The following is a 57,671-nucleotide window of genomic DNA, read 5'->3' on the forward strand; positions in this document are numbered from 1 at the left end:
TGCTTGGCGCTCGGCGCGGTGTAGCCGCGCCATTGCTTGTGACAGTTGCGTAAGTCCTGAGCTTGATTAAGTAAGTCGGTGGGAAAAAACCAATCTATGTTAAGAAAGGTAAATTAGGCTAAAACTCTCTTTCCTTCTGCCTCCTGCCCTTCGGGTTCGCAGTCGCTCATGGGGGAGACCCCCAAGACCGCGCTGTCTCACCTCCTGACTTGTAAGTAGGGAACAGGGAACAGGGAACGGGGAACATGTAAGAACTACTTACATGCTTGGCGATGAAAATTTTTTCATGGGGACTGCCTTCTGCCTTATCCCAACGACAAATATTTACGCCGTTCTACTTACAACTATTTAGGACGGGTTGCAGGATTCCCGACTTCTTAAGGGAAGTTAGGAGTCTGACTACAGTTATTCTTGTCAGCGGTTTGGCTCAAAAACACTACAGCAGAATTCAGGAGTCAGAATTTAGAAGTAACACAGGCTTATGCCTAGATTTTAAGACTGAGGGTCTGTACTTCACCAAAATGAAATCCGCTGTAAATAAAATTGTAAATATTCGTATAAAATATTACAATTTATTGGTAAGAAAGTATTTTATCTGTAATCTTGCTATTCTGGAAACATCCTTTTAGAACAAAATGTCAATCAATTGTTAATCACTTGATACAATACTTAACGTTCATCTAGGTTGTGTAATTTAGATTAACAATTTAGAGAAACTCTCTCACAATGAGTAGAATGACAAATACAAACTAAGTCACAACTACCTTATGGATTAGCTAAGCTAGAACTGTAAGGCTCATTTTTTAAGTCCTCAGCTATTTTGCTACTTTTCCCTGAGGCTTAATAATCAAAAACTCAGCCAATCAAGACCAAGCCAAATTCTTAATAAAGAGCTCCCACGAATCATAATGCCTGTGATTGAGAAAAAAAGAACTCGCGATCTGCCCCAAATTAACGAACGTATTCGCTTCCCGAAAATTCGGGTTATTGACACTGATGGGGCCCAATTAGGAATTATGCCCCCCCAAGAAGCACTACAACTAGCTGAAGAAAAAGAGTTGGATTTAGTGCTGCTCAGTGACAAAGCTGACCCGCCGGTTTGTCGGATTATGGATTATGGGAAATATAAGTTTGAGCAAGAGAAGAAGGCGCGGGAAGCCCGGAAAAAGCAGCACACGGCTGATGTCAAAGAAGTAAAGATGCGCTACAAAATAGAAGAACACGACTACAACGTGCGTGTCAAGCAAGCAGAGCGCTTTCTCAAAGACGGTGATAAAGTCAAAGCGACAGTGATGTTCCGGGGTCGAGAGATTCAACACAGTGACTTAGCAGAAGATTTGCTCAAGCGAATGGCAACTGATTTGGAGCCATTTGGCGAAGTGCAGCAAGCACCGAAAAAAGAAGGAAGAAATATGATGATGCTGATCTCTCCCAAAAAGTAATCTTCCAACTGTTCTAGGCAAGAAGTATAAACCAGAACTAAAGATTTAAAACCATTACCGAATTCGGTAAAATTTATCGAAAAATGATAGTCCTGAACGCTGAGTGGGAAAAATAATACTCAGTTGTTCAGGACTTTTGCCATTTTGGTAAAGGCTGTTAAAACTCCCCTTTGTTTAGGAGACACAAACAGCAAATAGCCCTGCGCGTCCGGGTTTCCCTACGCGATACGCTAGTCCGTGGAAAGAATTAATCTCCCCGCATCTGGCTCAACTTTTCAAAATAGCAGTGTAAATTTTGCTACTGCTTAGTTGCTTTGGCCTAGCCTTAAATCCTTGCTCTTAAACAAGCCGCTTTGAAGCTGCAAAATATACTCCTCCTATTAGTACTCATTATCGAAATTACTTGCCTTTTGCACGGTAAAGATACCAGAAAGAAAAACTGAATGGAACTGAAAAATAACTGGTTGGCTGCAAATAGAGGCACTCTGGCACGGCTGCTACAGTGGTTAAATCTCCGACCTGAGGAGAGCGAACGGACGTGGATGATGTTTGCCTTTTATACTACTGTGTCTGTAGGGTTACGGTGGGCAGAAGACAGTACAGTAGCGCTGTTTTTAGATGAATATGGGGCCGATCCACTGCCTTTAATGTATATCGCCAGTGCAGCCATCGGTTTTGGACTAGTTGTTTTATATTCTTGGCTACAAAAGATTTTTCCTTTGCGCTGGGTAATTGTGGCGATCGCACCTTGCATGGTGATGCCATTAGTTTTATTAGTGTTCTTACATTGGGGGATACATATTTCCTACTTGACGGTTGTTATTGTATTTTTGATGCGGCTATGGGTAGACGCACTTTATGTGGTCAATGACCTCAACACTTCCATCGTCGCTAATCAACTATTTAATATTCGCGAGATTAAGCGCACCTATCCACTGGTGAGTAGCGGGTTATTGGTAGCAGATGTGATCAGCGGCTTTAGTTTGCCCTGGCTGCTAGCATTCGCCAAGCTGAATAAGGTAATTGTTATCGCTTGCGTAGTGATTATTTTAGGAACAGCAATTCTCTTTTATCTAAGTCATCACTATCGAAAAGCATTTCCCGACGCGCCACAACGACTAAATTCTCCAGAACAAGCGTCCCGACACCGCCGCCTTGAAGAACCACTCAGCCGTTATAAGTGGCAGCTATTTGCCTTTGTTGGTCTTTTACAAGTGATTGGATTATTAATAGATTTCCAATATCTGCGGGAATTAAAGTCCAATTTCAATGACCGAGACCTCGCTAGCTTCTTGGGACTATTTGGTGGCATGGTAGGGCTGTGTGAGTTAATGACCCAGTGGTTTATCTCCAGCCGTTTGATCGAACGTGTGGGAGTGTTTTTTGCGGCAGCGTTACTACCAATTACTGTAGGCTGTATAGTCCCATCTGGGATTGCCATATTTAATTTATTTCCTGGAATGCAATTGCCCAGCTTTTTTTGGGGGTTAATAATTCTCAAATTCTGCGATGAACTTTTGCGCTACACCTTTATCATGAGTAGCGGACCAGCACTCTACCAACCAATTCCCGAAAGAATTCGTAGCCGGATGCAGATATTATCGGGAGGAACGGCAGAAGCGATCGCTACAGGTTTAGCTGGAGTGGTGATTTTTATAACTTTATTGGTTTGCGGGAGGTTTGTCTCTGAAGGGCTACAAAAGTGGGTATTTATTGCAGAAACAGTAGTAGTAGCTGGTATCTGTTTAAAAGTAGTTTTAATGCTGCGATCGCGCTATGTTGACTTATTAGTTTTGAGTGCAGATCGGGGTGAATTAAGCGCCGCAAACGTGGGTCTGCGAGCTTTCCAGCAAGGAGTAGTCAAGGCTTTAGCAGAAAAGGGCAGTTTAGCGGATAAACGCTCTTGTATTGAACTTTTAGCCCAAATAGATCTCCAAGGTGCGGTGGAAATTTTAGCACCTTTGCTAGTGAAGTTACCCCCAGATTTGCAATGCCAAAGCCTGGAAGTCATGCTGATGGCTGAGGCCAATCCGATTTATTTGCCAAATGTCCGCCCTTTGTTGGAACAACTTCAAGGAGCAATAACTCCAGAGGTGTTTGCTCTTGCCTTGCGCTACGTATGGCTGGCTGAACCACATCCCAATTTAAGTTTATTAGAAGAGTATCTCCACCCAAGGCAACACTCACTCATCCGCGCCACCGCCGCCGCCTTACTTCTGCGTCAGGGAACGCCAATGCAAAAGGTAGCAGCTACCAAAGCCATGCGCCGGATGCTGACTCATAAGCAAGAACGGGAACGAGTCAATGGAGTCAAAGCTTTGAGAGAAGCCGTTTATTTACAAGCTTTGCGCATTCACATCCCGAATTTGTTGCAAGATGAGTCCTTACGGGTGCGCTGTGCTGTATTAGAAATGATTGCGTCCACCCGTTTGGAGGAATACTATTCAGCATTGCTGGCGGCATTATATTATAAGTCCACCCGCAGCACAGCAATGCGTGCCTTAGTGCAACTAGAAAATGAAGCTCTAGAAATGCTGTTGCGCCTAGCTACCAACATTTACAAGCCTGAAGTAGTACGAATGTACGCTTGGCGTAGTATTGGTCAAATAGGGTCTTTGGAAGCTGTAGATTGTTTATGGCAAAACTTGGAACAATCTTGGGGTTCTACCAGATATCATATCCTCCGCAGCCTATTAAAAATACACAAACAACCAGAAATTAGAAGCTTAGAAGATCAATTTTACGAAGGTAGGGTAGAAACTTTAATTAAGCAGGAATTAAAGTTTTTAGGAGAGATTTATGCAGCTCATATAGACTTTACACTACAGCAGAATCTCGAGAATCAGCAATCAATAGTAGTTTTTGAGTTACTACAACGCGCTCTCTTAGACTTAGAAATAGATGTGAAAGAAAGATTGTTGCTGTTACTGAAGTTGCTTTATTCTCCAGAAAATATGCAAGCAGCGGCTTTTAATCTTCGGTCTGAGTCAGGAGCCAACTTAGCGCGAGGTTTAGAAATTTTAGACCATACTGTGAATCTGTCTTGCAAATCTTTGTTGTTGAATATTTTAGATCGGCGATCGCATGAAGAAAAACTCTATCTGCTTACAGCAGCAGGGTTAGGAGAATATCAACAGTTGTCAGTCAGCGAGAGGCTACGTAGATTGTTGATGCTATCTAACTTCCTGTCAGACTGGTGTTTAGCTTGCTGTTTTCATTTTGCACAAGTTAGCCACATCCGATTAACAACTCCAGAAATTATGATTTCTCTGCGCCATCCCACAGGTTTTGTTAGAGAAGCCGCGATCGCGTATCTTAGTGTGGTGTCACGCCGTGTTATTTTAGAACTCCTTCCTCAACTGCAAAAAGATAAACACCCCCTGGTGGCAGCTCAAGTTAAAAAGTTGATGGCAAAATATCAAGTCCAAAATTACAGAGTAGAGCAGGAAGTCTAGGTTGAAAATTGGATATGGAGCATGGGGGATTGGTTATTTGTCTACCTCATCTTTGGATTTCTTAGTCCCCAACAAAGTAAAACCCAACAAATTCTTGGTTTTGTTGGGTTTCGTTACCTATCGTAGTGAAATTACCCGCGAGTTGCTTGCTAAATTTTCAGTTGCTGTTAAAACTTCTTGTCTTGCCCATTTATCTGCTGCCAAAATGTCATCTAAAGAGGGATTTTTACAGTTATCATTTTGATGGCGATCGCACACCCATTCGATACAACGAGGAATATCTAAAAAGCGAATTTTTTCTTCTAAAAATAAAGCCACAGCTTGTTCATTGGCAGCATTCAATACAGCCGGCATGGAGCCACCAGCCCGACCGACAGCATAAGCTATTTGCATACAAGGATACTTTTGATGGTCTGGTTCACGGAAGGTTAAGTTTCCAGCTTTCACCAAATCTAGTCGTTCCCAGTCAGTGTAGATGCGATCGGGCCAAGATAAAGCATACAGTAAGGGTAAACGCATATCCGGCCAGCCGAGTTGGGCTAAAACTGAAGTATCTTGCAGTTCAATTAGCGAGTGAATAATGCTTTGGGGATGGATGACAATCTCAATTTGGTCATAATCTAAACCAAAGAGAAAATGCGCCTCAATTACCTCTAACCCTTTATTCATCAAAGTAGCAGAGTCTACTGTGATTTTACGTCCCATCGACCAGTTAGGATGCTTAAGAGCATCAGCAACCGTGACTTCTGCTAACTTTTCTACCTCCCAATCCCGGAAAGCTCCACCAGAAGCAGTAAGCAAAATCTTCCGTAAACCGCCGTTTGGCACACCTTGGAGGCATTGAAATATTGCGGAATGCTCTGAGTCAGCTGGTAGTAATTTTACACCGTATTTCTCTACTAAAGGTAGAACCACAGGAGCACCAGCAATCAAAGTTTCTTTGTTCGCCAAAGCGATATCTTTACCAGCTTCAATAGCAGCGATGGTGGGGAGTAATCCCGCACAACCAACGATACCAGTGACGACTGTTTCAGCATCGCCGTAGCGAGCAACTTCTATAACTCCAGCCTCGCCAGCAAGAAGAATTGGTTGAGGATCGAGGTCTTTGATTGCTTCTTGCAGCGTCGGCAATTTATCTTCTAAACAAATGGCTGCTATCTGCGGTCGAAACTGCCGAATCTGAGCAGCCAACATTTCTACATTGCTCCCCGCTGCCAATCCTACAATCCGAAACTGATCTGGGTACTGGGCAACAATATCTAAAGTCTGAGTACCAATAGAGCCAGTTGAACCAACAAGAGTAATAGCTTTCACAATTGTTTAAGATTTACAGACAACTCTCACTATAAATTGCTGAGGACTCCTTCATCAAAGCGATCGCTAGAATCGTTGCAGCTTGGGATTAAAGCAAAACGTCAATATTTATTCTAGGGTTTGATATCCGAAATCTTTATTTATACAAAGATTATATGAACTCTAGTCGCTAAAGAACTGGCGTTCCTTTTCCATCTCATCTGCTGCGCTACCTTTTCGAGTAATATATCTAAATTGCAACTTGGTAAGCATAGTTTTTTCCACTTTAAATTTTTAATCGCTTCTTGATGGCATGGGAAAAAAACTGAATCAGCTTGCTCCAGTTCGTTGGATGATTGGCGTTAGCACCTTAATATTGTTTGCTTGTAGCAGTTTACGACACGAGCTATTTCAGTCAGGCGCTTGGGATTTAGGGTTTTTTGACCAGGCGGTTTATTTAATTAGTCAGGGAAAACCACCGATTTCTTCTTTTGTTGGCTTTCACGTTCTAGCCGACCATGCTGCTTTGATCTTGTATCCTTTAGCTTTGCTGTACAAAATTTACCCCACTGTCTACTGGTTATTTGCCGTGCAGGCAGTTGCTTTGGCATTAGGTACTTTGCCTACTTGGTATTTAGCTCGTCAAGCTGGATTGAAGGAAAGTCAAGCAATTGCTCTAGCAACTACTTACTTACTGTATCCATTAATTTTTAATATCAATTTGTTTGATTTCCATCCGGATGTGATAGCTGTACCAGCAATATTGGCAGCAGTTTTAGCTGCGAGAAGCGGCAATATTTGGTGGTTTTGTGGCAGTATTTTCATAGTATTGGGATGTAAAGCAGTATTTGCTCTCAGCATCGCCGCAATGGGAGTCTGGCTGCTGGTATTTGAGAAGCGAAGGTTATACGGTGCGATCGCTCTTATTATTGGTCTTGCTTGGTTTGCGATCTCTACCAAAGGAATCATTCCTTATTTTGGTGGCTCTGCGGCATCAGTAGAACGTCATATTTATCGTTATAGCTATCTGGGAAAATCCTTTCCAGAAATGGCTCAAACTTTTCTTTTTAAACCAGGCATTGTATTAGAAAAGGTACTGTCATTTGATAACCTTTCCTATTTGCTTTTGCTGTTTGTGCCTGTTATTTGGGGGCTTTCTCTGCCAGCTATGACACCTTTGGTAGCGGCTATCCCACCTTTAGCAATCAATTTGATAGCTGACTATCAACATCAAAAAGATTTAGTGTTTCAATATTCTTTACCAATTTTGCCGTTTCTGTTACTAGCAGCGATAAAAAGTCTAGCAGCAGGCAAGGGATTGCTGCAAAATAAACGAGCAATTATTTTGTGGTCATTAATCGCATTTTTAAGCTTAGGTAAATATGGTTTTTTTTGGACAAAATATTTGAGTTACCTCGATACTTGGCAAGCGACAAGAGATGCGATCGCCCAAATTAAAACAATAGGAAGTATTTACACTACAGATATAATTGCCCCTCATGTAACTCATCGCCAATCAATCAAGCTGATAGATGCTAATTCTCCAATTAAGGATTTAACAGAGTTTGATTATGTTTTGCTGAATGTTCGCCACACTGGACTTTGGTCTTATCAGCCAGAATTTTCTGCCAGCTTGGTACAAAAATTAAAAAATCGCTCCGAATTTAAGTTGAGTTATCAGCGTGATGATGTGTATTTATTTATTAAAACTTAATTCAATAACACTTATAAATCATTTACTAAAACTCTCTTAATTCTTATCTTTGTGACCTCTGTGTCTCTGTGGTTCGTTTAAAAAATAATTTTATTAACCAATTTATAATTCTATTTATTACTTCAAAATTGATGAACAATCAAGTAAAAGAAATTAATTATATATCATCAAAGTTACTCGTAACTCCTATAGTTTCGATGATAAGCATTAGTACCTTATTCTTATTTATCTCCAGCATCTTTAGACATGAAAAATTTGATTCAGGCGCTTGGGACTTAGGAATTTTTGACCAGGCAGTTTACTTAATTAGTCAGGCACAACCGCCAATTTCTTCTTTTTTAAATTTTCATATCCTAGCCGATCATGCTGCTTGGATATTGTATCCCTTGGCTTTGCTGTACAAAATTTACCCTAGTGTTTATTGGTTGTTTACTGTTCAGTCAATTGCTTTAGCTGTAGGTGCTTTACCTATATGGTATCTAGCACGTCAGGCTGGACTGAAAAACAGTCAAAGAGTTGTAATGGTAGTAGTTTATCTACTCTATCCATTAGTGTATAACGCCAATTTATTTGATTTTCATCCAGATACGATCGCTGTTCCAGCGCTGTTATGGGCAGTTTTAGCCGCAAGGTTAGGAAAAATCGGTTGGTTTTGTTTCAGCGTTATTGTAGTTTTGGGATGTAAGGCGGTATTCTCTCTGACAATTGCGGCGATGGGAGTTTGGTTACTTTGTTTTGAAAAAAAGCGTTTATGTGGTGCGATCGCTATTTTTGCAGGTATTGCCTGGTTTGCGATCGCTAACAAATTCATCATTCCTGTATTTGGTGGTGAAGCAGCATTACTAGAGCGTCATTTCTATCGATATAGTTATCTAGGAAACTCTTTTCCAGAAATGGTTAAAATTCTGCTGATGCAACCAGGAATTATTTTAGAAAAAATTTTTTCTTTAACTAATTTAGGATATTTACTGCTACTAGTAGTACCTGTAATTTGGGGACTTGCACCTCAAGGTTTAACACCTTTAATTAGTGCTATTCCTTGCTTATTACTCAATATTCTTGCCGATCATCCATCGCAAAAAGATTTAATTCGTCATTATTCCCTACCTGTTTTACCATTTTTGATGTTAACTGTAATTGCTAACTTGGCAGCAGGTAGAGTATGGTTACAACAAAAAAAAATCATTATTCTTTGGTCGCTAGTAGGGTTTTTAGCTTTAGCGAAAATTCCTTTTATTAGCTCAAAACAAATGTGGTATGCGGACACTTTGCAAGCTACAAAAGAAGCGATCGCCTTAGTTCAAGCTCAAGGCAGTGTGCTGACTACATATAATATTGCTCCTCATTTAGCCCATCGACCATTAATCAAGTTAACAGATACATCTGCCTCACCAGTAGATTTCAATGTATTTGATTACGTCTTACTAAATCTTCGTCATCATTTTAGTACTCAAGAATTTGCTAATGGTTTGGCTAATCAATTAAAAAATAATCAAAAATTTCAGTTAAAATATCAGCGCGATGAAGTTTATTTATTTGAGAAAAATAAGCAGAAATAGAATTTTTTTCATAAAAATTGTTAATTGTTCTAACTGGCATGGAGAAAAAATTGGAATTTGGCGGTGTGGGTTGGATGATAGGCATCAGTGCCTTAATTTTATTTGCGTGCAGCAGTTTACGACATGAGTTATTTCAATCGCTTGCTTGGGATTTAGGAATTTTTGACCAAGCAGTTTATTTAATTAGTCAGGGAAAACCACCTATTTCTTCTTTTATTGGCTTTCACATTCTTGGCGATCATGCTGCTTGGATTCTCTATCCTTTGGCTTTACTGTACAAAATTTATCCTAGTGTTTATTGGTTGTTTGCTGTACAGGCGATTGCTTTAGCATTAGGTGCTTTGCCAACATGGTATCTAGCACATCAAGCTGGATTGAAGGATAGCCAAGCCCTAGCAATGGCAGTTGTCTACTTACTTTATCCACTAATTTTTAATGTCAACCTTTTTGATTTCCATCCAGAAGTTATGGCTGTTCCAGCACTTTTAGGGGCAGTTTTGGCAGCTAGATGTGGAAAAATTTGGTGCTTTTGTGCCAGCATCCTTCTAATTTTGGGTTGTAAGGCTGTTTTGTCTTTAACAGTTGCGGCTATGGGAATTTGGCTGCTGGTATTTGAAAAGCGGCGTTTATATGGTGCGATCGCTATTATTAGCGGTATTACTTGGTTTGCGATCGCTACTAAAGCCATAATCCCTTTTTTTGGAACTGAAGCAGCTTCAGTAGAACGTCATATTGGGCGCTATAGCTATTTAGGTAAATCTTTCTCAGAGATACCTCAAAACTTTTTAAATCAACCAGGAATTATATTCGGAAATTTGTTTTCATCCGAAAATCTAGGATACTTAATTTTGCTGCTAACACCTGTAATTTGGGGTTTTTCACTTCAAGGTGTAACGCCTTTAGTTAGCGCTATTCCTTCTCTGGCTATCAACCTGTTAGCTGACTACCAGCCTCAAAAAGAATTACTGCACCAATACTCTCTACCAGTTTTACCATTCTTATTATTAGCTGTAATTAATACTCTAGCCGCAGGTCGGGGATGGTTACAAAATAAACGAACTATTATTTTGTGGTCGTTAGTTGCTTTTTTAAGTTTAACGAAATTTACTTATTTTACCGGAAAATATCTGAAAAATCTCGATAATTGGCAAGCTACAAGAGAAGCGATCGCCCTAGTTACAACTCAAGGTACTGTCTTAACTACAGATGAACTTGCCCCTCATTTAAGCCACAGACAATTTATTTATTTGATTAATCGTGATACTCTACCAGCCAATTTTAGTACATTTGATTATATATTAATTAATACTCGCCAACCTGGTCTATCTATATCTCAAGAATTAGCCATTAGCTTAGTGAAAGAGCTACAAAATCAACCAAAAATTAAATTGAAATATCAACGCGATGAAGTTTATTTATTTACCAAAAATTAGCATTTATAAATAAATTGTAATAATCACTAATTAATTTCCTGTGTTCTCTATGGTTCTGTATTAAATTCATTCTTATAAATGGTTTATAACTGCCATATATACTTATTGAACTGTAACTTTATGAAAGAAAAACTTAAGTTTGGTAGTTTGTGGTGGATGATAGGCATCAGTGCCTTAATTCTATTTTTGTCTAGCAGCTTACGACATGAATTATTTCAATCAACTGCGTATGATTTAGGAATTTTTGACCAGGGAGTTTATTTAATTAGCCAAGGAAAATCGCCTATTTCTTCTTTCATGGGTTTTCACATTCTTGGCGATCATGCTGCTTGGATATGGTATCCCTTAGCTTTACTGTACAAAATCTACCCCAGTGTTTACTGGTTATTTGCTGTGCAGGCAATTGCTTTGTCCTTTGGTGCTTTACCGACATGGCATCTAGCGCGTCAAGCTGGATTGAAGGACAGCCAAGCCTCAGCAATGGCGGCTGTATACCTGATGTATCCATTAGTATTTAATGTAAATTTATTTGATTTTCATCCTGAAGTCATAGCCATCCCAGCGCTATTGGGGGCAGTTTTGGCAGCAAGAGGCGGACAGATTTGGTGGTTTTGTGCCAGCATTCTCCTCGTATTAGGATGTAAAGCTGTCTTATCGCTTACGGTTGCGGCTATGGGAGTTTGGCTACTGATATTTGAGAAGCGGCGTTTATGTGGTGCGATCGCTATTTTTGCAGGTATTGTTTGGTTTGCGATCGCTACTCAACTGATTATTCCTTTTTTCAGTGGCGCAGAAGCAGCAGCAGTGGGACGTTACAGCTATTTAGGTAACTCAGTTCTAGATATAGCGAAAAATTTAGTAACTCGGCCAGGAACAATTTTGGCAAAGGTTTTTTCTCTAGATAATTTAGGTTACTTAATCCTACTAGTCGCACCCGTGATTTGGGGGCTATCTCCTCAAAGTATGCAGCCATTAATTGGTGCTATTCCCTGTGTAGCGCTCAATATTCTTGCAGATTATCAACCTCAAAAAGATTTAGTACACCAGTACTCTGTACCAGCACTACCATTCCTGATATTAGCTGTAATTTCCAGCCTTGCTCAAGGTAGGGGATGGCTGCAAAACAAACGGGGAATTATTTTATGGTCATTACTAGCCTTTTTCAGTTTGGCAAAGTTTACTCATTTTGGTGGAAAATATTTAGAGTCTGTGGATAATTTACAAGCCACAAGACAAGCAATCTCTCAAGTTCCAACTCAAGGAAATGTTTATACTACAGCACAAATTGCCCCGCATTTAAGCACACGAGAATTCATTCAGTTTACAAATAGTGATTCACCACCAGTAGATTTTAATAGCTTTGATTATGTATTATTGAATGTTCGCCATCCAGGCTGGGCAAGTAATCGAGAGTTTGCTATTAGTTTAGTAAATAGATTACAAGCTAACTCTAGATTTAAGCTGCAATATCAACGTGATGATATATATTTATTTATTAAAAATTAGTTATTATTTCTAAGTTTATTTACTAGTTAGTAAAATTCCCAATGGGGGAGACATATATAAGTGGCTAAGAAAAAAACTATTATTAGCTGGGTCTTACCTTCAATTATCTGTATTATCTTTATTCTTTGTGCTGCTGTGGGGATGTTAATTTACCCAGAAGCTTTTCATAAATTCTTTTCTGTATCTAGGTTGTTTCGCGAAATTCCCCCAGTTGCACCCCATAAAAGTTACTATTGGGACGTAGAAGCTTATGCTGAAATGGCTATAAATCCTACGTGTAAAGCTTTTTATCCCCTGTGGCCGTTCCTGATTCGTAATATCTTTCATCCTCAGACAATAGAACAAGCTGCACATTGTTTTTTAGTAAGTGCAACTTTTTTATTTTTTATTTCAACTTTTTTATTTTTCTGGCTTTTACAGATAGCTTTGCAAAGTTTTTATTTAGCATTTTTATTAGGTTTAGCTTATGCTATCAATCCTATGGCAATATTTCGCGTTATAGGTTATACAGAAAGTTTATTCACATTTTTTAGCATTTTTTTTATTTGGATATGTTTGTCGCAGTTAAAAATTAACGAAAATTTAAAACTATCTTTTTTGTTTTTTATAACATTTTTAATGTCTTTAACTCGACCAATACTAATCCAAATATTTTTCTCAACCACGGCAGCAATGTTCACAATTAGTATATGGGAAAGTTACTCATCAAAAAAAAATTATACAAGCAATATATTAACTAATCTTCAAAAATTTCAACACGAGCTAAAACTTAGTCTCACCATATGGATATCAGCCTTATTAGGATATGCTGCTTATGGAAGTTTCTGTTTGAAAAATAGAGGCGATTTTTTTGCACCTTTTCACGATCAGAGTCACTGGGGAAAAAGTTTTGGCTTGCATCTAGAACTTTTATTTTTCCCTAAAACCTTGCTAATTGACTTATTAGGCCTTTATTTACCATTAATTATTTTATGTTTATCACTTACATTTGTTTATCTAAAACTAATTCAGCCTGAGCTACATATATTTGTTCCTAAATTTAGGCTCTGGTGGAATATATTATTTTTGTATCCTCCTTTATTACTTTTTTGGTATTTGTTTAATTATCTTAGAGTCAATAAAAATAAATTACACAACAGTTTTAAAGCTCTAACTCTATCAAACCATTCACAAAACTTAGCTAAAAGCTATATATTTTGGGTTTGTATATATTTTACTGTTGCACATTCTGCCATAATATTTTTAACACAAGGTAGCCTGTTTAGCTTGGGAAGATATGTTTTTGCAATGCCTTTTTTATTCGTAGCTATAGGATATTTATATCGCTGTATTCCTGGGAAAACAAAATATAACAATCTGTTTTGTTTAATTTTGATTTCAGCAATTATGCTAATACAACAATGGGTACGCTATGGACAAGATAAGTGGCTGGGTTAAATGTATTTATTTAAATAATTAATATATAAATGATCTATTTCAATGATAAAAACTAAAGAATTACTGAAAAATAGTTTATTTTTTGCCATAGCAATGTGGCTATCTAGCCGCTTGGTAATCGTTATTGCGATGTTATTGATTGCTCCTTTACTGCCAACTCCACCAAATGGTATTGCTGCCACATTTAGTTGGAATGTTTTCTCTGCTTGGGATAGTATTTGGTATCAGATAATTGCCACTTTTGGTTATGGATATACCAATGAATATGGGCAAAGTGCTGTTGCTTTCTTCCCACTTTTCCCTTTATTAGTACATCTCATTATGAGCCTCGGCTTGCCTTTTGAAGTGGCGGGTGTGCTTTTGAATAATTTGGCATTTTTAGCTGCTCTGATCGTGCTGTATTTTTGGGTAGAAGAGAATTATGGTACACATGCAGCACGGTGGGCTACAGCAACTTTAGCATGGTGCCCTTACTCTGTTTATGGAACGGTTATTTACACTGAAGGGTTATTTTTATTATTTACCACAGCAGCCTTACGAGCCTTTGAGAAACAGCAGTATCTCTCAGTAGCTTTCTGGGGCGCATTATCCACCGCAACAAGATCCCCTGGAATGGCTCTGATACCTGCGTTTTTGTTTGCCTCTTTGAAAGAACGCAGAGGTATGAAGGCTTATATTTCTAGTTTAGCCGTGGGGTTAGGTGTGTTGATTTATAGCTTGTACTGCCAAATTAAATTTAGTGATGCTTTAGCTTTTGTACATGCACAAAAAGGATGGCGTTCGTCAGCAGGGTTTGATTTGCAAGGTTGGTGGTATAACCTGATGTTAACTGTAATAGGCCCAGGTAATGCACAGTCTGGCCACATTCAAGACCCATTACATCCTATACTCTTCACATTCTCTATCGTTAGCGGTTGTTTATTATGGTACTTCCGCTCTAAATTGAGTTCTACCAAGCTGATATTAGGATTTTATTTGTTAAATTTAATACTGTGGTTATTAGGAGGCGATCCATATATTAAAATTCTGTTGGTTTTTGGTGGTATTTATTTTTTATGGCTCTCAAGGAATAAAATTCCTCTAGCTGCTGTTGTCTACGGCTTCTGTTCTTTTTTATTAATCCTCAATATTGGAAATACCTTGTCTGTCGAGCGTTACGCTTACGGTATCGTCTCACTTTCAGTAGGATTTGGGCTGCTACTTGCTCGTTACCCTCGCTGGGGATATGCAATTATGAGTTTCTTTGCCATCCTCATAGCAACCTTTGCTATCAGATTTTCTCAGGATTTATGGTTAGCTTAGACGGAGATGCGATCGCGTAGGTTTTACTTTACTGGGTATAAATTGAAACTATTTAATTAAATAAAAATACTACGTCACAACTTCTGGCAGTTAATCAACTAGAATTTATATTTAATTTTTTTCTCATTTATGATAAGATTACAGCCGACAAAATAAATTTCTAAGTAATTTTGCTGTACCATTGGATATTTTTATTAGTAGAAAGCCAAGCTGAATATTTAGATTAATTAAGTAATAAACCACAATCAATAGTGGATAATCTAACTATTTGCCACTCACATAAACTTTTATTACTTAACAGTTTATGTATCATGTCATATTATTGCCACAATATAGAAACTTAGACGATAACAAAATTTTTGTTGATGAATCAGTAAAGAGTATCTAGGTTAACGACTAATCGAACTTGGGTAATGGGAAACTATATTTTACTGGAGTCGTCTCTTTGCTTAAGGGAAGGTAAGGATAATAGTCAGAAATCTAAAAATTTAACTTTTTCTTAAAAAAGAAAAAATAACTATCAGCAGTACAATATACTCTGTCACCGATGAAACTGAATAACTTGTTAAATGCATTTTGGGTAGATACCACCCCCCAATACGCTAATTAAATAGCTTACCTCTTGAATAGAAGCAGGATATTTAGACGCCTAAGTAATAAGGGGTAAATATTTTCCAAATTAATTAACTGATAGGCAATAAGTCTGAGTAAATTCATTACTCTTACTAACATAACTTTTAAAGGAGCAGTAAATCGCCTAATTTTTCTGTTTCCTTGTTTTAGCTATTGATAGGTACAAATTCAATATCCAATCCCTGCGGATGGTCTATTTGAAATTAAACAGTACCAAATATCGTATGGATAGCGGTTCCTAATAAACCAGATAATCTGGTTTTCAGTTGAACTTTTTATATCTATATGACTGATTGCTAAATTTCTGTTAATCTTGATTCAATTTTTCAAGATTACCAGACAGTCTCTGTGTATCTAAGTGTGTAAAAAAATATGTTATAACGTACCCGTCAGATACGTATCTGATGGTTTAACCCTTCAAGGAGCTATTAGGTGGAAAACAATAAGTCGTTTTTTTGGCCGCAAGGATTATTAATTGCATTAGTTGTCTTAGTTGGTAGCTTCAGTCTTGGCTTGATGATGCTTGTCAAACCAAATGCTTCTGAGGCTCAGAGTCAGCAAACTATAAATGAAACCGCTATTTCTGCTAAAGTAGGGACTCAAGAGCGGATTGAAAGCTTAAAGGCGACAATGCTCACAACTTGGCAGCAACAAGCTAAAGCTAAGGGGTTCGCTTATGCTATCCCACCAAGTTTTCTAGGGGTAACTATTGAGGCTGCAAAAATAAGTCCAGGAAAGAAAGTAATTGCACTTACCTTTGATGATGGTCCTTGGCCTGAAAGCACTGCAAAAGTGCTGGATATTCTTAAACAAAATGATATCAAAGCAACATTTTTTGTCGTTGGGCAGAACGTAAAAAATTTTCCAGATCTTTTGAAGCGGGTAGTAGCTGAAGGACATACTGTTGCCAATCATACCTGGCATCATTGGTATCATTTCATGAATCCACAAACAGCTGCCTATGAAATCGACAACACAACAAATTTAATTTTTCAACTTACAGGTGTAAAAACAAATATGTTTCGACCACCAGGAGGAATGATGCATAATGGAGTTGCTGCTTACGCTAAAAATAGCAAGTACGCCGTTATTATGTGGTCTTCTGACTCTATGGATTACTCGCGCCCCAGTGTGCCACGGTTAATTAATAATGTATTTAGGGAAGCCAAACCAGGTGGTATCGTGCTTATGCATGATGGAGGCGGTAATCGTTCCCAAACTGTAGAAGCTTTACCAACAATTATTGCTAACTTTCGCAAGCAGGGCTATAGCTTTGTTACTGTTCCAGAACTTTTAGAAATGCAAGATAAAGACCAAAAATTAATTGCAAATAAAAAGTAATAGTAAATTAGTAATATCTAATACCAATTCTCCAAAAAAATGAACTTAATATTTATTAAATAAACCGTAACGTAGGCAAAGAAATATATAGATAGTCTAATAGCGGTAGAGAAGTAATTATTAATTACAAATTAAAAGAAATTTGGTATACAAATTGACTAAATAATTCAGTTAATTTAAGTTGATAAAAGTAAAATACCCCACTTTGCCTTCAGGTATTGGCGTTAGCCTTCCCGAAGATGAAGTGGGGCTTTAACTTTTCTGGGAGAATTATCGACCTAGGACGGGTGAGAGGCTTATACAATCCAATTTTGTTGAATAGGAAAGAGAACCACTCTAGTCATTAGCCATATCTGATTTATTAATGACTAATGACTAGCGTCAATATACTAAACTGTGCTCAACTGTTTGATTTGGGGATTTGCTTCTGGACTGTCAGCCTCAGAAGGCGGTACTAATTGCCAGAACTTCGGTAAAAATTCCTGCCAGTTTTGCAGAATCATTTTTGCTTTTGGCGAACCAGTGCGATCGCAATGGGTTTGAATTAATTCTTGCAATTGTTTCTCACCAGCTTCTGTACTTACCTGCTGAATTTTGACAATGTCCTTGTTAACTAAGTCCGGGAAGGAACCGTCTTCATCCAAGAAGTATGCCAGTCCGCCAGTCATCCCAGCCGCTACGTTGCGTCCTACTTTACCGAGGACGACAATCACGCCACCAGTCATATATTCACAGCAGTGATCCCCAGCACCTTCAATGACTGCTAACCCTTTGGAGTTGCGTACAGCAAAGCGTTCTCCCGCTAAGCCATTGGCAAATAACACCCCACCAGTAGCACCGTAGAGGCAGGGATTGCCAACTATCACATTTTGTGCAGGGTTATAGGTGGCACTAGCTGGAGGTTTGATGATGATTTCACCACCGTGCATTCCTTTGCCTACATAGTCGTTGGCTTCTCCTTCCAGCCGGAGAATCATCCCAGGAAGGTTGAATGCACCAAAACTCTGCCCTACACTACCTTGGAAGTTGAGATGAATTTGTCCTGCAAAGCCGTTATCGCCATATTTAGAAGCGATCGCTCCTGCTAATCTAGCACCTACTGTTCTGTCGGTGTTGACGATTTTTAAGGTTTTGGCGATCGTAGACTGGTGACTAATGGCAGCTTGAATATCTGGATCGGCAAGCAATTGGTCATCTACAACTACACCGTTGCTATGAACTTCTTCATGCACCAACCAGCTACGGTTATCTTTGGTATCTGGTAGCTGAAGTAAGCAGTTGAGATTGAGTGATTGGGTTTTGGTGAGTTTGACATCCTCACGCAATTTCAACAAATCTGCACGTCCAACTACTTCTGATAGCGAACGGTAGCCTAGTTTCGCCAAGAGACTACGCACTTCTTCAGCAACAAAGTAGAAGAAGTTAACCACATGTTCTGGCATTCCGGAGAACCGTTTCCGCAGTTCTTCTTTTTGGGAAGCGACACCTACAGGGCAGTTATTTGTATGGCAGATCCGCGCCATAATACAGCCTTCGGCAATCATAGCGATGGAGCCAAAACCGAATTCTTCACCGCCCATCAAGGCACCAATTATCACATCCCAGCCACTCTTGAGACCGCCATCTACACGCAAAATCACGCGATCGCGCAGGCTGTTTTGCATTAGCACACGATGTACTTCGCTTAAACCGAGTTCCCAAGGTGAACCAGCGTGTTTAATCGAACTCAGTGGTGACGCACCTGTACCACCATCATGCCCAGAAATCTGAATGATATCGGCGTTAGCTTTGGCTACCCCAGCTGCGATCGTCCCAATCCCAATTTCTGCTACTAGCTTCACTGATACTTGAGCTTTGGGATTGATTTGATGCAAGTCAAAAATTAGCTGCGCTAAGTCTTCAATCGAGTAAATATCATGGTGTGGCGGTGGAGAAATCAAAGTTACACCAGGCTTTGAGCGCCTTAACATCGCAATATAAGGGCTTACCTTCGGACCAGGTAGTTGTCCACCTTCCCCCGGCTTGGCACCTTGAGCGATTTTGATTTCAATTTGCTTGGCGCTGGCCAAGTAACCTGGTGTGACACCAAACCGTCCCGATGCAACTTGTTTAATCGCACTAGAAGCAGTGTCACCATTCCGCAATCCTTTTAAGTGCGGGAGGGTGGGTGAGTGACCAGATTCGTCTACATCATCTAAAACTTTGTAACGTACAGGATCTTCGCCACCTTCACCAGAGTTGGATTTACCGCCAATTCTGTTCATGGCGATCGCTAAAGTTTCATGGGCTTCTCTTGACAAAGCACCCAAAGACATACCACCAGTGCAGAAGCGTTCCACAATCTTGCTGATTGATTCAACTTCTTCTAAGGGGATTGGTGAGCGATCGCTTTGGAAGTCTAGCAAGTCGCGTAAGGCGGTGACTGGTCTACCTTGGAGGTGCTGTTTGTAAACCTCGTAGTGGTCGTATTGTTTCCCATCTACAGCTTTATGTAGTGCTTTTGCTAGTTCGGGGCTATTCATGTGGTACTCGCCGCCGCGACGGTACTGGACAAAGCCTAAGTTTTCTAACTTTTTAGTTGTTAGTTCTGGGAAAGCTTTGTGATGGAAGGAAAGTATTTCAGTGGCTAGTTCGCTCACACTCAAGCCACCGATACGGGAGGCTGTACCCTGGAATCCCAGTTCTAACAAATCTCCACCAATCCCAATGGCTTCAAAGATTTGTGCTGCTTGATAGCTAGAGAGTAAAGAAATTCCCATTTTGGAGAGAATCTTCAGCAAACCAGATTCTACTGCTTTGCGATAGTTGGCTAAAGCTTGCTCTAGGGTGATGCTGGAAATCTGTCCCCTAGTCATAAACTGTTGGGTTTTGGGATCAGACCACCAATCTCTTACACTGTCCAAAGCCATATAGGGGCAAACTGCACCCGCACCATAGCCAATCAGACAAGCAAAATGATGAGTACTCCAACACTGGGCAGTATTGACAATGAGGGATGCTTTCATCCGCAACCCTTCACGGATTAGGTGATGGTGTACAGCACCTACCGCCAACAGCGGAGGAATGTAGCTGTATTCGGTTCCCAAGGTCGAGCGATCGCTCAATATCAAAATCTTCGCACCTGCCCGCACCGATTCAGCCGCTTTAGCTTGCAAAGACTTAACTGCTGCTTTCAAGCCTTCTGGGCCTGTGGCAATTTCAAATAGAGTTGACAATTCAGCAGTGGCAAATCCTGAAAGTTTAATCGCCTCTAATTCTGTCTCGGTCAGTACTGGCGACTCTAGTTTGATTCTGCGAGCATACTCTGGCTTGGCTTCTAATAAGTTACCTCGTTCACCCAGTTCCACCTTCAGCGACATAACTAGCTTTTCCCGTAAGGGATCAATGGCTGGGTTTGTCACCTGTGCAAAGCGCTGTTTGAAATAGTCATAAAGCAAGTGGGGTTTTTCTGACAACACTGCTAGGGGAATATCATCTCCCATACAGAAAGTTGGCTCTGAACCTTGCATAGCCATTGGCTGAATCACCATTTCTACATCTTCTGTGGTGTAGCCAAAGGCAACTTGATGTTGCAGCAAGTTTTGTCTATCAATTTTTCCAGTTGTTAGATGTCCGTTGTCAGTTGCAGAATGGCCGTTACCATTGTTGTTATTTGCCCTATTTCCATTCCCATTGGTAGCTGAAGTATGATTATTAACCAATTCTTTTAGTTCTTGGCGATGCTGTCGCAACCATTCTCCATAAGGGTGCTGTTTAGCAATGCGCTGTTTAATTTCCCAATTCTTCAGTACTTCATTGGTGGTTAAATCCACGGCAATCATCTGTCCAGGTCCCAGCCTGCCTTTTTCAATAATGTTAGCTTCTGGGAAATCTACTACGCCTGCTTCCGAAGCCACAACGATGTAGTCGTCCTTGGTGATGGCATAGCGAGCTGGTCTTAAGCCATTGCGATCTAATGTCGCACCCACTTTTTGCCCATCGCTAAAGACTAAAAGTGCTGGACCATCCCACGCTTCTTGCAAGCCGCTGTAATATTCGTAGAAATCGGTAATCTCTGGATAGTTCTGTAAAGAAGGCTGATTTTGGTAAGCCTCTGGAACCAACATCATCAAGGCTTCCAAGGGACTGCGTCCAGAACGCACCAATAATTCAAATACGTTATCTAAGGTGGCAGAGTCACTATTGTCAATGTGAACTAATGGCTTGAGTTCGTTAATGCGAGTCTCCTCTGGAGAGGCTGCGCCAACGCCCCATACTGGATGATCTAAACTAGCTTCCCGTGCCATCATCCAGTTGATATTGCCTAACAAAGTGTTGATTTCGCCGTTATGACCCAACAACCGCATTGGTTGGGCTAAAGGCCACTTAGGCATGGTGTTGGTACTAAAACGCCGATGATAGACAGCAAAGGCACTTTTGTAAGCTGGATTTTTTAAATCTTGATAAAAATCTCCTAACACCGCAGAACGTACCATGCCTTTATAGACAATTGTGCGGTTTGACAAGGAGCAAATGTAAAAGTCCTCGGAGATGTTTTTTGCAGCTTTAAAAATGCGACGTCGGGTAATATACAATTGCCTTTCTAGTTCTTCACCACTGTTGTTTGCAGAAGATAGAAAAACTTGTTCGATTTCGGGTTGATTTTCTTTTGCTTGTATCCCTAATGAATTTGGCTGCACAGGTACTACTCGCCAGCCCAGTACAGTTAATTTCTCCTCAGCCGCAATTTGCTCAACCATTGCTCGGGATTTTTGCGCTGCTTCATGGTCTTGCGGTAAGAAGATCATTCCCACAGCTAAATTGCTAGTGGATACAGCTTTTATCCCTGTTTGGATATAGTCTTCTTGGAACAACTCCCAAGGTATCGCTGTCAATATGCCTGCACCATCACCTGAGTCTCGATCGGCACTGCAACCACCCCGGTGTTCTAGGCAAGTCAAAGCAGCTAAAGCTTTGTCCACAATTTCATGGCTGGCAAAATTCTGGCGATGGGCGATAAACCCTACACCACAAGCATCTCGTTCCTCAACTAACCATCTTTGCCCCTGGTAACTATCCCTTGAGTCAGTATCTGAAAATGTCATTTTCTGCACTTGATTCATTGGTTTATTATGCATAGCCTGTTCCTGAAATGCTGAGTTACGAATTTTGCCGCTGCTTGTGAGAAAAATTTCTCAGATTGCGCAATGGAGAAAAATAGAATCACCGAAATTTAAGGAAAAAAAAATTTTAACTTCGGTTTTACGTTTTGATTCACCCGTGTTAAAATAATCGCGTTATTTTTTTATGTGTTTACGCTGAGTTAGACAAATTACCTTTGCCCTAATAGCTTTTTATTTATATCGTGAAGCTAAGTTTTTTCTCAATTCTTGACCAGGTGACACCTATTTTTCAGGTAAAGCTATTTATAACTAACCCTGAAACCAAAGTTGCCGAAATTACCCCGATCAGGTAATAAAGTTCAGACTATTACACTATATGCCCATTTGACAATTCCTAAATATCTCTGTTGTTATCTAGATTTTTGTTGATTTTTATTGATTGCCACTTGCGTTACTACTAGCTATACCTCACTTAAGTAGCAACAGTAGCAAACATCAGTGAGGAGGGAATATTTTAATCCAGCCTTGATTACCAAGACTACCATCCTGGGCTGCTGGAAGTGCCAGTTAAAACACTGAGTTGCAGTGCTTTTATGAAGAAACGCTTGTTTGTTTCTACAAGAGATAACAAGCCACTCTATATAATATCACGTTTCTCCAAAGCTCAGATCATTATTTTTTAAGAATTCTGAATCATGAGTCAATCTAGATTCTGGGTAACAGCTTTCCAAAATACCTAGCAAATAATGTTGAAAATGCCCAACTGTGAGCGACCAAAATCCCGCAATCATCCTGTCAATCAAGGTCATTGCCGAGTCTTTTGGACTAATATCTCGCCAATCATTGCTACAGCACTGTGTTTATATACTACCAGTGCTACTAGCGCTCAGCAGTTACCCACGCTTACCATACCATCACCAACCCTAACGTCCCAAACGCCGAAAGTTCCTATCCCTAAGGTATTGGCCTCTGGTAATCAAATTTCGCTCAATGGTCGGATTTTGCCAGGAGCTTGGTTGCAGCGACCTGGAAGTGGCGATCGCTTGACAACTCATCTTAGTGACGGAGCACTCAGGCAATTAATCGGAGTAGATTTATTAAATACCAACAATCCTGCTAGACAACCAGTAGAGTGGTTTTCGCCAAGTACAACGCCACAGGTTTTATCCGCTTCGCTGCAAAGAGGATATCGCTATCTAGATATTACAAATTTTACCCAAGCAGCAGGATGGCAGATCCAAGCCAATGGCAACATTTTGGCGATTGCGACTCCAGCAGCAATAGTCAAAGATATCCTTCAGAGCCAACAACCTGTGGGCAATCGCATCTTTGTAGATTTAGATCGCCCAACACCCTGGCAAGTGTCACAAGAGTTACCGATCAAAAGTCCCCCTGACCCTGATACGCCAACTCCTAAACCCTCTGGACCTCCGAATAGAGAGTGGAAAATTACCCTAGATGGAATAGCCGACCCCAGCTTGATACAACGGTATACTCCTCTCCCGGCTGCACCGTTACCGACAACGCCACTACTAAATCCACTCAAACAATTATTGCCAGATCCAGTTTCACCAGCACCCACTCCAGAACCTTTAATTAAGCAAGTGGAGGTAGTCAACAACCAAACCGTGATTCGCCTCAGCGTACCTTTTGGTATGGCTCCCCGGATTACTACTCTTGCTAACCCCAATCGTTTAATCATCGATATTCGTCCTGATGCATTGGTAGAGAAGAATATTGCTTGGGCTAAAGGATTGCAATGGCGACAGCAGTTTTTCAATTTAGGCACAGAACGTTTTCCCATCGTCTGGCTAGAAATTAATCCCCGCGCCTTTGGATTAAGACTAAAACCGATTAGAAGTAACCTCGATACCCTGGCTGGTACTGCTCCCTTAATGCAAACAGCACCAAAGTACTCAGCAGCAGCAGCAATTAATGGCGGTTATTTTAATCGCAATAATCGCTTACCTTTGGGTGCAATTCGTCAGGATGCTCAGTGGGTGTCAGGTCCAATACTCAACCGCGGAGCGATCGCTTGGAATGATTCAGGGCAATTTTACTTCGGCCGTCTCACTTTAGAAGAAACTTTAATTGCTCCTAATAACCTGCGATTGCCAATTCTTTATCTCAACAGTGCTTACGTTCAAAGTGGTATTGCCCGTTACACCCCAGTTTGGGGACCAGCTTATACTCCCCTAACAGATAACGAAATCATCCTTACCATCCAGAAAGGCCAAGTTATCAATCAGTTAACAGGTGGTAAAGCAGGCCAAACCAGCCTTCCTATTCCCCAGGATGGCTACCTACTAACTTTACGCGGTAATGCAGTGAATGCTGCTGCGCAATTACCTATTGGTACTGCACTTAGCATTACCAGCACTACTGCTCCTAATGACTTTAGTCGTTATCCCAATATCATTGGTGCAGGGCCATTACTGGTCAAAAATCGTCAAATTGTCCTTGATGCTAAAGACGAAAAATTCAGTGATGCATTTATTGCAGAAAAAGCAATTCGCAGCGGTATTTGCACAAATACCACAGGTAATTTGATGATTGCTGCCGTGCATAATCGTGCTGGCGGTCCTGGCCCTACTTTGGCGGAACATGCCCAACTAATGAAACTTCTAGGTTGTGTAGATGCTCTCAATTTAGACGGTGGTAGTTCTACCAGTCTTTACCTGGGAGGACAACTGATTGATCGTTCCCCTAGTACTGCTGCACGTGTCCATAACGGCATTGGTATTTTTTTGGAACAAAAGTGATCAGCAATTAGATCTTGGGCATGGGGCATTTGTGATTATTTTTGTTGTCTCTCCTTTTGCCCCAGTTCGTTTTTAAAGTTGAGAATAAGCTGGCTTTTGGTTGATGAAGAATTGGTATAGAGGCAGTGGTTTTATCAGTGGTCTTTTACACCATAGAGGTTGATTTTGCTATGTTTGGCAAAGTGCGACTCAAGTACTCATTTTCGCTACTGCACGATAACGCCAGATTTTTGATCAATGGTTCATAAAGTACAGACGGTTTGTTATGTCTTCAAATGAGGTCACTATGGTTCAATTTTCAGAAACAACACAAACTAATACTCTGCCCTTGCATTCAGCCATTACTTCCCGAGGCGTTGCTGCAACTGAGTTACGCCCTTGGGGTTCTTTTACAGTTTTAGAAGAAGGGCGCGGATACAAAATTAAACGCATCGAAGTTAAGCCCGGACACCGCCTCAGCTTACAAATGCATCATCATCGTAGCGAACACTGGATTGTTGTTTCTGGTACAGCTAGGGTAGTTTGCGGCGAAAGAGAAGTCTTGTTGAGCAATAATCAGTCTACTTATGTACCTCAGTGTACAACTCATCGTTTAGAGAATCCTGGTGTAATTCCCTTAGTGTTGATTGAAGTCCAGAATGGCGAATACTTAGGAGAAGACGATATTATCCGCTATCAAGATGATTATGCTCGTACTGGCGATCAAAGCCGTTAAGTCGGAATTGAATATTTAGCAGTATTCTGGTGTCATAAGTTTTTTTCAGATCATCCCATCCTTGAAAAGGGGTGGGATTTCGCGTCAATGGTCATTTGGCATTGGTCAATAATAAAGTACATGTCTAAAGTTTTCATTTTGAATTGTTTGTCTTTCTTGTCCCCATTACCCTTGATGCCAAGGCATCTGTAATACTGGAAGATGGGTTTGAAATTTTTAAAATAAATTCTATGATTCAATTAAGTCCAGCAGCTACAAGTGAAATTCAGCGATTAAAGTTAAAGCAGCCGCAAAAGGTCTTGTTTCGATTAGCAATTAGACAAGGTGGTTGTTCTGGCTGGTTTTATGATATGTCTTTTGATCAGACAGTAAAAACTGGCGATCGCGTTTTTGACTTGAGTGCTATCCAATTAGTCGTAGATGCAGAAAGTTTAAAATACATTAATGGGTTAACAGTGGATTATTCAGAAGATCTCATGGGTGGAGGCTTTCGTTTCCACAATCCCCAAGCGATCGCTACCTGTGGCTGTGGTAATTCTTTCGACTTTAGTCAAGCATCAGGGGTGAATAATCAGTAGTAAAAATAGCTTTTCAATCGTAACTGAGCAAATGACAAATAATAATTGACATGAAACCTTAAAAAAAGTTATAATTAGGATTTGTTAAAACTTAGACACTAAGCAGCTTACGCGCTGTAACTCATGCCAACAATACAGCAGCTCATCCGTAATGAACGCGAAAAAGCGCGTCAGAAAACCAAATCTCCAGCTCTGAAGCAATGCCCCCAACGTCGGGGGGTTTGTACCAGAGTATACACAACTACGCCTAAAAAGCCTAACTCAGCACTACGTAAAGTGGCAAGGGTAAGGCTTACTTCTGGATTTGAAGTTACAGCTTACATTCCAGGCATTGGTCACAACCTGCAAGAACACTCAGTTGTGATGATTCGTGGTGGTCGGGTTAAAGACCTACCAGGCGTGAGATACCACATCATCCGTGGAACCTTAGATACAGCCGGAGTCAAAGACCGTAAGCAAGGTCGCTCCAAGTATGGAACCAAGCGTCCAAAAGAAGCGAAAAAATAGGAGCTAGGCGGTTAATCGCATCAAAGTACGATTAATCGTCTAACCTAAAAGCGCTCAGGGACAAAAAAACTGGCATTTGCGATCGCCGCATTAGTTATAGTTCTTGTGTCTGTGTCAACAAATCAAGATCCTGCACTAAGCGAGCAAGTGTAGGAACTTTTAATCCGAATCGTATTTAAGTGACAGCAACACTTTAATGTAGATATTAAGGTTTATTATTGTTGTCGCCTTGTTTATCTGGTAGCAGGTAACAAGTGAATTAGGTTTACCTGGCTGCATCTGTAAAAGAAAAATTGAGGAAGTCTGAGCGGCGGTTCGTACCGCTTTTAGTTTCCGGTGTCTGATAGCATATAATTTCGTTGCCAAAACCGAATTAAGGGTGAAGTATGTCTCGTCGTGGTGTTAGTCAAAGGCGCCCAGTTCCGCCTGACTCAGTTTATAATAGCCGCTTAGTTAGCATGATCATGCGGCGAATAATGCGTAGTGGTAAGAAATCTCTGGCCGCACGCATTGTTTATGATGCCTTAAAAACAATTGAGGAACGCACTGGTAATCCTGCGTTAGAAACCTTTGAAAGAGCGGTGCGGAATGCAACGCCTTTAGTAGAAGTTAAAGCTCGCCGAGTTGGTGGAGCCACTTACCAAGTACCAATGGAAGTGCGTTCAGAACGGGGTACTACCCTAGCACTACGTTGGCTGGTACAATTTTCTCGTTCTAGACCCGGACGCACAATGGCCGGCAAATTAGCTAATGAGTTAATGGATGCTGCCAACGAAACCGGAAATGCCATTCGGAAGCGGGAAGAAACACACCGTATGGCAGAAGCCAACAAAGCCTTTGCTCACTATCGTTACTAAGTCTAGAAGCGATATATCGTCTACATTACAGCGATATATCGTGGATTTTCAAAAAACAGACGGTTTTCCGTAAAAGTATAGAATCTTAACAAAGAGTAATATACAAGATATCATGAGGCAAAAACTATAGGAGGCTACTGTGGCACGTACGATCCCGCTAGAGAGAGTACGCAATATCGGTATTGCGGCGCATATAGATGCGGGCAAGACAACAACAACAGAGAGAATATTGTTTTACTCTGGGATAATTCATAAGATTGGCGAAGTTCATGAAGGAACCGCCGTCACAGACTGGATGGAACAGGAGCGGGAGAGAGGGATTACCATCACTGCTGCTGCTATTAGTACCAGCTGGAAAGATCATCAAATAAACATTATCGATACTCCAGGTCACGTTGACTTCACAATTGAAGTTGAACGTTCCATGCGCGTGTTGGATGGTGTAATCGCCGTATTTTGTTCTGTAGGTGGTGTACAACCCCAGTCAGAAACAGTATGGCGACAAGCAGACCGCTATAAAGTGCCGCGGATAGCCTTTATCAACAAAATGGATCGCACAGGAGCGAACTTCTACAGAGTTCATGAGCAAATGCGCGATCGCCTGCGAGCTAATGCTATTGCCATTCAACTGCCAATTGGTAGTGAAACCGAATTTAAGGGCATCGTTGACCTGGTACGGATGCGTGCCTATATTTACAACAACGATCAGGGAACAGATATTCAGGAAACTGATATCCCCGCTGAATTGCAAGAGCAGTCAGCAGAATACCGCACCAAACTCATAGAAGCGGTAGCAGAAACAGATGACAATCTGATGACTAAGTACTTCGAGGGCGAAGAACTTACAGAAGCGGAAATTCAGACTGCTCTGCGGAAAGGAACAGTCGCAGGTACAATTGTACCAGTGCTTTGTGGCTCGGCATTTAAAAATAAGGGCGTACAGCTGATGCTGGATGCGGTAGTAGATTACCTGCCAGCACCAATTGATGTCCCCCCAATTCAAGGCACATTGCCCAACGGTGATACAGTTGAACGTCGGGCCGATGATAACGAACCCTTATCTGCTCTGGCATTCAAGATTATGGCTGACCCATATGGTCGCCTAACCTTTGTTCGGGTTTATTCTGGTGTCCTGAAGAAGGGTAGCTACGTTCTCAACGCTACTAAGAATAAGAAAGAACGGATCTCCCGCCTAGTTATTTTGAAAGCAGATGAACGACAAGATGTCGAAGAAATGCGAGCTGGTGATCTAGGCGCAGCGTTGGGTTTGAAAGATACCTTAACAGGTGACACCATTACTGATGAAGGAGCGCCAGTAATTCTGGAATCTCTATTCATCCCTGAGCCTGTAATCTCGGTGGCGGTTGAACCCAAAACCAAGAACGACATGGATAAACTATCCAAGGCTCTGCAATCCCTCTCAGAAGAAGACCCAACCTTTCGCGTCCACGTCGATCCGGAAACTAACCAAACTGTGATTGCAGGGATGGGAGAGCTACACCTGGAAATTCTGGTAGACCGGATGTTACGTGAATTTAAAGTGGAAGCGAATGTTGGTGCGCCGCAAGTAGCTTACCGCGAAACAATTCGTAAACGAGTCTCCAGAGTAGAAGGTAAATTTATCCGCCAAAGTGGTGGTAAGGGTCAATACGGTCACGTTGTGATCGATTTGGAGCCAGGAGAAGCAGGCAGTGGCTTTGAATTTGTTTCTAAGATTGTTGGTGGTGTCGTACCTAAAGAGTACATTGGCCCCGCAGAACAGGGAATGAAGGAATGCTGCGAATCTGGCATTTTAGCAGGCTATCCGTTAATTGATGTCAAAGCGACTTTGGTTGATGGGTCTTACCATGATGTAGACTCTTCAGAAATGGCTTTCAAAATCGCCGGCTCTATGGCGTTGAAAGAGGCGGTATCGAAAGCAGCGCCCGTCCTTTTAGAGCCTATGATGAAAGTCGAGGTTGAAGTTCCAGAAAACTACCTTGGCGATGTCATGGGTGACCTCAATTCCCGTCGTGGGCAAATTGAGGGTATGGGGTCTGAGCAGGGTCTTGCTAAAGTGACTGCTAAAGTACCATTGGCAGAAATGTTTGGCTACGCCACCGATATCCGGTCTAAGACCCAGGGTCGGGGCATCTTCTCAATGGAGTTTAGCCACTACGAAGAAGTGCCTCGCAACGTGGCTGAGGCAATCATTGCAAAAAGCAAAGGGAACGCTTAATTAAAAAAGGAAACAAGCATTCATGGCACGCGCAAAGTTTGAAAGGAATAAACCCCACGTTAACATCGGTACTGTTGGCCACGTTGACCACGGTAAAACCACATTAACAGCTGCTATCACCATGACCTTGGCAGCAATGGGCCAAGCTGTAGCTAAAGGCTACGACCAAATCGACAACGCCCCAGAAGAAAAGGCGCGGGGTATTACCATCAATACTGCTCACGTTGAGTACGAAACCCAAAATCGCCACTATGCTCACGTAGACTGTCCAGGACACGCTGACTACGTGAAAAACATGATCACTGGTGCAGCCCAAATGGATGGAGCCATTTTGGTAGTGGCTGCTACTGATGGTCCTATGCCCCAAACCCGCGAACACATCCTGCTAGCAAAACAGGTAGGCGTTCCCAGCTTGGTTGTCTTCTTGAACAAAGAAGACCTGATGGATGACCCAGAACTCCTAGAGTTAGTAGAACTAGAACTGCGAGAGCTGCTTTCCAGTTACGATTTCCCTGGTGACGACATCCCCATTATCAAAGGATCGGGTCTACAAGCTTTAGAAGCAATGACCAAGAATCCTAAGACTCAGCGTGGTGAAAATCAGTGGGTAGATAAAATCTACGAACTGATGGACGCTGTAGACTCCTACATCCCTACTCCAGAACGGGCTGTTGACCAACCCTTCCTAATGGCGGTAGAAGACGTGTTCTCCATCACAGGTCGTGGTACTGTTGCTACAGGTCGGATTGAACGCGGTAAAGTGAAGGTCGGTGATGTTGTAGAGCTGGTGGGCATTAGAGACACCCGGAACACCACCGTAACCGGGATTGAAATGTTCAAGAAGAGCCTCGAAGAAGGTATGGCTGGGGATAACGCAGGTGTACTACTGCGCGGTATCCAAAAAACAGATATTGAACGGGGTATGGTATTAGCTAAACCTGGTTCGATTACACCTCATACTCAATTTGAAGGTGAAGTATACGTTCTGACAGAAAAAGAAGGTGGTCGGAAAACCCCATTTTTCTCTGGCTATCGTCCCCAGTTCTACGTACGAACAACAGATGTAACCGGCACTATCAAAGCTTTTACCTCCGATGATGGCAGTGAAGCAGAAATGGTCATGCCCGGCGATCGCATCAAGATGACTGTAGAATTGATCAACCCGATCGCAATTGAGCAAGGAATGCGCTTTGCCATTCGTGAAGGTGGTCGTACTATCGGTGCTGGTGTTGTTTCTAAGATCCTCAAATAGCACTTTTTAGTCCTAATAAAAAGGAGCAGAGATGGCACAATAAGTCTCTGCTCCTTTCTCTTCCCTTTCTTGAAGAAATATCTATTCTTCAATATCCATTCTCTTAAATTAATCAGAACCTAGAAAACTAAAGATGGCAACTCTACAGCAGCAGAAAATTAGAATTCGCTTACAAGCTTTTGACCGTCGCTTATTGGATACATCTTGCGAGAAGATTGTAGACACAGCTAACCGCACTAACGCCACAGCTATAGGGCCGATTCCTTTACCAACAAAACGTAAGATTTATTGTGTGCTGCGATCGCCTCACGTAGATAAAGATTCCCGAGAACACTTTGAAACTCGCACCCATCGCCGGATTATTGACATTTATCAACCTTCTTCTAAAACTATTGATGCGCTAATGAAGTTGGATCTCCCATCAGGTGTAGACATCGAAGTTAAACTTTAAAGCCATTAGTCATTAGTTATTAGTACCTAAACAGATGACTAGTGGCAATGGGCAGATGCCTTTTATTAGTATCAAGATTTACATTGCCCTGAAGAATCTATCTCAGGGCTTTTTATTAGCTAGAAAACAAATGATAGAATGTAAACAAATTACGGGAGAAGCAGAGAATTTTAAATCTTAAAGATTATATTTATACCTAAGTAACTATGACATCCTCTTCTAGAATTGCTGTTCGCGAACTACCTCTGTTCCCGTTACCTGATGTAGTTCTTTTTCCTAGCAGACCATTACCCCTGCACATATTTGAATTTCGCTACCGAATCATGATGAACACGATTCTAGAAAGCGATCGCCGATTTGGTGTTTTGATGGTCGATCCAGTCAAAGGTACTATTGCAAACGTTGGTTGTTGTGCAGAGATTATTCATTACCAGCGGTTGCCAGATGATCGGTTGAAGATGTTAACTTTAGGACAACAAAGATTCCGTGTTTTAGAGTACATTCGCGAAAAACCGTATCGAGTAGCTCTAGTTGAGTGGATTGAAGATCAGCCACCAGCAAAAGATTTGCGGCCTTTAGCTTCTGAGGTAGAACAACTGTTGCGAGATGTTGTGCGTCTTTCAGCTAAGTTAACTGAACAAAATATTGAATTGCCAGAAGATGTACCTGATTTACCTACAGAGCTATCTTATTGGGTAGCAAGTAACCTTTATGGTGTTGCCGCAGAGCAGCAGTCATTATTGGAAATGCGAGATACTGCTGCTCGTTTAGAACGGGAATCAGAAATCTTGACTTCTACTCGGAATCACTTGGCAGCGCGTACCGTTCTTAAAGACACATTTAACCAGAAATTATAAGTTATCTAGTCAACTGACTGTTAAATTGTGATCGGTAGAATATTATAGCTGCCAAAAATTTTTAATATTTCTGTGTAAGTTTTTAGTTCTGCCAAAGCAGATTGCATTTTTATCGTAGTGGCATCTGCTTCTAGATCGATGAAAAATAAATATTCTCCTAGAGAGCGCTTTGTCGGGCGAGATTCAATTCGACTGAGGTTCATTTCTAGTTGTGCAAATATCTGCAAGGCTTTGACAAGTGCTCCAGGTAGATTAGCAGGCAAACTAAAAGCTAGCGAGGTATGAGTACTGGTTGTCGAAGATCTGTGCTGTGAATTATCTGTCTGAGCTTGACTTACCACCCAAAAGCGGGTGCAGTTTTCTGGATGATCGTTTATACCAATAGCAAGTGTAGGTAGGTTGTAGAGTTCAGCTCCTCTAATAGATGCGATCGCAGCAGATGTGATGTCTTGCTTGAGTAGCTGCAATGCTTCGGTTGTAGAATTATTAGGAATCAGCTGTACAGTGGGGAGATACTGCTCTAACCATCCTTGACATTGTGCCAAAGCTTGTGGATGTGAATAAACAGTTTTAATGCTATCTAAACTCGTCGCGCAGGAAATTAAGGTATGGGAAATGGGCAAGACCAAAGCTAACTGAATTCGCAAACTATCTAACAACCACAGCGTATCCATTGTCATGGTCACACTGCCTTCAAGAGAATTTTCCACTGGCACAACCGCTAACTGGGTCTTTCCTTGAGCAACGGCTTGGAGTGATTGGGCAATGCTGGGATAAGGGCATAAAGTAGCTTCAATTCCTGTTGTTTGCTTTAGCCAGTTAACATAAAAAACGGCTGCTTGCTCTGTGTAAGTTCCAGGAGGACCCAAATGTGCGATCGATAATGTCATGTTTTTAGCTTTTAGGTACGATTTTGATTTGGAAAGAAAAGTTACAGAGTTATGATTTTTGCTTTGGGCAAATTACGCGCTGCCAAAAGCAGTTTTCTGCATATAGATTGCTTGTAAACTGTTGCTAAATCTTTCGCAGGATTGATGAATCATTTTACTATTTGGCAGTACCTATTTGTGTACATATTATTTATCTCTTGTCAATAAATAGTTTTAATTAGTAATTAAAAATTTTTCTAACTAAAGATAGTAATGAGATTATCAAGTTTTTGCTCATAAACTATCGCTAATGAGCAAAAATAATTTTTATAATTCAAAAAATTTAAACTTTTATGCAAGTAAATTTAATTTATTAAAAAATATTAAAATTAAACAACATACATATTTATTTACTCATGCCTATCCGGTTTACGGCCTCTCAATCGGTGGAAATAGCTGTTCCTAAACAGCCTATTCCCATTCAGCACTACTTGCGTCAGCCTCAACGTCTAGTTAATGCTTTGGTTGATACTAATCGCATTCAGCAACTTTCTGAGGAAGTATTTCGATTGAAAATGCGTCCTCTAAGTTTTATGTCACTGAGTATTCAACCAACTGTAGACATGAGAGTTTGGGCAGAATCTAATGGAACTATAAATTTGCAATCTGTAGGTTGTGAAATTTTAGGTTTCGAGTATATCAATCAACGTTTTGCTCTAAATTTAAAAGGGAATTTATCACCATCTCAACACAGCACAGGGACTCGCCTGCAGGGTAAAGCCGATTTAGAAGTACAAGTGGAGCTACCACCGCCATTTTCCTTCACTCCCAAACCAATTTTAGAGGCTACTGGTAATGGTTTACTCAAGAGTGTACTATTGACAGTCAAGCAACGACTGTTACATCAACTCCTAGCAGATTATCGCCGTTGGGTGATCATCCAAACAACAGAACAAGGGCTTAATGATGACAGTGTAGAGTTGCCAATCTTGAATATAGAGTAATTCTTTGATGGTTTAGCATCAAGTAATACCAATGTAAAAAATGATAGCAACGGATACAATCTCAATCTAAAATCCAAAATTACATAACACGGTTGGGACTCTTACCTTTTAATAGCTAACCAAGGCTTGGCGTAACGAAAGCTCCCTTAGACAATTTCTAAGCCATGAAAGCCGAAGAACTCAGTGGCTCTTCAGCATTTAATTTGGCAAGGACGAAAAGACTTGCGGTGCAGGGGTGAGGGTCCGTATTCTTGCAGCGCTAGTAAATGCTTTTGGCTACCATAACCCTTGTTACGTGTAAGATCGTACATTGGGTACTTTGATGCTAGGCGCAGCACTAGCTCATCCCGCCAAACCTTAGCCACAATACTAGCTGAGGCAATATTTAGCGATCGCTCGTCTCCTTTGACTATTGTTTGTTGCGGTAGTAACAAGTCTTTTATCGACTGATTACCATCAATTAAGCAGAGTGCAGGCTGTACGTTCAGTTTTAGCACAGCCCGCTTCATTGCCAACAGTGTTGCTTGCAAAATGTTTATTCGATCGATTTCAGCAGTGGAAGCGAAGCCAATCTTCCAATCTACTGCTAATGCACAAATTTGTTGTGCTAGTTGTGTTCTGCGAGAACTAGACAGCTTTTTACTATCTTTAATTTTAGCCGCTACCAGTTCTGTCCAAGCACGATCTGGTAGTATGACTGCTGCCGCAACCACAGGGCCAAACAGAGCACCTCGTCCCACTTCATCTACACCCGCCATCCCTGAAGTCCCTGATAAGGCAGACAACTCCAGCCAATTGAGTTCGCTTTGGGGTTGAAACGACCAAATATCTGCGGCAGTTTGCTCTGTCTCCATCATCATTAAAGTTAACTATCTTCTATGGTAGAGGTGCTTTCGTCTACCGCAGAAGAGCGCCGACGACGGCGACGACTAGCAGAAGAAGCGCTATTGGCTTCACTTTCATCCGCGATCACGGTGAATCCTGATGGTTCAATTACTGGTTGAGGTGAAGATACTGGTTGAGGTGAAGATTTCTGTTCTAGATCAAGTTGTGGTGTAGGTAGTTTGACCACACTAACTTCGCTGCTGGTTCTCTCAAAGCTAGTTGCATCTAAAGCCGATTCACTAGACGGAGTTGGAAGCTGCCCAGGTTGAATAATATTAATAATCACAGACTTGGGATTTTTTACTTCTCGTTCTAGCTTCACTAAGGGAGAAACTCCCATTAAAGCAAAAACATCCTGCTCCTCTAGCGTCATTTCTACAGTCCTAATCTCCGGTGGTTCTACCACTGGTTTGACTGGTTCTGCTTTGGTAACTTTAGTTCGCTCTACTCTTTCACTCCACCCTTGTTTGCTCAGGCTCGGTGCAGGTATTTCTGGTGTTGTAGCTAGTTCACTATCAGCATCAATATCCAAATCTGGCTCGTTGCCAAACGTTAGTGGATTGTTAACAACCCGAGATTCATCTTTGCCATTCGGTCCACCAATGCCAATCCGACTACGACGGGTACGGGTACGGCGCTTGTTATGATCGCTAAGTTCTTGATAACTGGGATGATTCATGAGATTCAGGGCACCCAAGTCAGACTCGGTATCGAATGATTCCCCAAATCCATCGTAAGTTTCCCGTGGCTCCGAAGTGCGGGCGGCTGGCAGACGTGGTTCTCGTGGTTCTCGTGTTTCTCGTGTTTCCCTATGAGGCAGAGATACAAAACGCTCAGGAATTTCTGTTGGTGTTGGCAATCTGCTTTCAGTTTCTCCAGGCAGACGCACTGTATGTCCTAAACCACCACAAGTAGGGCAAGTGTCACCAAATAATTCGTAAATATTTTGACCTTGACGCTTACGGGTTAGTTCTACTAAACCCAGCTCGGTGAGTTGAGCAATTTGAGGACGAGCTTTGTCCGCTTTCAGTGCTTTGTTAAAGTGCTCTAGAACTTGCAGTTGATCGCGACGCGATTCCATATCAATGAAATCTACAACGATCACCCCAGCGATATTCCGTAGACGCATCTGACGGGCAATTTCTGTAGCAGCTTCACAGTTTGTCCACAGTACTGTTTCTCTCGCTGTTGCCGAACGTGTAAATGAGCCAGAGTTAACATCTATGACCGTTAATGCTTCAGTAGGCTCAATAATGATGTAGCCTCCAGAAGGTAAGTCTACCCTTGGTTTTAGGGCTTCTCGAATGGCGGCATTGATGCGGAAGTATTCTAAAATTGGAGAGCGATCACGATGATGGTCAATTAACAATCCCTGCGGTGTTTGACCTCCACTCCAGTTTTGCAAATACTGTTTTACCCGTTTCAAACCAGTACTTGAATCGACAACAATTCGATTTACATCCGCGCCGTACATATCTCGCAACACGCGCTGAATAAAATCATCATCCCGATTGAGCAATGCTGGGGCACGGGTGGAGTGGGCTTCCTGTTGAATTGCTTCCCATTGCCTTTGCAATACTTCTAAATCTTCAATAATTGCTTCTTCTGGCTTACCTTCCGCTTCCGTGCGCACTAGTAAACCCATCCCTGCGGGTTTAATCAAAATTGCCAGTGCCCGCAAGCGATTACGTTCACTTTCACTTTTAATTCGCCGAGACAAATTCACACCCCTGCCATAGGGCATGAGTACTACATAGCGTCCTGGCATAGTAATGTTACCTGTGAGCCTTGGTCCTTTTGTCCCCGTTGGCTCTTTCATCACTTGCACCAAAACTTTTTGCTGTGGTGCTAATAATTCTGTAATTGCTGCTGCTGTGCGTTTGAGCTTTAAGGGTCCTAAGTCAGTCACATGAATAAAACCGTTGCGCTCTGGGTCGCCAATATTTACAAAAGCTGCATCTATACCAGGTAATACATTTTCTACTACACCTAAGTAGATATCACCAATCTGGTGATGACCTGTGGCTACAACAAGTTCTTGTATTTGATCTTCAGAAAATACAGCAGCAATCTGATGCTGTTCCGCGATGATAATTTGCTTTGGCATTCAATTCCCTCAAAAATTGGCGGCACCGATGGGTAAAGGAGGTTTATTGTGCCTGTCTCCCCTGCAAACCCCAAAAGGTGCGGCTGGTAATAATAATTGTGAATCTAAGCTCAGAGTTAAAGAGCTATTGATACGGAAAAAAGCGTTTAAACGCCTGATTATTTCACAAAGGCTGCATATGTTTAAGCAATTGAACCAACCATCTATGGTTGATTTTTGATGCTATACCCTCACCATATAGGGATTAGGTATTCAGCAGTTGTTTTAAAAGCATAGAGGAAGAGTTGCCGACGGAGCCTGTTGTAAGTTACTAATTCACTAGGTAGCTACAGAGAGAGTGTGTTCTTTAACCTGCCTCAGTTTATCTGGGATAAAATCCTAGAAGTTGCACTCAAATATCTTTGCTTTTCCCCCTGACAGGGTAGTGAACCAGCTGAATCAATGCAGCGCCAGAAAATTTCTCTTCATCTCATTCTAACGCAACCTTACCAAAAATCAATTCCCACGATGTGTTCCATCAAGGCAACTACTAGCAAGCTGCCCTTGATGGATTATATACCCAAAACTAGCCGATTGCGCTGGATATGCGAGAGATTAAACTCTAAGCCAGCTACTATTTCTAGCATAAACAGAATTTGTTCAGGACGCAATAGTACACCATCAGGACGACAGCTACCCACATAACGCAGGATAGCTGTTGAATCGGCTTGAGTATCGTTGGTTGTGACTAATTCAAGTTCAAACAAGCGATCGCGCAGATTTACCAATTGGCTTTTACCTGACTTGGTGATTTGTTCCCATCTAAATTCGTCTTTAGCTTGAATTTGCTCGATCCAGTTTTGCCATTGTGCAGGTGTTGCTGCCCCAATTGCTGACACAGTAATTAAATATTCTGCTGCCACAATCGCTTGGCTAGCTGCTGGAGCTTTCAAATCCAATTCAACGACATTATATATAGGGATGTCTGTGGGCAACTCCCGAACTAGATGTCCTCGGAAAGTTTCCATATCCACTGGCTGAGTTAACTCAAAATCAACTATTTCACCCCTGCTAGTAGCGCCCAAAGCTAATGCATTAGCTACGGAAATACGCGGAGTAGGATGAAACCCACCAGTAAAAGCCACTGGCAAGCCTGCTCGGCGCATCACTCTGTCAAATAAGCGAAGCAAATCTAAATGGCTGACCAAAGCCATGTCTCCCTGTTTGCCAAACCAGACACGCAAGCGTTGCACTTTGTTTGTATTAGGGACAAATTCACCAGCAAATTTTGGAACAGTAGGCGGCTCGATGACGATATTATGTCCAAAATCTACACCACAGACACCACAATGAGAACAACCATCAAAAGAACAGTCTGGTACTATTGCGGCTTCTAGGGCACGTTGTAAATCTTGCTTCAGCCAGTTTTTGTCAATTCCCGTATCAATGTGGTCCCAAGGTAAGGAAGTATCAAGGGCGGTGTCAGGAGATAAAGATACGGAAAGATGCGGGGACGCAGGGATATAGCTCTCCGTGTCTGTGTGTTCCTCTCTCCCCGTGTTTTCTTTGTGAAACAGATTCCATTTACCCTTTTCTACTTGACGGTATTTCCAATCTAAACCGGCTTCAGCGATGGCAGACCCCCAAGCTGCAAACGCTTTATCTACACTTTCATACCAAGAATCCATGCCTGCACCCAACTCCCAAGCACGGCGTACTACCTTCCCTAAACTGCGATCGCCTCTACCTATAAAGTCTTCCATTGCTGAAATGCGGATATCAGTAAAATTCAGCTTTACTCCTTTTATCCGCCGAAATTCTTGCCTGAGCAGCTTTTGCTTCCGCTCAAATTCAGATGTAGAAACCGAGTGCCATTGGAAGGGTGTGTGGGGCTTGGGAGTAAAGTTAGAAATTGTCAAATTAAAGTTTAGAGGCCTTCTGCCTTTTGTCTGACACTCTCGCTGTAACCAGCTTACCGTTTCTGCAATGCCTACTACATCGGCATCTGTCTCACCAGGTAAGCCAATCATAAAATACAACTTGATTTTATCCCAACCTTTCTCCCAGGCTGTTTTTACACCCCGTAGCAGTTCTTCATTAGTGAGTCCTTTATTGACAATGTCCCGCATTCGCTGGGTTCCAGCTTCTGGGGCAAAAGTCAGCCCTCCTTGCCTTGTACCACCAAGGATGTTAGCAATATTTTCATCAAATCTGTCTACCCGTTGGCTAGGGAGAGACAGGGTAATATTTTCATTTTTTAAACGATTTTTAATTTCCATCCCTACTGCTGGGAGGGATAAATAATCCGAACAACTCAGGGACAGCAAAGAAAACTCATTGTAACCAGTCGCTCGCATTCCCGCTTCAATTGCTTCTACTACCTTTTCTGGAGCTACATCCCTTGCTGGCCGAGTCAGCATTCCTGGTTGACAGAAGCGACAACCACGAGTACAACCACGCCGAATTTCAATTGTCAAGCGATCGTGTACTGTTTCTACATAGGGAACTAGGCCAATGGAATAAGCTGGGATGGGTATAGCTACTCGGCGCAGAATTCGTTTCGGTACATCTGACACTAAAGGATGAACTGAACCATCCTCTACCATTTGATAAAACTGGGGAACATATACCCCAGGTATCTGTGCCAAGTCCAGCAGCAATTGTTTCCGGTTAAATCCTGCTTGTTTGCCTTCTTCCAAAACCAAGCCAATTTCTGGCAATAGTTCTTCACCATCTCCCAAGGCTACAAAGTCGAAGAAGTCAGCGTAAGGTTCAGGATTTGAGGTTGCCGTTTGTCCTCCAGCAAAAATTAAGGGGTAATTCCCCTGTGTCCGTTCTTGCCATGTTAAGGGTATACCTGCCAAATCCAACATTTCTAGAATATTGGTTGCTCCCAGTTCATAACTGAGACTAAAGCCTAAAATATCGAATTCTCTTAGCCAGCGTTTAGATTCTACTGCAAACAAAGGTGTATTTGTTTGGCGTAGTTTAGCTGACAAGTCTGGTCCAGGTAGGTAAGCGCGATCGCATAACTGCCGCGGCTGGGCGTTCAGAATGTTATAGAGAATGATATGCCCTAGGTTGGATGATCCAACTTCATATACTTCTGGATAGGTTAATACCCAGCGTATTGTTGCTGTTTCCCAAGGTTTGTGTACTGCTAAGCGCTCATTACCTAGGTAACGCGCTGGCTTTAAAATATCCGATGTGATTAATTTTTCAACTGCAACAGCCACTGTGCTATCTTCTAGCTCACTTAATTACAGCTACTCACCTCCAACCATAGCATTGATTAGGTCTTTCCACAGAATTGTTTGCGGCAACTTACCATTCTGTTACATATTTGTTCCAACCCTAATATATAGCAGCATTCCTCGCCTGCATCAGTTTATGCTGCTACTCCGGGTTACCTTAAACAATCTCAAATACCTTATCGAGTTGTGTCAATTCAAAAATAATTCTAATTGACGCAGAAACAGAGCACAGCCGCAAACTTCGTCCTAAACTCCCAGCTAGCTTGAGTGCAGATACTAATGCCATTAAACCTGCGCTGTCTAAGGATTCTATTGCCGCTAAATCCACTAACAAGATAGAAGTATCATCTTGTGCCAACGCTGTAGTTAGATCCCGTTCAAATTCCAAAGCGTTGGCGGCATTTAGGCAACCTTGGGGACGAATAACTGTAATTTTTGGACATTTAAGTACCGCTTGCATAATGAAATCCTAATTAAAGTTATTGAACCGTAAAGCTTAGATTTATTTGAACATAAACTTTTTTTCATAACATCGACCATTTGTCTGAGGTTTCTTTGCTGAATCTTTATCGCTTTTGTACCTCTGTTTAAAGATTGTCATAAATACCGTTTAAAATGTATGTATATATACATTTTTTTTCGAGCAGTTAAAAAACAATCAACATAGCAAGCCAAAGAGCAAAATCAACATCCGTAGCTATGCGGAGAGAGCTACTTTATCTAAAGTTCAGTCTGATTTAAACTAAGCTCAGCTATTAGGTAATATTCCCTAGATTATACCTGTGACAGCGGCAAATGTTGAGTTTTTTAGGGAATAATCATTTAAACATACTTGTGATCTAAATCACAAGTATATGAGTGTTTGGATCACTTTTTATACCAAACTATATCTTGGATAATTAATAGCAAATACAAATTGGCTGATCTTTTATGAGAACTAGACACGCTATTCGTCAATTGGTAGAAAAAGCGCTTGATATTAAAAAATTAACCCCTGAAATTGAAAATGAAATCAATTCAGAATTGACACAATTAGGCTACATATCTGATGTTGATTATGAAGCTCTGGAATTATTAATGGCAGAGATGGATGCTGGCCGAATTAAGTTAGTTCCAAGCTTAGGATAGTAATAAACTATCACTCAACATAGCAACTTTTATCTCTACCTAGAGTTATATAACTTAAGGATTATTAACATAATCTTGGCAAGATTTCAGTACTAATAACTAGGCTGAGCCATCGTAGGTATTTTTCTACAAGTTGAATATTTCGTTCCCTCCTGTGGCGTAAACTGTGCTAATGAGCATCAACATTTGCATTAGTAACAATTCACCATGCAGTTCGCTAAACGCCTAGACAAAATTCCTCCCTATCTGTTCGCTGAGATTAACCGCAAAGGGAATGAACTTGTAGCCAAGGGAGTTGATATTATCAATTTGGCGGTGGGCGATCCAGATAAACCGACTCCAACTCATATACTCCAGGTAATGCACGAGGCGATAAATGACGCTTCCACCCACAACTATCCACCTTATCAAGGTACTCAAGAATTCCGAGAGGCAGCAGCGAAGTGGATGGAACGTCGGTTTGGAGTAGCTGGGTTGAATCCGAATACAGAGGTTGTTTCTTCTATTGGTTCTAAGGAAGCGATTCACAATACTTTCTTAGCCTTTGTAGAAACTGGAGATTATACGCTCATACCAGATCCTGGTTACCCCGTTTATCGGACTTCGACGTTATTTGCTGGTGGTGAGCCTTTTACCATGCCTCTAAAGGCAGAAAATCAATTTTTACCTAACCTGAATGCAATTCCTGAAGAGGTTGCCCGGAAAGCAAAACTGTTGTGGATTAACTATCCTAATAATCCTACAGGGGCACTGGCGACACTAGAATTTTTTGAGGAATTGGTAGCTTTCTGCAAGCAGTACAATATTTTGCTGTGTCATGACAATGCTTACTCAGAAATGGCATACGACGGCTATAAACCGCCTAGTGTACTACAGGTTCCAGGTGCTAAGGATGTGGCGATTGAGTTTCACAGTCTGTCAAAGTCGTACAATATGACGGGCTGGCGAATTGGTTTTGTAGTGGGAAATGCCATTGGTATTAAAGGTTTAGTACAGGTCAAAAGTAATGTCGATTCTGGGGTATTTAAGGCAATTCAAGCATGTGCGATCGCAGCTTATTCTACTGATGATGCAGAACTGCAATCTGTAATTTCGGTGTACCAAAATCGCCGGGACATTATTGTCAAAGGGCTGCAATCTCTGGGTTGGCCAATTCAGCCTCCGCAAGCGACTCTTTACGTCTGGGTACCTGTTCCTCCAGGGTATACCTCAACAGAATTTGTGACACTGCTACTTGACAAATGTGGCATTCTTGTGCCTCCAGGTAACGGTTATGGTGCAGCTGGAGAAGGCTTTTTTCGGATTGCCCTCACTATTCCTGATGAGCGAATGCACGAAGCAATTCAACGCCTCAAGGATGCCAACATTCGCTACAGCTAAAATCTCGGCTTTTATCTAAGTGTATTTGCCATAGCAGTAAATTTATTTATGTACCATAAATCGTATTCGGATCATTAGTATCTTGGTATGCTTGCCAGACCAAGTTAATAAACTGATGGAGTTGCTGCTTAGTAGCTGAGTCAGGTTCAGTTTTTGGTTCTTTCACTAAAACCTGACTCAAGATCGTAATAACTTCTGTATCTAGGGCTGGACAAAATAAATTTATCGGCCATAGTAAATCAGACGCATCTCGCAGGTCAGTTATATTTGGTGCTTCTGGGATGAAATTGACCAGCACTAAAGGACGTACCCAGCATAACTGGCGCGAAACCACGACTTGAATGACTTCTGCATATAAATTCATGTCGCCATGCTTTAAAGACACAATTTGTCCTGGTTGAAAGTTTAGGCTCATGTCCATAATCACGCAGCTTAGGGCGGCAATGATAATATTGTAGTTTTCTTAATGTTAAAACTGAGAGTGCGCTATGCTGAGAGAAAACTGCGGCAACATTAAGCTATCACTATTAAACCTGTGATGTTTTAGACATAAATTTCTCAAGCATTTACTTCGTATTGTCCCAATCAACCCCAGGCAGGAAAAAATTTTGCTGCCACAGCATCTGTATGTAAATGCTATAGAATAGGTGAATAACTGTTAAGCGATCGCTGGACAGAGGCTTCGTTGTAGTAAATAAACGAAAAAAGAGCAAAGAGCAGTGTCAGTCGAAACCATTGAGAAGCGTTCCACAACCCGTAAGCTCGCGCCTCGGTATCGCGTTTTGCTCCATAATGACGACTACAACCCTATGGAGTACGTGGTACAGGTACTAATGACCACAGTGCCGAGCATTACCCAGCCCCAGGCTGTTAGCATTATGATGGAAGCCCATACTAACGGGCTAGCTTTAGTTATTACTTGTGCTCAGGAACATGCTGAGTTCTACTGTGAAACTTTGAAAAGTCATGGTTTGAGTAGCACAATTGAACCTGATGAATAGTCAGCCGTCATTAGTTATAAGTCTCAATCTAGAATATTGACTTGTAACTATTGACTTACATTTTGCATGAAACTAAATCTTGTCCATCTAGCTCAACGCCCTGCCCCTATTAGGCTGGGTTGTTTCATTTTGACTTTGTTATTGTTATGGTTGCCCTTTACTTTCCCAATTTACTTACTGGTACATGATTCTAACTTAGTAAGTATTGTGACTATGGTATTGCTATATGTAGAGTTTATTTTTCTATTGAAGTTATGGGGTAAGTACGTCTATCAGGAACCTCACATACTACGGCATTATGGTTTAGAAATTTCTAGGCAAAACGGCGTCGATTTACTGCGTGGCTTGGCTATTGGGCTAATTAGTGTGTTGACGTTATTTGGATTACAAGGTTCTCTAGGTTTGTTAGTGTGGCAACAACCTCATAGTTTTCTACTAAAAGTAGTTTTAGAGGGTTTAATCGTAGGTTCAGGTGTAGGTTTCGCTGAGGAATTGTTATTCCGAGGCTGGTTGTTGAATGAATTACAACGGAATTACAGCCCACGTGTGGCATTATGGACAGATGGGATTTTATTTGCAGGATTGCATTTTATTAAACCACTCGAGGCAATTATTCACACACTGCCGCAATTCCCAGCTTTAGTACTATTAGGGTTAACGCAGGTATGGGGAAAGTTCTGGCGTAGAGGACGCCTTGGTTTACCCATTGGTTTGCATGGTGGTTTAGTTTGGGGCTACTACATTATTAATATTGGAGAATTAATCAAATATTCTGGTCGAGTTCCTGATTGGGTGACCGGAGTGAATAATAATCCCTTGCAAGGTGTGATGGGGGTATTGTTTATGAGTCTACTCGCTTTCTGGATGCGGGGGCGAACAATTAAAGATGGGTAATTGGAAAAACCAGTTACCCATCTCAAATTAACAGCGTTCAAAACACTGTGCTTTTTCTACTTCTCATCAAACTCTCTCCACCACTGTTCCTACCACACAGGCTCTATCCAAATTAACGCCATTCAAATTCGCACCTTCCAATTCTGCACACAATAAATTTGCACCACTAAAATTCGCTCCTGCCAAGTTTGCCCCGCGTAAGTCTGCTTCTTCAAGGTTTGCCTCACTTAACAACGCCCCTTGCAAATCAGCACGTGTCAAGTCTGCACCTTTGAGATTTGCTCCCGTCAGGTTAGCACCGCGCAAGTCAGCACTCCGCAAATCAACACCTTGCAAATTTACGTTCATCAAATTGGCACCACTCAAGAAAGCACCCGCCAAAGCCACATCGCTGAGTGTCGCACCCATAAAGTTAGCACCGCGCAAGTTGCTACCGCGCAAGTCAGCACCTGTTAAATCTGCTTGCATCAGGTTTGCTCCCATGAGGTTCGCCCGCAAGTCAGTTGCTTGGAGATTGGCCCCCATCAAATTCGCACCTTCTAAATGCCCACCTTCGAGTTTAGAACCAGTGAAATTGGTGCCGACAAGGGTAGCGCCGGCAAGATTGATACGGCTTAAATCAAGTTGGCAGAGTTCCTCGTCTTCTAAATCTGCTCCTGGGAGTTGTTTGATGTTTCCTAATCTAATGGCTTCGATATTCATTGTGGGTAAGTACCAATCTCCTCACTAGTCTTGCTTTGACTATCCCATCGGGAATCAATTAGCCACATGCCAGCACTGACTTTGGCTTCTATTAAGGGTAAGTCGAGTCCTTGTTGCAAACCCATGACTAACAAAGTCAGGATATCTACCAGTTTAGGGTCAAAGCGGGTTGATTGTTGTAGTCTGCACTCATCCAAAGCTTGAGTAAAAATTTCTTCCCGACTTATTGGAGATGATTTTTTCTGATTTACTCGCCACTGAAAATCTGCGGCTAAGGCCAAAATTCTGGACTCTAAAGGAATTTCATCTCCTGCTAAACCTGCTGGTTCTCCTGTACCGTTCCACCACTCGGTTTGATGAGTAATAATTTGAGCAACTGCTCGCAACCTTGGCATGGTTCGCAGTACTTGTGCTCCCCTGACTAAGGGACAGCTTAAGGGAGAACTGGGAGCATCTGCTTGGTAACGGGTAGAAGTACCAGGTATGAGTACGCTTTCTGCTTTCTGTAGGGGATCTATGCGGTGCAGCAAGGCGGCAAGGCGCAATCTTTTAATCTGCCATGCAGGGAGATTTAACAGCTGCCCCATCGTTTCTGCTAAGGCTACGACTTCTGCTGCTGCCATTGGGTTGTTAATATCCGCCAGATCCATTAACTGCGCCATCCGCAAGAATGCCTGGATTTCGTTGGAAATTAGGTTGCGGTCTAGTACTTGTTGACGCAGTGCTGTGGGAAGAGATAAATTGTCCTGGCCAGTCTGGAGGTAATCTACCACAAGGGAGACAACTGCACTCAAGTCTTCTGGTGTAACAAGACTAGGCTGAATCGAATCTTTATGGGCGGTCAGCTGGTTCGCTAGTTCTGGATTGTATGGTCTAATATGGGCGATCGCTAATTCTGCTGTTTCTCGAACTAACTCTGGCTCAAATGTCCATAAGCCATAAAATTTACGCTCTAAGTCTGATCCAGGTATTCCGGCGCTGCCATAATCAGCTTCTGATAATTCTTGACAAATCACCATTGCTGTGTAATTGGATGAGAGAATAATTAAATGCCACTCCTGAGCCACTGGGTCGCCTGGATCTAAAGCTACTAAGTCTACATTGGGTAGTAAGCTTGTAGGATGTTCGGCAAAGCCAGCATCAGCGGCAGCCATAATTACAATCTCATCGCTGTGCTGGGCGATGTCTGCATATCGTTCTGCTTCTTGGAGATACCATTTACCCTGTTGGAAGGCAGTGATCACTAAGGGTTTACTATCGTCTTTGAGAATGTGGTCTTCCAAGGCATGACACAAGGCAACTAGGGTATTTTTGTAGTACACCCCGAATCGAACTGGTCTAGCACTATGGCGATGAATACTTTCTAACTGTTGGAGTATAGAGCCTTCTAACATGGGATTTAATTAAATGCACCGCAGAAGCGGAGGAGAAGATGAAGAATCTTAAATCTGTGTCTATAACTCTTTTAAGTTTACTTTTTGAGGTACGAATTACGCTACAGACCACAAGTACTGATATTTATTAATTAGTGTATCAATTTGCCGGAATGGGGAAAGAAAAACTGTATTCACCGCAATTGGCAAAATTTGCCTCTTGAGCAAAGGAGGTTTTCGTGAAATCGCGTCAAAAGCTTAAGTCGTTATTTTACTTGGGTTACGAGAACAATTTAATTGCTCAACATCCGAATCAGCCCTTGATAACCGAAAGTAAGCGATCGCTATTCAGCCAGATTATATGGAAGAGTAGTATCCCCATCTGGACTACACAAAATTAAACTCGGATGCGGTAGAGTGTGATGATCATTATTTTGAGCAAGCGATCGCAATTGCTCTTGAGAACTGTGATAAGTGATTTGAGCGATCGCGCAAGTTTACTAAGGGTGAGGGTGTTTCTGAGAAACTTTGCTTAAATTTAGGTTCGTTTTTACCTATCTTCACAGGAGTAAGCAAGAAGCTTACCCCATATGAGTTATCAAACACCTAGCAGCTGTTTCTCGTTTTTCTCCATTGGTGCAGAAAGTGCTTCTTCTAAATCAGCACATCCTAATTTCTCTTCTAATATTTTCATGACTTCACGGCCAAAGTCATTGGGGTTCTGTTGCCAAGCTTGCAAGCAAACTTCCCCAAAAAATGAACCCAAAGGTTCGGGGTTCCAGAGAAGTTTTTTGGCTGTCCACGGCATCAAGCTCATGGGATTGTACCCTGGTTTGAGGATGCCTTGTTTGAAGGCATATTCTTCTAAGTGGGTATGGGGTTGTAGTCCAATAAAAAATATGGCAGGTTCGACTTTATCTGCGCCAAATATCCGTTCTAGTTCGCGGTGGTAGGCGATGGTTTGGCGTATAGTTTCGGGACGTTCGTCAATTACGTTAAAGGAATAATTGACGGAAACTAAGTCATTGAAACCAGCTGCTTTTAAATCACGACAGTTTTGCAAGACGTTTCGTAGGTTATACCCCATCCGCATTTTCCGCACAAGTTCCTGAGAACCACTGGTAATACCGATTTCAAAGTAGTTCATCCCGGTTTTTGCCATCAAATCGCATAACTGGGGTGTCAGGTTGTCGGCTCTGATGTATGCTGCCCAGTGGATGTCTGTCATGCCGGAATCAACGATTTTTTGTAAAAGTTCTACTGCATCGTCAATAAATTTCCTAGCGGGGATGAATTGAGCATCGGTAAACCAGAAATTGCGAATGCCGCGATCGTACAATTGACGCATCTCAGCGACAACTTCATCTGCTGGGTTAATGCGTACTTGTTTGCCTTCAACCACAGTGTAAACACAATAACAGCAGTTATGAGGACATCCGCGTTTAGTTTGAACGCCAATGTAGAAGTCTTGCCCTTGCAGATAGTAGTTAAATTCTGGCCAGATGGTTTCAATATAGTCGTACTTACAGGCAGCTTTTTCTAAGGGAGTGGGTTGTTCGTGAATTAACCGTTGTCGTGGTTGAGTCTCTCCAACTACATAGCAGCGTTCATCGCGAAACTCTTTGCCACTTAAAAATTTTTCTAACAGGGTTTCTCCTTCACCTACAGAGATAATTGTCCCTTGAGGTAAGCTTTTACCCAACTGTTCGTAAAATACACTAACTGCACCCCCACCTACAACTGCACGGGCAGCTTTTTCATACTTTTGGGCGCGCTTCAAACCGCGTTTAATTAATCCTAGATTACGCCATAATTCCACGTAGTAAGCAATAAAAATTCGCAAACCACCTAAGGCTCCACGTAATTTTACTAGCGGATTCTTCGCATAGTAAAATTCAAAAGCGTTTTGTAAAGGGTTTCCGCCTCGACCACCAACGGGGGCATATATTTGGATATCTCGCCAAGAAAATACCAGTAGTGTTGGTTTAAATTCATCTATACAGTGTTCTAAAGCCTGGGCATAATCTAGAGGTGGTACACAGCCCAAATCAAAGATGCGTTGTTCGATATGAGGAAACTGTTTGTGTACGTGATCGCTTAGGTAGACAACCCCAATAGGAAAGATGGGGTTACAGGGAAGGCGAACGTAAAGAATTCGATTTTCCATTGTGCTTGCTTTAACTGCCATCTTGCCGTTCTTCTGAGGAAAGAAAGTGAAATAAACAGTCAGTGTTTAACTGTATGTATTGATTTTGGTTGCTCTCCTTGATCGCGCTTGTCATTTAAGCTCAGTCTCAAGTAAAGTCAACCTCCTCGTAGTAACCCCTGGACATAGCTAAAATTGCTTTGCCTACCATAGGTATGGCAGCCATCAGAGCGGTTTTATGAAGATATTTTTCATATAGCTTTACCATAACATTGAGCTTATTCATTAAGCGATGATTCTCATCTGTTACTCCTTTGAACAGATAAGACAAAAACCTCACTTCTACTGTAAAGAATGGCTGAGGGGATCATCGCCATCCCATACCCTTAATTATTTTGATTCAGGAAGTTGCAAGATGTTTATCAAAAAATCAACATAAAAAATTTCCTATATAGTGTATAATTATGTAAAAAGCATATATATTTACAAAAATTTTATATTGGATACCTATCTTTAGATAGAAATAATGCAGAAATGCGCAGTTGGTAGTCGGAGTTACAGCTTGTGGGATCGCCCAATGTTACTTTTGCTGGTGTAATGTAAAATTGTGGCGTAAAGCTCCTCAGCAGTTATGGCTCAAATACTAGATCCTCTACCACCTGAGCAATCGGGGAAAATTCTCTGCTGCTACATGAATGCCACGAGCAAAATCCAGGTTGCCCGCATCACCAATATTTCTAATTGGTACTTTGAAAGGGTTGTCTTTCCTGGACAGCGCCTCGTGTTTGAAGCCCCTCAAGAAGCTCAAATGGAGATTCATACGGGGATGATGGCGAGTGCAATTTTATCGGATACAATTCCGTGCGTTCGTCTTGCAATCAACGAGCCTGGTACTTACGAGTTGGGTAGCAACTCAGAAGTAGCAATAGACTCCATTAATAAAAAACCAATGGTGCAGCCAATTAATACAAAAACTGAAGATACAACAAAACCTTTAACAATAGCTGGTTTAGCATCCGTTGATTAGAAAAAATTTTTCTCAAAATGAAAGGTTGCTGAATTCAGCAACCCTTTTTGTTGATTAGTTTAAGTTGTTATTTGTCCTCTGTGCTTCGATCACCCCTTAATTTTCCCTAGTGCCCTCTGTGCTCTACAATCATTGATATGAATTTGCCTTCTTTTCTTTGGTTGTGGAAAATAGCTGCTTGGTCGATGGGGTTATCCATACTGGCATATCTAATGTTAGCGACCACCGGCTTTTGGATGTTTAAAGCCAGAACTTCGCAACATGCTCCTAGTTTCCCCTTGTTGAATAGAGGACATGGCGGGATGCGATCGCTCCACTATACGATTGGCATCAGCATGGTCAGTTTAGTGCTCCTACTACTGGCAATTGGTATTATTGGCACGTTGGGCCATTTTGGTTCCTTGGGACAATCGTCACACTTGGTTGCTGGACTAGTAGTAGTAGTGTTAGTGTTGCTCTCTGCTATCAGTGCTACGCAAATTAGTGCTAACCGACCTTGGGCTAGAGCTTTACATCTCGGTATCAATATTATTTTGTTTATGGGCTTTGCTTGGGTATCACTCACTGGTTGGAGTGTAGTGCAAAAGTATTTGCCTTAATTTTCTTTGGGGTACTCTTGGCTATGCGATCGCCAATTTTATCAACAGCAGAGTTAGGAAGCCTTCTTGACAGATTAGCATCAATGACTGAATGCTCCCCAGTTCCTAGTTAAGATCAACTTAAACTAAAGGATCGTGATTGAGCCGTGACAGCAAACTTAGTTAATACCTCAGCTTCTGTTTTTCGCCTCTCGCCGTTGATTCGGATAACGCTGTTGAGTTTATATTTAGCACTCACAGTCCCATTACCTTTTTTGGCTCAAGTAACAGATGCAGCCATACCACCAGCATTATTGTGGTTAGGAATTAGCATCGGTTTAGTCGCTTTGTATGCGGTGTTGACTGAACGAGTTATTTTAAATGACCAGGGAATTCAGGTGACTTACCCTGCTTGGGTACCGCGTTTTTTTCGTAAAGGTTGGTCTTTGGACTGGTCTGAGGTGAAAGAGTTAAAACCTCGCACTACTGGTCAAGGAGGTATAGTATATTATTTCCTCAGTCAGGAAGGAAAAGCTTATTTATTGCCGATGCGTGTAGTTGGATTTGCTCAACTAGTAAGGCAAGTACAGGCAAAGACAGGTATTGATACTACAGATGTTCGCCCTTTAGCACAGCCTTGGATGTATCTGATTTTGCTAGGTTGCACGTTATTGTTACTATTGATAGATGGTTGGACGATCTCAACGGCCTTGTATCAGTGAACAATAAATCTAATACTTGCTCATTTGCATAAAGTTAAGTAAATCAAAGTTGAACTTGGATAATGTCACCCCGAAAGCCATACTCCGGCTAGAGCAAATCAATCTGTTTACGAAGCTCAAAACCCAAATTTCTGGGAACCACAAAGGTTACCCAATATTGCAGGATATTGCTTTTGAGGTATTCCCAGCCGAACGCATTGCCATTATCGGTCCAGCAGGCGCGGGGAAAACAGCGTTATTTAAGCTGATCAACCGATTGATTGAACCTAGCAGTGGCAAAATATTTCTAGAGCATCAGGAATATCGCCAAATTCCTGTAGTCCAGTTGCGTCAGGTAGTGACACTGGTATTGCAAGAGTCTAAGCTTTTGGGGATGACAGTTGAGCAAGCTTTGGCTTATCCACTGGTTTTGCGTGGGTTACCCAAACAGACAATTCAGCAGCGAGTTAGTCATTGGATAGAACAACTGCATATCCCCAGTGATTGGTTAGGACGTACTGAAGTGCAACTTTCGGCTGGACAGCGACAGCTAGTAGCGATCGCACGTGCTTTAGTCATCCAACCAAAAATTTTACTATTAGACGAGCCTACCTCTGCCTTAGATGCTGGTACAGCTACCCATCTAATGGAAGTCTTAACTCAACTGGCTCCCACCTATCACACCACGATTTTGATGGTAAATCACCAGCTAGAGCTAGCACAGTTATTTTGTACGCGACTGTTGCACCTAGAGCAAGGTCGGTTGTTGGCAGATCAAACAGCCTCTGAGATAGACTGGTTTAACTTACGAGCAAGCTTAACGCGCGCAGAAGCTCAAGCCTCTGAGGAGTGGGGCTAATCGCTACGCTCCAATTAAAAATTCAAAATGCAAACACTAGATTCTTCTTTTGAATTTTTAATTATAAATTGATTTATTTACGCTATACCCGTTGCGTACTGAGAGTTGAGCGTTGATTGCTAAATCTTTCTTTAGCTAACTTTGTTGGTGATTGAGGAATATTGGAATTCAAAATTTCCATGTTAAATCTGTATCCCACATTACGGATAGTTTGAATTAAACTAGGTTGCCTAGGATCGAGTTCAACTTTTTTCCGCAACGATAAAACATGAGTATCAATAGTGCGTGGATTATCAATAGCGTCAGGCCAAGCTCGTCGTAGCAATTCTGACCTAGACAGAGGTACTCCTCCAGCTTGAGCCAAAACGTATAATAAACTAAATTCCTGAGGCGTTAAGTCAATAAACTCCCCTTGAAATCTCACTCGACGCTGTACTAAATCAATTTGCAGGGCACCATAATCTAAATAAGCTGGTGCAACAGGTGTCCGGTTGCGACGAATTAGTGCTTCTACCCTTGCTAAAAACTCTTGCATCCCAAAAGGTTTGCTCAAGTAGTCATCTGCTCCCGCCTTTAAACCTGCGACAATATCAGCTTCATTAGTACGAGCGGAAAGCATAAGAATTAAAGGCTGTTGCTGACGATGCAACCAACGACAAAACTCAATGCCATCACCATCAGGTAAATCAGCATCAAGAATTACCAGTGTTGGTTGCTGGCTCAAAAACACTTCCCTTGCTTGATATATGCTAGCTGCTTGGTGTACCCGGTATTCCAACTGTTGTAAGTGCCAACCTAGCAACGACCTCAGATGAGGATTGCCCTCAACGATTTCAATACAAACCGAACCCACGGTGGCAAGACCCCTTAGCGTTGATGACTTTCAAAGTAACAAGCCCATGCCCAAGGTTTTGTAGCCTTTGTTACTCCAATTACTATTAGCTTTACATTTCCTGATAGCAATATTGGCTAGAAGTTTAACTTATGCTTTGCCCCAAGCCGATTAGTAATATTCTTAAATTTTTGTTAGACTTATTGAAATTAGTTCTGCTTAAACATCCTAGCGTCTACAAACGGGTAATGTACCAAAAGACTATTACCAAAAAAGCTCATTATTACCAAAGCTATATTCCAGCTTTATGGTAAAAGCCGATTGCATCTTGCAGAAGTTCTTTTTGCCATACCCCAGGAAAGCTGGGATGTTGACGGACGAAATTATAAAAATAGCTTACCAAATAATCTTATTCCATGCTTTCTGGAATAGGATCAAAATACTTTGTAGCTGCTGGAGGGTAATGCCCAAAATAGAGATATTGATTTTGACTCAATGCCGAGGGGAAAGTGACACTTCACATTTCCGCGTGAATCATTTACAATTCTCATTCCAAAGAGATTAATTCAGCAGTTATGCTCCAAGACACACAAACCATCCGCTATTACCAAAGAATTACCGACGCCTTCGTCGAGTTATGGAATCGCGGTTATCGTATGGACGATATGCGGATGTATTTGGATGGATATTTAGCCGCGCTGCGACACGGGAACGCCATTGAGCCTTATCTGATTCATCGTCTAGAAGAGGAAGCCAGCCGCTACTTGTACGATGCATCAAATTTTGCGATGACGCAACCAGAACCAGAACCACAACACGATTACTATTAACCAATTTCCCTTCTGGGATCATGGTTAGTAACCGCTAATCAACGCAGATAATTATAACATATTATTTGCATTGATCAAGAGGTAGAGTGGTGTGAAATTTTGGAGATATTTCTTTGATAAAAACTATCCTCTCAGTGATGTTTTGGTTTTTCTGATGCACTGAGGGGATTTTTAGCTTTGCAGCCTCTACATTATTTCAGCGTCTTCAGTGATTCCCAATTGCGTGCAATCAACTTGGTAAGGCAAAGGGTAATAGGCTAGCACTGCTGCGTAAAAGTCAAAATACTTTGATGCGATTACTTTATATTACTATTGGGCTTTCAGGTTGCATCAAATCATCAGTAGAGGAGTTTTGGTGAAGCTAGAAGGAACTCTATTTCTAATAATTGTCTTGATCGGGGCCAGGCATAGCGTGATGCCTGCCATACGAGAAGAAAAAATGCCATGAAATAAAAACTTCTAACTTAGCTGCATAAAATTTTGATCAACCTCCGATAGATTTATGTAGCTTTGAGGTAGGAACATTTTATGGGGGAGTCATAGAATTAACTTTTGAGCAAGCAATGGTGGTCTTAGATAAAGTGTTGCAGAAAAAGCATTTAAGTAATATCCAAGAGTTAGTACTTAAATTGTGTTGGAAAGGCTACACCTATGCAGAGATTGCCGAAAACTCAGGTTATGACGATGATTACATCCGAGACGTAGGCTTCCGCTTATGGCAGACCCTCTCAAAAGCACTGGGAGAAAATATAGCTAAAAGTAACGTCAAAACAGTTTTGCGACGTTATTATTCCAATCTCGCGCCAGCAGAATCACAACTATCTACCACCACAGCATTTCAAATCCCTAGCTCTCAGCAACAGCAAGACTGGGGAGAAGCAATTGATGTTTCTATGTTCTATGGACGTACAGTAGAACAAGCATTGCTGCGACAGTGGATTGTCGATGAAAAATGCCGCTTGGTGATGCTGCTAGGGATGGGTGGGATTGGCAAAACAGCTTTGTCTGTGAAGGTTGCAGAGCAGTTGCAGAGCCAGTTTGATTTTGTAATTTGGCGTAGTATCCGAAATAGACCACCAATTGTTGACCTCATGCGGGAGTTAATTTTGTTTTTCTCCCAGCAAACAGAAGCGAATTGCCCAGAAACTATAGACGGTCAAATTTCCTGTCTAATTAAGTACTTGCGCTCCCAACGCTGCCTGATCCTATTGGATAATATCGAATCAATATTGCAAAGTGGGGAAACCGCAGGGCACTATTGCGCTGGATATGAAGGATATGGTCAACTTCTCAGACGAGTGGGAGATGAAGTTCATCAAAGTTGCCTAGTATTTACTAGTCGAGAGACACCAAGTGGGTTTACAGCTAGGGAAGGTGAAACTCTGCCAGTGCGATCGCTGCAACTAACTGGGTTGTCCCAAGTAGAATCACAGCAAATTCTGGCCACTAAGGGATTAGTGGATTCAACAGTTGAATGCGACAAGCTAATTCAGCGCTATACAGGTAATCCTTTAGCTTTGAAAATTGTCGCAACGGCAATTCAATGCCTATTTGATGGCAATATTTCCCAATTTTTACAGCAAAGTCCAGTTGTTTTTGGCGATCTCTGGGAAATATTAGAGCAACAGTTTCATCGCCTGTCTGCTAACGAGAAGCAAGTGATGTACTCGCTAGCAGTCAAACAAGATTGGGTAACACTCAAGGAATTGCAACAGTATCTCATCCCGCAAATCTCTGAGCGAGAATTACTAGAGGCGCTTTTGTCTTTGCAAAGGCGATCGCTCATTGAACAGCAATCAGGTAACTATACTCAACAGACTGTGGTAATGGAGTACGTCACTGACAAACTTATGGGTCAGGTATGCTCCAAAATACCTGTTGGGGAAATTCAATAATTACATTCGGATCTACTACTAATCCAGACCATTGAATAAATTTAGGCTTTGAAGAAGAGACAAGCCCATCATTCTAGAAGCAGTAGCGCCATGTCTGACGACAAGCCCTACCCTACCTTTCGGGAAAGCTTTCAGCCAACGGGAACGACTTCATCGAACGGGTTTGGGGGTGAGGCTTCTACGTCGCTACCGCTGTCAGCGAAGCTTTTACGCTAACGAAATCGACAAGAACCGTCAAGACTGCGACCTCCTCACCCCTACGCGTCTACGCACTCTGCGATAATTTGTCTAGAAAACCGCCTTATGGTCATGCAAACAAGAATTAAGCAATACTTGTAAATATCTGGTTGGGGTTGTTAATCAGATAAGGTGACATGAGTATTTATTCGTCATAGACTACGCGGTGATGCCAAAATGCCCGAATGGAAATTAACAACAGAATTTACCTTTGATAGCGCTCACTACATCAAAGATTACGATGGTCCTTGTGGTCGGATGCACGGGCATACTTATAAAGTTAGAGTTGAGGCAAAATCATCACAGTTGCACTCTTCAGAGTACTGTCCACACCCAGTCATGGTAGCTGACTTTAGAACCTTACGTTGGGCTAAACAAGATGTAACGAAAGGAGGACTCGACCATTGCGTTCTCAACGAAGTCTTACCTCCTGAATACGAAACAACTGCGGAGATGATTGCTAAGTATATTTATGATCAAACTAAGAAGCGTTTACCACTAGATGTGCAATTGAAAGTCCGAGTTTCTGAAACACCTAGTAGCTGGGTAGAGTACAAAGATTAAAAAGGATGTGAGGTTGAGAAATACTAGTAAATTTTGGTGTTATTGATAACTGATAACTAAATATTGCAAAATTTAAACGTAATTTGTTATACTGCTCATCACGCACACAAAATATTTTTATTTCTCTTCCTCCCAAAGGCATAAAAAGTATTTTTATAATTTAAGTTAATTTCAGTAATAATTCTTCTTATTTAATTTTGGACAGATATAAATCTCTAATGTTTGTTTTTACATACTTTCCTAACCAAGTCAGTGAAATAAAGCAATGGCAAAGTTTTTCGTAATTATTGCGGCGAGCCTTTGCTTTCTGAAGTTCTGAGTGGACAGAATAATATTATTTTTTCTTCCAATTAAAACAGTAAGATCTAGGATAATTTAAGTATATATACCCTAAATTTTGGGTTAACTCATCAGATAAATCTGCCGATTGTGATTACTAATTCTTAATCTTCATAAAGTTATAAATCGGTTTATTAACCTATTGATAATACTTGTCTCAGCTTCTACATTCATGCCGCAATCTGTTGTCAGAATTGTGTAATCTGAAAACAGGTAAGCTAATACTTAAGTTGAGGTCTGATGACTCCTACGATTATGCGTCAGCTTTGGTCTGTGGTTGAAACCGCTCATACCAAGACCCTATTGCAGCTAGACGATGCTAACTTGGTGCAATGGTTGGTAAAACAGACAAATACCCAAGCATTCTTAGAACCTAATGAAACGGATTTTCTGTGTGATTATATTCAATCTCGGCTCTCCCTAATTCGCGATTTGGCTTATGAGCGACAGTGTTAATGGTAATTAGTCACAATGCATTAGTCCGTAGTTAAGAGCGATCGCTCTCAGCTGTTGACGGCTAACTTTGTCGGGGCAAATAACCTTCTACCAAGCAATCAGAACCCACTACACGCCAACGAACATTTTCTAGGGGCAAAGCTTCGGTCATAGTGGTAAAACCCAAATCGCCTACTGGCGTGGGAGCATTACTGCCACCAATGATTTTAGGAGCAAT

45 protein-coding genes (1 of these 45 running past the window's edge) are annotated in these 57,671 nt (G+C 41.5%); 32 read left to right on the forward strand and 13 right to left on the reverse strand.

The genetic code is table 11. The annotated features are described in order from the left end of the window. Positions 1-908 precede the first annotated feature (908 nt). On the forward strand, positions 909-1,442 hold the full coding sequence (gene infC, locus BV372_RS18540) for a translation initiation factor IF-3 (protein ID WP_086687969.1): 534 nt from the start codon (positions 909-911) through the stop codon (positions 1,440-1,442). Positions 1,443-1,885: 443 nt separating this feature from the next. Then, a complete protein-coding gene (locus BV372_RS18545; protein ID WP_086687970.1) occupies positions 1,886-4,897 on the forward strand; it encodes an MFS transporter in 3,012 nt (1,003 codons plus the stop codon). 117 nt (positions 4,898-5,014) lie between these two features. Here BV372_RS18545 and dxr read toward each other — a convergent pair whose 3' ends face one another. Then, complete coding sequence (dxr, locus tag BV372_RS18550; RefSeq protein WP_086687971.1) at positions 5,015-6,211, reverse strand: 1-deoxy-D-xylulose-5-phosphate reductoisomerase; 1,197 nt, start codon at positions 6,209-6,211, stop codon at positions 5,015-5,017. Positions 6,212-6,503: 292 nt separating this feature from the next. Between dxr and BV372_RS18555 the strand changes: the two genes are divergently transcribed. The 7 genes from BV372_RS18555 to BV372_RS18585 all read left to right on the forward strand — a co-directional run bounded on the left by BV372_RS18555 (position 6,504) and on the right by BV372_RS18585 (position 17,115). After that, the gene (locus BV372_RS18555) at positions 6,504-7,904 is read left to right on the forward strand and encodes a DUF2079 domain-containing protein (RefSeq protein ID WP_086687972.1); all 1,401 of its coding nucleotides are present in this window, start codon (positions 6,504-6,506) and stop codon (positions 7,902-7,904) included. 131 nt (positions 7,905-8,035) lie between these two features. Then, positions 8,036-9,463, forward strand: a complete 1,428-nt coding sequence (locus tag BV372_RS18560) for a DUF2079 domain-containing protein (protein WP_373270784.1) — start codon at positions 8,036-8,038, stop codon at positions 9,461-9,463. A gap of 38 nt (positions 9,464-9,501) precedes the next feature. Next, entirely contained in the window at positions 9,502-10,896 is a 1,395-nt protein-coding gene (locus BV372_RS18565) for a DUF2079 domain-containing protein (RefSeq protein ID WP_086688049.1), read from the forward strand. A gap of 120 nt (positions 10,897-11,016) precedes the next feature. Beyond that, positions 11,017-12,402, forward strand: a complete 1,386-nt coding sequence (locus BV372_RS18570) for a DUF2079 domain-containing protein (protein WP_086687973.1) — start codon at positions 11,017-11,019, stop codon at positions 12,400-12,402. A 60-nt stretch (positions 12,403-12,462) separates the two neighbouring features. Then, entirely contained in the window at positions 12,463-13,839 is a 1,377-nt protein-coding gene (locus tag BV372_RS18575) for a mannosyltransferase (protein WP_086687974.1), read from the forward strand. Between the two features lie 42 nt (positions 13,840-13,881). Continuing rightward, complete coding sequence (locus tag BV372_RS18580; RefSeq protein WP_086687975.1) at positions 13,882-15,141, forward strand: mannosyltransferase family protein; 1,260 nt, start codon at positions 13,882-13,884, stop codon at positions 15,139-15,141. A gap of 1,065 nt (positions 15,142-16,206) precedes the next feature. Next, positions 16,207-17,115 (forward strand): polysaccharide deacetylase family protein, encoded by a 909-nt coding sequence (locus BV372_RS18585; RefSeq protein ID WP_086687976.1) that lies wholly within the window; start codon positions 16,207-16,209, stop codon positions 17,113-17,115. Between the two features lie 389 nt (positions 17,116-17,504). Here BV372_RS18585 and gltB read toward each other — a convergent pair whose 3' ends face one another. Further along, on the reverse strand, positions 17,505-22,232 hold the full coding sequence (gene gltB, locus BV372_RS18590; RefSeq protein ID WP_086687977.1) for a glutamate synthase large subunit: 4,728 nt from the start codon (positions 22,230-22,232) through the stop codon (positions 17,505-17,507). Between the two features lie 731 nt (positions 22,233-22,963). Between gltB and BV372_RS18595 the strand changes: the two genes are divergently transcribed. The 9 genes from BV372_RS18595 (at position 22,964) to BV372_RS18640 (ending at position 32,414) form a co-directional block, all read left to right on the forward strand. Further along, positions 22,964-24,979 (forward strand): phosphodiester glycosidase family protein, encoded by a 2,016-nt coding sequence (locus BV372_RS18595; protein WP_086687978.1) that lies wholly within the window; start codon positions 22,964-22,966, stop codon positions 24,977-24,979. 286 nt (positions 24,980-25,265) lie between these two features. Beyond that, a complete protein-coding gene (locus BV372_RS18600) occupies positions 25,266-25,694 on the forward strand; it encodes a cupin domain-containing protein (RefSeq protein WP_086687979.1) in 429 nt (142 codons plus the stop codon). A 230-nt stretch (positions 25,695-25,924) separates the two neighbouring features. After that, entirely contained in the window at positions 25,925-26,272 is a 348-nt protein-coding gene (locus BV372_RS18610; RefSeq protein WP_086687981.1) for an iron-sulfur cluster assembly accessory protein, read from the forward strand. A gap of 123 nt (positions 26,273-26,395) precedes the next feature. Further along, positions 26,396-26,779 carry a 30S ribosomal protein S12 gene (rpsL, locus tag BV372_RS18615; protein ID WP_086687982.1) on the forward strand — a complete coding sequence of 128 codons (384 nt, stop codon included), beginning with the start codon at positions 26,396-26,398 and terminating at the stop codon, positions 26,777-26,779. Positions 26,780-27,165: 386 nt separating this feature from the next. Beyond that, entirely contained in the window at positions 27,166-27,636 is a 471-nt protein-coding gene (gene rpsG / locus BV372_RS18620; protein ID WP_086687983.1) for a 30S ribosomal protein S7, read from the forward strand. 139 nt (positions 27,637-27,775) lie between these two features. Continuing rightward, positions 27,776-29,854 carry an elongation factor G gene (fusA, locus tag BV372_RS18625; protein WP_086687984.1) on the forward strand — a complete coding sequence of 693 codons (2,079 nt, stop codon included), beginning with the start codon at positions 27,776-27,778 and terminating at the stop codon, positions 29,852-29,854. Between the two features lie 22 nt (positions 29,855-29,876). Beyond that, a complete protein-coding gene (tuf, locus tag BV372_RS18630; protein ID WP_086687985.1) occupies positions 29,877-31,106 on the forward strand; it encodes an elongation factor Tu in 1,230 nt (409 codons plus the stop codon). 133 nt (positions 31,107-31,239) lie between these two features. Continuing rightward, positions 31,240-31,557 carry a 30S ribosomal protein S10 gene (rpsJ, locus tag BV372_RS18635; RefSeq protein WP_010998474.1) on the forward strand — a complete coding sequence of 106 codons (318 nt, stop codon included), beginning with the start codon at positions 31,240-31,242 and terminating at the stop codon, positions 31,555-31,557. 206 nt (positions 31,558-31,763) lie between these two features. Then, entirely contained in the window at positions 31,764-32,414 is a 651-nt protein-coding gene (locus BV372_RS18640; RefSeq protein WP_086687986.1) for an LON peptidase substrate-binding domain-containing protein, read from the forward strand. Between the two features lie 20 nt (positions 32,415-32,434). Here BV372_RS18640 and pheA read toward each other — a convergent pair whose 3' ends face one another. Continuing rightward, complete coding sequence (gene pheA / locus BV372_RS18645) at positions 32,435-33,304, reverse strand: prephenate dehydratase (RefSeq protein ID WP_086687987.1); 870 nt, start codon at positions 33,302-33,304, stop codon at positions 32,435-32,437. Positions 33,305-33,699: 395 nt separating this feature from the next. On the opposite strand from pheA, the gene BV372_RS18650 reads away from it, so the two are divergent. Further along, positions 33,700-34,287 carry a DUF1997 domain-containing protein gene (locus BV372_RS18650; protein ID WP_086687988.1) on the forward strand — a complete coding sequence of 196 codons (588 nt, stop codon included), beginning with the start codon at positions 33,700-33,702 and terminating at the stop codon, positions 34,285-34,287. A gap of 191 nt (positions 34,288-34,478) precedes the next feature. Here BV372_RS18650 and BV372_RS18655 read toward each other — a convergent pair whose 3' ends face one another. From BV372_RS18655 to BV372_RS18675, 4 genes are all read right to left on the reverse strand, one after another. Then, complete coding sequence (locus tag BV372_RS18655) at positions 34,479-35,144, reverse strand: ribonuclease HII (RefSeq protein WP_086688050.1); 666 nt, start codon at positions 35,142-35,144, stop codon at positions 34,479-34,481. 8 nt (positions 35,145-35,152) lie between these two features. Beyond that, positions 35,153-37,279 carry an Rne/Rng family ribonuclease gene (locus BV372_RS18660; RefSeq protein ID WP_086687989.1) on the reverse strand — a complete coding sequence of 709 codons (2,127 nt, stop codon included), beginning with the start codon at positions 37,277-37,279 and terminating at the stop codon, positions 35,153-35,155. 551 nt (positions 37,280-37,830) lie between these two features. Beyond that, complete coding sequence (locus BV372_RS18670; RefSeq protein ID WP_086687991.1) at positions 37,831-40,494, reverse strand: TIGR03960 family B12-binding radical SAM protein; 2,664 nt, start codon at positions 40,492-40,494, stop codon at positions 37,831-37,833. A 175-nt stretch (positions 40,495-40,669) separates the two neighbouring features. Next, the gene (locus BV372_RS18675) at positions 40,670-40,972 is read right to left on the reverse strand and encodes an STAS domain-containing protein (protein WP_086687992.1); all 303 of its coding nucleotides are present in this window, start codon (positions 40,970-40,972) and stop codon (positions 40,670-40,672) included. A gap of 470 nt (positions 40,973-41,442) precedes the next feature. Here BV372_RS18675 and BV372_RS18680 point away from each other — a divergent pair, with 470 nt between their 5' ends. Further along, a complete protein-coding gene (locus BV372_RS18680) occupies positions 41,443-41,640 on the forward strand; it encodes a hypothetical protein (protein WP_086687993.1) in 198 nt (65 codons plus the stop codon). A 207-nt stretch (positions 41,641-41,847) separates the two neighbouring features. Continuing rightward, complete coding sequence (locus BV372_RS18685; protein ID WP_086687994.1) at positions 41,848-43,020, forward strand: pyridoxal phosphate-dependent aminotransferase; 1,173 nt, start codon at positions 41,848-41,850, stop codon at positions 43,018-43,020. A 46-nt stretch (positions 43,021-43,066) separates the two neighbouring features. On the opposite strand, the gene BV372_RS18690 is transcribed toward BV372_RS18685, so the two are convergent. Further along, positions 43,067-43,441: a hypothetical protein gene (locus BV372_RS18690; RefSeq protein WP_179198143.1), complete on the reverse strand. Its 375-nt coding sequence runs from the start codon at positions 43,439-43,441 to the stop codon at positions 43,067-43,069. Between the two features lie 298 nt (positions 43,442-43,739). Between BV372_RS18690 and clpS the strand changes: the two genes are divergently transcribed. Together clpS and BV372_RS18700 are read left to right on the forward strand one after the other, a co-directional pair. Beyond that, positions 43,740-44,021 (forward strand): ATP-dependent Clp protease adapter ClpS, encoded by a 282-nt coding sequence (gene clpS, locus BV372_RS18695; protein WP_086687996.1) that lies wholly within the window; start codon positions 43,740-43,742, stop codon positions 44,019-44,021. 66 nt (positions 44,022-44,087) lie between these two features. Continuing rightward, positions 44,088-44,915: a CPBP family intramembrane glutamic endopeptidase gene (locus BV372_RS18700; protein ID WP_086687997.1), complete on the forward strand. Its 828-nt coding sequence runs from the start codon at positions 44,088-44,090 to the stop codon at positions 44,913-44,915. Between the two features lie 66 nt (positions 44,916-44,981). On the opposite strand, the gene BV372_RS18705 is transcribed toward BV372_RS18700, so the two are convergent. From BV372_RS18705 to BV372_RS18715, 3 genes are all read right to left on the reverse strand, one after another. Continuing rightward, positions 44,982-45,617, reverse strand: a complete 636-nt coding sequence (locus BV372_RS18705; RefSeq protein WP_086687998.1) for a pentapeptide repeat-containing protein — start codon at positions 45,615-45,617, stop codon at positions 44,982-44,984. Beyond that, positions 45,614-47,011, reverse strand: a complete 1,398-nt coding sequence (locus BV372_RS18710; RefSeq protein ID WP_086687999.1) for a DICT sensory domain-containing protein — start codon at positions 47,009-47,011, stop codon at positions 45,614-45,616. The genes BV372_RS18705 and BV372_RS18710 overlap by 4 nt, the downstream gene beginning before the upstream one ends. 577 nt (positions 47,012-47,588) lie before the next feature. Beyond that, a complete protein-coding gene (locus tag BV372_RS18715; RefSeq protein ID WP_086688000.1) occupies positions 47,589-49,178 on the reverse strand; it encodes a photosystem II high light acclimation radical SAM protein in 1,590 nt (529 codons plus the stop codon). Between the two features lie 589 nt (positions 49,179-49,767). Between BV372_RS18715 and BV372_RS18720 the strand changes: the two genes are divergently transcribed. The 4 genes from BV372_RS18720 (at position 49,768) to BV372_RS18735 (ending at position 52,301) form a co-directional block, all read left to right on the forward strand. Continuing rightward, complete coding sequence (locus tag BV372_RS18720; RefSeq protein ID WP_086688001.1) at positions 49,768-50,163, forward strand: DUF1830 domain-containing protein; 396 nt, start codon at positions 49,768-49,770, stop codon at positions 50,161-50,163. A 137-nt stretch (positions 50,164-50,300) separates the two neighbouring features. After that, positions 50,301-50,762 carry a DUF4079 domain-containing protein gene (locus tag BV372_RS18725; RefSeq protein ID WP_086688002.1) on the forward strand — a complete coding sequence of 154 codons (462 nt, stop codon included), beginning with the start codon at positions 50,301-50,303 and terminating at the stop codon, positions 50,760-50,762. Between the two features lie 146 nt (positions 50,763-50,908). Continuing rightward, positions 50,909-51,463 (forward strand): hypothetical protein, encoded by a 555-nt coding sequence (locus tag BV372_RS18730; RefSeq protein WP_086688003.1) that lies wholly within the window; start codon positions 50,909-50,911, stop codon positions 51,461-51,463. 55 nt (positions 51,464-51,518) lie between these two features. Beyond that, positions 51,519-52,301: an ATP-binding cassette domain-containing protein gene (locus BV372_RS18735; RefSeq protein ID WP_086688004.1), complete on the forward strand. Its 783-nt coding sequence runs from the start codon at positions 51,519-51,521 to the stop codon at positions 52,299-52,301. Positions 52,302-52,383: 82 nt separating this feature from the next. On the opposite strand, the gene BV372_RS18740 is transcribed toward BV372_RS18735, so the two are convergent. Beyond that, entirely contained in the window at positions 52,384-53,154 is a 771-nt protein-coding gene (locus tag BV372_RS18740; RefSeq protein WP_086688005.1) for a response regulator transcription factor, read from the reverse strand. Positions 53,155-53,708: 554 nt separating this feature from the next. On the opposite strand from BV372_RS18740, the gene BV372_RS18745 reads away from it, so the two are divergent. The 5 genes from BV372_RS18745 to BV372_RS18760 all read left to right on the forward strand — a co-directional run bounded on the left by BV372_RS18745 (position 53,709) and on the right by BV372_RS18760 (position 57,454). Next, positions 53,709-53,963: a DUF6761 family protein gene (locus BV372_RS18745; RefSeq protein ID WP_086688006.1), complete on the forward strand. Its 255-nt coding sequence runs from the start codon at positions 53,709-53,711 to the stop codon at positions 53,961-53,963. Positions 53,964-54,526: 563 nt separating this feature from the next. Next, positions 54,527-55,858, forward strand: coding sequence for an NB-ARC domain-containing protein (locus BV372_RS18750; protein WP_086688007.1), 1,332 nt, complete (start codon positions 54,527-54,529; stop codon positions 55,856-55,858). A 90-nt stretch (positions 55,859-55,948) separates the two neighbouring features. Then, complete coding sequence (locus tag BV372_RS37740) at positions 55,949-56,074, forward strand: hypothetical protein (RefSeq protein ID WP_256973317.1); 126 nt, start codon at positions 55,949-55,951, stop codon at positions 56,072-56,074. Positions 56,075-56,272: 198 nt separating this feature from the next. Next, positions 56,273-56,659 (forward strand): 6-carboxytetrahydropterin synthase, encoded by a 387-nt coding sequence (locus BV372_RS18755; protein WP_086688008.1) that lies wholly within the window; start codon positions 56,273-56,275, stop codon positions 56,657-56,659. A 579-nt stretch (positions 56,660-57,238) separates the two neighbouring features. Then, on the forward strand, positions 57,239-57,454 hold the full coding sequence (locus tag BV372_RS18760) for a hypothetical protein (RefSeq protein ID WP_086688009.1): 216 nt from the start codon (positions 57,239-57,241) through the stop codon (positions 57,452-57,454). 61 nt (positions 57,455-57,515) lie between these two features. On the opposite strand, the gene ribD is transcribed toward BV372_RS18760, so the two are convergent. Beyond that, a protein-coding gene (ribD, locus tag BV372_RS18765) for a bifunctional diaminohydroxyphosphoribosylaminopyrimidine deaminase/5-amino-6-(5-phosphoribosylamino)uracil reductase RibD (RefSeq protein ID WP_086688010.1) crosses the window boundary here: on the reverse strand, positions 57,516-57,671 show its final stretch. It continues 1,053 nt past the right edge of the window; only the last 156 of its 1,209 coding nucleotides appear in the window; the start codon falls outside the window, past its right edge; the stop codon is at positions 57,516-57,518.

It is taken from the genome of Nostoc sp. T09 (assembly GCF_002154695.1).
In the GTDB taxonomy this organism is placed as follows: domain Bacteria; phylum Cyanobacteriota; class Cyanobacteriia; order Cyanobacteriales; family Nostocaceae; genus Aulosira.

Bases quoted from the DNA above. Each gene is read 5' to 3' on its own strand.
- infC (WP_086687969.1), top strand. From the start codon at position 909: ATGCCTGTGATTGAGAAAAAAAGAACTCGCGATCTGCCCCAAATTAAC.
- BV372_RS18545 (WP_086687970.1), top strand. From the start codon at position 1,886: ATGGAACTGAAAAATAACTGGTTGGCTGCAAATAGAGGCACTCTGGCA.
- BV372_RS18555 (WP_086687972.1), top strand. From the start codon at position 6,504: ATGGGAAAAAAACTGAATCAGCTTGCTCCAGTTCGTTGGATGATTGGC.
- BV372_RS18560 (WP_373270784.1), top strand. From the start codon at position 8,036: ATGAACAATCAAGTAAAAGAAATTAATTATATATCATCAAAGTTACTC.
- BV372_RS18565 (WP_086688049.1), top strand. From the start codon at position 9,502: ATGGAGAAAAAATTGGAATTTGGCGGTGTGGGTTGGATGATAGGCATC.
- BV372_RS18570 (WP_086687973.1), top strand. From the start codon at position 11,017: ATGAAAGAAAAACTTAAGTTTGGTAGTTTGTGGTGGATGATAGGCATC.
- BV372_RS18580 (WP_086687975.1), top strand. From the start codon at position 13,882: ATGATAAAAACTAAAGAATTACTGAAAAATAGTTTATTTTTTGCCATA.
- gltB (WP_086687977.1), bottom strand. From the start codon at position 22,232: ATGCATAATAAACCAATGAATCAAGTGCAGAAAATGACATTTTCAGAT.
- BV372_RS18595 (WP_086687978.1), top strand. From the start codon at position 22,964: ATGTTGAAAATGCCCAACTGTGAGCGACCAAAATCCCGCAATCATCCT.
- BV372_RS18600 (WP_086687979.1), top strand. From the start codon at position 25,266: ATGGTTCAATTTTCAGAAACAACACAAACTAATACTCTGCCCTTGCAT.
- BV372_RS18610 (WP_086687981.1), top strand. From the start codon at position 25,925: ATGATTCAATTAAGTCCAGCAGCTACAAGTGAAATTCAGCGATTAAAG.
- rpsL (WP_086687982.1), top strand. From the start codon at position 26,396: ATGCCAACAATACAGCAGCTCATCCGTAATGAACGCGAAAAAGCGCGT.
- rpsG (WP_086687983.1), top strand. From the start codon at position 27,166: ATGTCTCGTCGTGGTGTTAGTCAAAGGCGCCCAGTTCCGCCTGACTCA.
- tuf (WP_086687985.1), top strand. From the start codon at position 29,877: ATGGCACGCGCAAAGTTTGAAAGGAATAAACCCCACGTTAACATCGGT.
- rpsJ (WP_010998474.1), top strand. From the start codon at position 31,240: ATGGCAACTCTACAGCAGCAGAAAATTAGAATTCGCTTACAAGCTTTT.
- BV372_RS18640 (WP_086687986.1), top strand. From the start codon at position 31,764: ATGACATCCTCTTCTAGAATTGCTGTTCGCGAACTACCTCTGTTCCCG.
- pheA (WP_086687987.1), bottom strand. From the start codon at position 33,304: ATGACATTATCGATCGCACATTTGGGTCCTCCTGGAACTTACACAGAG.
- BV372_RS18650 (WP_086687988.1), top strand. From the start codon at position 33,700: ATGCCTATCCGGTTTACGGCCTCTCAATCGGTGGAAATAGCTGTTCCT.
- BV372_RS18655 (WP_086688050.1), bottom strand. From the start codon at position 35,144: ATGATGGAGACAGAGCAAACTGCCGCAGATATTTGGTCGTTTCAACCC.
- BV372_RS18660 (WP_086687989.1), bottom strand. From the start codon at position 37,279: ATGCCAAAGCAAATTATCATCGCGGAACAGCATCAGATTGCTGCTGTA.
- BV372_RS18675 (WP_086687992.1), bottom strand. From the start codon at position 40,972: ATGCAAGCGGTACTTAAATGTCCAAAAATTACAGTTATTCGTCCCCAA.
- BV372_RS18680 (WP_086687993.1), top strand. From the start codon at position 41,443: ATGAGAACTAGACACGCTATTCGTCAATTGGTAGAAAAAGCGCTTGAT.
- BV372_RS18685 (WP_086687994.1), top strand. From the start codon at position 41,848: ATGCAGTTCGCTAAACGCCTAGACAAAATTCCTCCCTATCTGTTCGCT.
- BV372_RS18690 (WP_179198143.1), bottom strand. From the start codon at position 43,441: ATGGACATGAGCCTAAACTTTCAACCAGGACAAATTGTGTCTTTAAAG.
- BV372_RS18700 (WP_086687997.1), top strand. From the start codon at position 44,088: ATGAAACTAAATCTTGTCCATCTAGCTCAACGCCCTGCCCCTATTAGG.
- BV372_RS18705 (WP_086687998.1), bottom strand. From the start codon at position 45,617: ATGAATATCGAAGCCATTAGATTAGGAAACATCAAACAACTCCCAGGA.
- BV372_RS18710 (WP_086687999.1), bottom strand. From the start codon at position 47,011: ATGTTAGAAGGCTCTATACTCCAACAGTTAGAAAGTATTCATCGCCAT.
- BV372_RS18715 (WP_086688000.1), bottom strand. From the start codon at position 49,178: ATGGCAGTTAAAGCAAGCACAATGGAAAATCGAATTCTTTACGTTCGC.
- BV372_RS18720 (WP_086688001.1), top strand. From the start codon at position 49,768: ATGGCTCAAATACTAGATCCTCTACCACCTGAGCAATCGGGGAAAATT.
- BV372_RS18725 (WP_086688002.1), top strand. From the start codon at position 50,301: ATGAATTTGCCTTCTTTTCTTTGGTTGTGGAAAATAGCTGCTTGGTCG.
- BV372_RS18745 (WP_086688006.1), top strand. From the start codon at position 53,709: ATGCTCCAAGACACACAAACCATCCGCTATTACCAAAGAATTACCGAC.
- BV372_RS18750 (WP_086688007.1), top strand. From the start codon at position 54,527: ATGGTGGTCTTAGATAAAGTGTTGCAGAAAAAGCATTTAAGTAATATC.
- BV372_RS37740 (WP_256973317.1), top strand. From the start codon at position 55,949: ATGTCTGACGACAAGCCCTACCCTACCTTTCGGGAAAGCTTTCAGCCA.
- BV372_RS18755 (WP_086688008.1), top strand. From the start codon at position 56,273: ATGCCCGAATGGAAATTAACAACAGAATTTACCTTTGATAGCGCTCAC.
- BV372_RS18760 (WP_086688009.1), top strand. From the start codon at position 57,239: ATGACTCCTACGATTATGCGTCAGCTTTGGTCTGTGGTTGAAACCGCT.